This is a genomic window from Pseudomonas sp. SID14000 (assembly GCF_002165135.1).
GTDB lineage: Bacteria > Pseudomonadota > Gammaproteobacteria > Pseudomonadales > Pseudomonadaceae > Aquipseudomonas.
Map to the genome: position 1 here is coordinate 228,843 of NZ_NFZQ01000009.1, position 56,772 is coordinate 285,614.

General features: G+C 63.0%; 49 protein-coding genes and 1 tRNA gene (1 of these 50 cut by a window edge). 20 read left to right on the forward strand and 30 right to left on the reverse strand.

Going from position 1 to position 56,772, the window contains the following annotated elements:
* Positions 1–135: 135 nt before the first annotated feature.
* On the reverse strand, positions 136–1,059 hold the full coding sequence (locus tag CAY82_RS15620) for a LysR family transcriptional regulator (protein WP_087502022.1): 924 nt from the start codon (positions 1,057–1,059) through the stop codon (positions 136–138).
* 210 nt (positions 1,060–1,269) lie between these two features.
* Here CAY82_RS15620 and CAY82_RS15625 point away from each other — a divergent pair, with 210 nt between their 5' ends.
* Together CAY82_RS15625 and CAY82_RS15630 are read left to right on the forward strand one after the other, a co-directional pair.
* Positions 1,270–2,550 (forward strand): aspartate aminotransferase family protein, encoded by a 1,281-nt coding sequence (locus CAY82_RS15625; RefSeq protein ID WP_087502023.1) that lies wholly within the window; start codon positions 1,270–1,272, stop codon positions 2,548–2,550.
* A gap of 153 nt (positions 2,551–2,703) precedes the next feature.
* Entirely contained in the window at positions 2,704–2,862 is a 159-nt protein-coding gene (locus tag CAY82_RS15630) for a YqaE/Pmp3 family membrane protein (protein WP_009681539.1), read from the forward strand.
* Between the two features lie 116 nt (positions 2,863–2,978).
* Here the strand turns inward: CAY82_RS15630 and CAY82_RS15635 are convergent, their stop codons facing one another.
* The 9 genes from CAY82_RS15635 to CAY82_RS15675 form a co-directional block, all read right to left on the reverse strand.
* Complete coding sequence (locus tag CAY82_RS15635) at positions 2,979–4,802, reverse strand: S9 family peptidase (protein WP_087502024.1); 1,824 nt, start codon at positions 4,800–4,802, stop codon at positions 2,979–2,981.
* Positions 4,768–5,928, reverse strand: coding sequence for a pyrroloquinoline quinone biosynthesis protein PqqE (pqqE, locus tag CAY82_RS15640; protein WP_087502025.1), 1,161 nt, complete (start codon positions 5,926–5,928; stop codon positions 4,768–4,770). The genes CAY82_RS15635 and pqqE overlap by 35 nt, the downstream gene beginning before the upstream one ends.
* Positions 5,900–6,175: a pyrroloquinoline quinone biosynthesis peptide chaperone PqqD gene (gene pqqD / locus CAY82_RS15645; protein ID WP_087502026.1), complete on the reverse strand. Its 276-nt coding sequence runs from the start codon at positions 6,173–6,175 to the stop codon at positions 5,900–5,902. The genes pqqE and pqqD overlap by 29 nt, the downstream gene beginning before the upstream one ends.
* Positions 6,172–6,927: a pyrroloquinoline-quinone synthase PqqC gene (gene pqqC / locus CAY82_RS15650; protein ID WP_003255592.1), complete on the reverse strand. Its 756-nt coding sequence runs from the start codon at positions 6,925–6,927 to the stop codon at positions 6,172–6,174. The genes pqqD and pqqC overlap by 4 nt, the downstream gene beginning before the upstream one ends.
* A 153-nt stretch (positions 6,928–7,080) precedes the next feature.
* Positions 7,081–7,992: a pyrroloquinoline quinone biosynthesis protein PqqB gene (gene pqqB, locus CAY82_RS15655; RefSeq protein ID WP_024086143.1), complete on the reverse strand. Its 912-nt coding sequence runs from the start codon at positions 7,990–7,992 to the stop codon at positions 7,081–7,083.
* Between the two features lie 79 nt (positions 7,993–8,071).
* Positions 8,072–8,143 (reverse strand): pyrroloquinoline quinone precursor peptide PqqA, encoded by a 72-nt coding sequence (gene pqqA, locus CAY82_RS15660; protein WP_003243383.1) that lies wholly within the window; start codon positions 8,141–8,143, stop codon positions 8,072–8,074.
* Between the two features lie 159 nt (positions 8,144–8,302).
* A complete protein-coding gene (gene pqqF / locus CAY82_RS15665) occupies positions 8,303–10,606 on the reverse strand; it encodes a pyrroloquinoline quinone biosynthesis protein PqqF (RefSeq protein ID WP_087502027.1) in 2,304 nt (767 codons plus the stop codon).
* Positions 10,607–10,764: 158 nt separating this feature from the next.
* Entirely contained in the window at positions 10,765–11,559 is a 795-nt protein-coding gene (locus CAY82_RS15670; protein WP_087502028.1) for a carbon-nitrogen hydrolase family protein, read from the reverse strand.
* Positions 11,560–11,573: 14 nt separating this feature from the next.
* Positions 11,574–13,256: an NAD(P)/FAD-dependent oxidoreductase gene (locus CAY82_RS15675; protein ID WP_087502029.1), complete on the reverse strand. Its 1,683-nt coding sequence runs from the start codon at positions 13,254–13,256 to the stop codon at positions 11,574–11,576.
* 989 nt (positions 13,257–14,245) lie between these two features.
* Here CAY82_RS15675 and CAY82_RS15680 point away from each other — a divergent pair.
* Entirely contained in the window at positions 14,246–14,536 is a 291-nt protein-coding gene (locus CAY82_RS15680; RefSeq protein WP_087502030.1) for a hypothetical protein, read from the forward strand.
* Between the two features lie 12 nt (positions 14,537–14,548).
* On the opposite strand, the gene CAY82_RS15685 is transcribed toward CAY82_RS15680, so the two are convergent.
* On the reverse strand, positions 14,549–15,010 hold the full coding sequence (locus tag CAY82_RS15685) for an Lrp/AsnC family transcriptional regulator (RefSeq protein WP_015268712.1): 462 nt from the start codon (positions 15,008–15,010) through the stop codon (positions 14,549–14,551).
* Positions 15,011–15,258: 248 nt separating this feature from the next.
* Here CAY82_RS15685 and CAY82_RS15690 point away from each other — a divergent pair, with 248 nt between their 5' ends.
* Together CAY82_RS15690 and CAY82_RS15695 are read left to right on the forward strand one after the other, a co-directional pair.
* Complete coding sequence (locus tag CAY82_RS15690; RefSeq protein WP_087502072.1) at positions 15,259–15,501, forward strand: DUF4160 domain-containing protein; 243 nt, start codon at positions 15,259–15,261, stop codon at positions 15,499–15,501.
* Positions 15,444–16,025 (forward strand): DUF2442 domain-containing protein, encoded by a 582-nt coding sequence (locus CAY82_RS15695; RefSeq protein WP_256576287.1) that lies wholly within the window; start codon positions 15,444–15,446, stop codon positions 16,023–16,025. Before CAY82_RS15690 ends, CAY82_RS15695 begins: the two co-directional genes overlap by 58 nt.
* Before the next feature lie 58 nt (positions 16,026–16,083).
* Here CAY82_RS15695 and CAY82_RS15700 read toward each other — a convergent pair.
* The 5 genes from CAY82_RS15700 to rpsU all read right to left on the reverse strand — a co-directional run bounded on the left by CAY82_RS15700 (position 16,084) and on the right by rpsU (position 24,481).
* Positions 16,084–16,160 (reverse strand) — tRNA-Ile (locus CAY82_RS15700).
* A gap of 16 nt (positions 16,161–16,176) precedes the next feature.
* On the reverse strand, positions 16,177–19,920 hold the full coding sequence (locus CAY82_RS15705) for an EAL domain-containing protein (RefSeq protein ID WP_087502031.1): 3,744 nt from the start codon (positions 19,918–19,920) through the stop codon (positions 16,177–16,179).
* Positions 19,921–20,062: 142 nt separating this feature from the next.
* Entirely contained in the window at positions 20,063–21,913 is a 1,851-nt protein-coding gene (gene rpoD / locus CAY82_RS15710) for an RNA polymerase sigma factor RpoD (RefSeq protein WP_087502032.1), read from the reverse strand.
* A gap of 67 nt (positions 21,914–21,980) precedes the next feature.
* Positions 21,981–23,963 (reverse strand): DNA primase, encoded by a 1,983-nt coding sequence (dnaG, locus tag CAY82_RS15715; RefSeq protein WP_087502033.1) that lies wholly within the window; start codon positions 23,961–23,963, stop codon positions 21,981–21,983.
* Positions 23,964–24,265: 302 nt separating this feature from the next.
* Positions 24,266–24,481 carry a 30S ribosomal protein S21 gene (rpsU, locus tag CAY82_RS15720; RefSeq protein ID WP_003255575.1) on the reverse strand — a complete coding sequence of 72 codons (216 nt, stop codon included), beginning with the start codon at positions 24,479–24,481 and terminating at the stop codon, positions 24,266–24,268.
* Positions 24,482–24,685: 204 nt separating this feature from the next.
* On the opposite strand from rpsU, the gene tsaD reads away from it, so the two are divergent.
* Positions 24,686–25,711: a tRNA (adenosine(37)-N6)-threonylcarbamoyltransferase complex transferase subunit TsaD gene (tsaD, locus tag CAY82_RS15725; protein WP_087502034.1), complete on the forward strand. Its 1,026-nt coding sequence runs from the start codon at positions 24,686–24,688 to the stop codon at positions 25,709–25,711.
* A 3-nt stretch (positions 25,712–25,714) separates the two neighbouring features.
* Here tsaD and plsY read toward each other — a convergent pair whose 3' ends face one another.
* Positions 25,715–26,284: a glycerol-3-phosphate 1-O-acyltransferase PlsY gene (plsY, locus tag CAY82_RS15730; protein WP_087502035.1), complete on the reverse strand. Its 570-nt coding sequence runs from the start codon at positions 26,282–26,284 to the stop codon at positions 25,715–25,717.
* Between the two features lie 74 nt (positions 26,285–26,358).
* On the opposite strand from plsY, the gene folB reads away from it, so the two are divergent.
* Both folB and folK read left to right on the forward strand, forming a co-directional pair.
* Entirely contained in the window at positions 26,359–26,715 is a 357-nt protein-coding gene (folB, locus tag CAY82_RS15735; RefSeq protein WP_087502036.1) for a dihydroneopterin aldolase, read from the forward strand.
* Entirely contained in the window at positions 26,706–27,215 is a 510-nt protein-coding gene (folK, locus tag CAY82_RS15740) for a 2-amino-4-hydroxy-6-hydroxymethyldihydropteridine diphosphokinase (RefSeq protein WP_087502037.1), read from the forward strand. The genes folB and folK overlap by 10 nt, the downstream gene beginning before the upstream one ends.
* 109 nt (positions 27,216–27,324) lie before the next feature.
* On the opposite strand, the gene CAY82_RS15745 is transcribed toward folK, so the two are convergent.
* The 11 genes from CAY82_RS15745 to CAY82_RS15795 form a co-directional block, all read right to left on the reverse strand.
* On the reverse strand, positions 27,325–28,431 hold the full coding sequence (locus CAY82_RS15745; protein ID WP_087502038.1) for a multifunctional CCA addition/repair protein: 1,107 nt from the start codon (positions 28,429–28,431) through the stop codon (positions 27,325–27,327).
* A 55-nt stretch (positions 28,432–28,486) separates the two neighbouring features.
* Positions 28,487–30,055, reverse strand: coding sequence for a SpoVR family protein (locus tag CAY82_RS15750; RefSeq protein ID WP_087502039.1), 1,569 nt, complete (start codon positions 30,053–30,055; stop codon positions 28,487–28,489).
* On the reverse strand, positions 30,052–31,323 hold the full coding sequence (locus tag CAY82_RS15755) for a YeaH/YhbH family protein (RefSeq protein ID WP_087502040.1): 1,272 nt from the start codon (positions 31,321–31,323) through the stop codon (positions 30,052–30,054). Before CAY82_RS15755 ends, CAY82_RS15750 begins: the two co-directional genes overlap by 4 nt.
* A gap of 130 nt (positions 31,324–31,453) precedes the next feature.
* Positions 31,454–33,376, reverse strand: a complete 1,923-nt coding sequence (locus CAY82_RS15760; RefSeq protein ID WP_046614421.1) for a PrkA family serine protein kinase — start codon at positions 33,374–33,376, stop codon at positions 31,454–31,456.
* Between the two features lie 284 nt (positions 33,377–33,660).
* Positions 33,661–33,993 carry a thiosulfate sulfurtransferase GlpE gene (gene glpE, locus CAY82_RS15765; protein WP_087502041.1) on the reverse strand — a complete coding sequence of 111 codons (333 nt, stop codon included), beginning with the start codon at positions 33,991–33,993 and terminating at the stop codon, positions 33,661–33,663.
* Between the two features lie 14 nt (positions 33,994–34,007).
* A complete protein-coding gene (locus CAY82_RS15770; RefSeq protein WP_087502042.1) occupies positions 34,008–34,874 on the reverse strand; it encodes a symmetrical bis(5'-nucleosyl)-tetraphosphatase in 867 nt (288 codons plus the stop codon).
* Positions 34,874–35,254 (reverse strand): Co2+/Mg2+ efflux protein ApaG, encoded by a 381-nt coding sequence (apaG, locus tag CAY82_RS15775; RefSeq protein WP_012270198.1) that lies wholly within the window; start codon positions 35,252–35,254, stop codon positions 34,874–34,876. The genes CAY82_RS15770 and apaG overlap by 1 nt, the downstream gene beginning before the upstream one ends.
* Positions 35,255–35,460: 206 nt before the next feature.
* Positions 35,461–36,261 carry a 16S rRNA (adenine(1518)-N(6)/adenine(1519)-N(6))-dimethyltransferase RsmA gene (gene rsmA, locus CAY82_RS15780; protein ID WP_013970591.1) on the reverse strand — a complete coding sequence of 267 codons (801 nt, stop codon included), beginning with the start codon at positions 36,259–36,261 and terminating at the stop codon, positions 35,461–35,463.
* Positions 36,258–37,247, reverse strand: coding sequence for a 4-hydroxythreonine-4-phosphate dehydrogenase PdxA (pdxA, locus tag CAY82_RS15785; RefSeq protein WP_087502043.1), 990 nt, complete (start codon positions 37,245–37,247; stop codon positions 36,258–36,260). The genes rsmA and pdxA overlap by 4 nt, the downstream gene beginning before the upstream one ends.
* Complete coding sequence (gene surA / locus CAY82_RS15790; RefSeq protein ID WP_087502044.1) at positions 37,244–38,563, reverse strand: peptidylprolyl isomerase SurA; 1,320 nt, start codon at positions 38,561–38,563, stop codon at positions 37,244–37,246. Before surA ends, pdxA begins: the two co-directional genes overlap by 4 nt.
* Complete coding sequence (locus tag CAY82_RS15795) at positions 38,544–41,375, reverse strand: LPS-assembly protein LptD (protein WP_087502045.1); 2,832 nt, start codon at positions 41,373–41,375, stop codon at positions 38,544–38,546. The genes surA and CAY82_RS15795 overlap by 20 nt, the downstream gene beginning before the upstream one ends.
* 130 nt (positions 41,376–41,505) lie before the next feature.
* Here CAY82_RS15795 and CAY82_RS15800 point away from each other — a divergent pair, with 130 nt between their 5' ends.
* The 3 genes from CAY82_RS15800 to CAY82_RS15810 are packed head-to-tail and all read left to right on the forward strand — an operon-like array spanning position 41,506 to position 43,962.
* Entirely contained in the window at positions 41,506–42,525 is a 1,020-nt protein-coding gene (locus CAY82_RS15800; RefSeq protein WP_087502046.1) for an aminoglycoside phosphotransferase family protein, read from the forward strand.
* A complete protein-coding gene (gene murU / locus CAY82_RS15805; RefSeq protein ID WP_087502047.1) occupies positions 42,522–43,193 on the forward strand; it encodes an N-acetylmuramate alpha-1-phosphate uridylyltransferase MurU in 672 nt (223 codons plus the stop codon). Before CAY82_RS15800 ends, murU begins: the two co-directional genes overlap by 4 nt.
* 1 nt (position 43,194) lies before the next feature.
* Positions 43,195–43,962, forward strand: coding sequence for a TerB family tellurite resistance protein (locus CAY82_RS15810; RefSeq protein WP_087502048.1), 768 nt, complete (start codon positions 43,195–43,197; stop codon positions 43,960–43,962).
* Between the two features lie 138 nt (positions 43,963–44,100).
* Here the strand turns inward: CAY82_RS15810 and CAY82_RS15815 are convergent, their stop codons facing one another.
* Positions 44,101–45,099: an alpha/beta hydrolase family protein gene (locus CAY82_RS15815; protein ID WP_087502049.1), complete on the reverse strand. Its 999-nt coding sequence runs from the start codon at positions 45,097–45,099 to the stop codon at positions 44,101–44,103.
* Positions 45,100–45,193: 94 nt separating this feature from the next.
* Between CAY82_RS15815 and CAY82_RS15820 the strand changes: the two genes are divergently transcribed.
* The 9 genes from CAY82_RS15820 to trpE all read left to right on the forward strand — a co-directional run bounded on the left by CAY82_RS15820 (position 45,194) and on the right by trpE (position 56,077).
* Positions 45,194–47,581, forward strand: a complete 2,388-nt coding sequence (locus tag CAY82_RS15820; RefSeq protein WP_087502050.1) for a transporter substrate-binding domain-containing protein — start codon at positions 45,194–45,196, stop codon at positions 47,579–47,581.
* A 7-nt stretch (positions 47,582–47,588) separates the two neighbouring features.
* Positions 47,589–48,221, forward strand: a complete 633-nt coding sequence (locus CAY82_RS15825; protein ID WP_170929296.1) for a response regulator transcription factor — start codon at positions 47,589–47,591, stop codon at positions 48,219–48,221.
* Positions 48,222–48,516: 295 nt separating this feature from the next.
* Positions 48,517–49,641 (forward strand): ABC transporter ATP-binding protein, encoded by a 1,125-nt coding sequence (locus CAY82_RS15830; protein WP_087502051.1) that lies wholly within the window; start codon positions 48,517–48,519, stop codon positions 49,639–49,641.
* Between the two features lie 40 nt (positions 49,642–49,681).
* Complete coding sequence (locus CAY82_RS15835) at positions 49,682–50,716, forward strand: ABC transporter substrate-binding protein (protein WP_087502052.1); 1,035 nt, start codon at positions 49,682–49,684, stop codon at positions 50,714–50,716.
* 60 nt (positions 50,717–50,776) lie between these two features.
* Positions 50,777–52,024 (forward strand): ABC transporter permease, encoded by a 1,248-nt coding sequence (locus tag CAY82_RS15840; protein ID WP_013970602.1) that lies wholly within the window; start codon positions 50,777–50,779, stop codon positions 52,022–52,024.
* Between the two features lie 11 nt (positions 52,025–52,035).
* On the forward strand, positions 52,036–52,863 hold the full coding sequence (locus CAY82_RS15845; protein WP_013970603.1) for an ABC transporter permease: 828 nt from the start codon (positions 52,036–52,038) through the stop codon (positions 52,861–52,863).
* A gap of 173 nt (positions 52,864–53,036) precedes the next feature.
* Positions 53,037–53,711, forward strand: a complete 675-nt coding sequence (rpe, locus tag CAY82_RS15850) for a ribulose-phosphate 3-epimerase (protein ID WP_038408593.1) — start codon at positions 53,037–53,039, stop codon at positions 53,709–53,711.
* A complete protein-coding gene (locus CAY82_RS15855) occupies positions 53,708–54,526 on the forward strand; it encodes a phosphoglycolate phosphatase (protein WP_087502053.1) in 819 nt (272 codons plus the stop codon). Before rpe ends, CAY82_RS15855 begins: the two co-directional genes overlap by 4 nt.
* 69 nt (positions 54,527–54,595) lie before the next feature.
* Positions 54,596–56,077: an anthranilate synthase component I gene (gene trpE / locus CAY82_RS15860; RefSeq protein WP_087502054.1), complete on the forward strand. Its 1,482-nt coding sequence runs from the start codon at positions 54,596–54,598 to the stop codon at positions 56,075–56,077.
* Positions 56,078–56,109: 32 nt separating this feature from the next.
* Here trpE and estP read toward each other — a convergent pair whose 3' ends face one another.
* Positions 56,110–56,772, reverse strand: the end of a protein-coding gene (estP, locus tag CAY82_RS15865) for an esterase EstP (protein WP_087502055.1). Its footprint extends 1,218 nt past the window's final position; only the last 663 of its 1,881 coding nucleotides appear in the window; the start codon falls outside the window, past its right edge — the gene reads right to left on this strand; the stop codon is at positions 56,110–56,112.

The window sequence follows — 56,772 nt, forward strand, 5'->3', positions numbered from 1 at the left end:
GCGCAGGAAGCGCAAAGGACAGATCAAGGATGACGACGAAGGACACCTGCCAGGATGGCGGGGCGATACGGATGTCACAGGGAAACAGTCTGGAAAACCCCGCTTAGGCGGGGTTTTCTTTGTGCGCGTGTTTTTTCAGCCCAGCACATCCAGCGGTGATGTGCCCAACAGGCGGGCGTCCGTCTCTTCCTCCAGCAGCGTGCGCAGCAGTTCTACAGAGGCCTGCTGGCGCTGGGCATCGCGGAACACCAGGCCAACCTTCAGCGGTACCCGCGGTTCGCTCAACGGCTTCCACAGCAGCCCCTGATCATCCTCGGAGGCCTCCTTGGCCCGCCCCGGCAGGATTGTGGCCAGCGCGGTATGGGCCAGGCTGTCGAGGATTCCCGCCATGTTGTTCATCTCTGCCTGCACCTGCGGTCGACGTCCCTGGCTGGCCAGTTGCGCTTGCCAGATCTGGCGGATCTGGAATTCCTCGCCCAGCATCAGCATGGGCAGCTCGGCGGCCTGGCGGATGGACACCTTCTTGAAGTCCTTCAACGGGTGGGTGGCGGGGATGACCAGTTGCAGCTCATCTTCGTACAACAGCAGGCCATGCAGCCCCGGCTGGCGTGGTGGCAGGTAGCTGATACCGATGTCCAGGCTGCCGTTGAGCAAGCGCCGTTCGATCTCCAGCCCCGACAATTCGTAGATCTGCACCACGAGGTGCGGCTGTGCCCTGCGCAGGCGTTCGAGCAGTTGCGGCACCAGGCTCGGCCGCACGGTCTGCAGCACGCCGATGGCCAAGGTACGCAGCGACTGGCCCTTGAAGTTGCGCATGGCCTCGTGGGCGCGCTGCAGGCCGTCGAGCAGCGGCAAGGCGTGGTTGTACAGGGTATGGGCGGCCAGAGTCGGCAGCAGGCGCTTGTTGCTGCGCTCGAACAGGCTCAGGTCGAGGCTGTGCTCCAGCTGGCGGATCTGCTGGGAAAGCGCCGGCTGGGACAGCGACAGACGCTCGGCGGCGCGGCCAACGTGGCCCTCTTCATACACCGCGACGAAATAACGCAGTTGGCGGAAATCCATAAGCAACACTTATCGAAAATGCTGGAAAAACGAAATGGTCGAAAGCCCTCGCGAGGCCTAGTCTATCGCCGTATTCCAACGGTTTACAGCGATGTATAGATCGATTGTTACCTCGGATGAAAAACACTTTTGATAGGTAAGGCAAAATATCGAGTGTCGGCGTTCAGACCGCACCGTGGCCGCCCTTTATCGTGATTGGTTGGAGCACTGATGAACCTGTTCAACCTGCGCCGCCCGGCCCCTGCCGCCGTCGCCGCGCCCAAGCGTGCGCCGGTGACCGTGCCGGAAGCGCCGCAGCAGTCGCGTGAGCGCCTGATGCCCGGCACCGAACGCGCAGCACAGGTGTTCGTGCGTGGCCAGGGTTCCTGGTTGTGGGACAACGAAGGGCATGCCTACCTGGACTTCACCCAAGGTGGTGCGGTCAACAGCCTGGGCCATAGCCCCAGCGTGCTGGTGAAAGCGCTGGGCAACCAGGCCCAGGCATTGATCAACCCGGGCTCGGGCTTCCACAGTCATGGACTGCTGGGGCTGGTCAACCGCCTGTGCCAGAGCACCGGCAGCGACCAGGCCTACCTGCTCAACAGCGGTGCCGAAGCTTGCGAAGGCGCGATCAAGCTGGCGCGCAAATGGGGCCAACTGCACCGCAACGGCGCCTATCACATCATCACCGCCAGCCAGGCCTGCCATGGCCGCAGCCTGGGCGCATTGTCAGCGTCCGACCCGCTGCCGTGCAACCGCTGCGAGCCGGGCCTGCCGGGCTTCAGCAAGGTGCCGTTCAACGACCTGGCGGCGCTGCACGCCGAGGTGGATTCGCGCACCGTGGCAATCATGCTCGAGCCGATCCAGGGCGAGGCGGGTGTCATCCCGGCCTCGCAGGAATATCTCAAGGGTGTGGAAACCCTGTGCCGCGAACTGGGCATCCTGCTGATACTCGATGAGGTGCAGACCGGCATTGGCCGCTGTGGCGCGCTGCTGGCCGAAGAAACCTACGGCGTGCGCGCCGACATCATTACCCTGGGTAAGGGCCTGGGCGGTGGTGTGCCGCTGTCGGCCTTGCTGGCCCGGGGCACGGCGTGCTGCGCCGAGCCCGGCGAACTGGAAGGCAGCCACCATGGTAACGCGTTGATGTGCGCCGCCGGCCTGGCCGTGCTGGATACCGTGCTGGAACCTGGTTTCTTCGCCCAGGTGCAGGACAACGGCCGCCACCTGGGCCAAGGCCTGAGCCGGCTGGCCGGGCGTTATGGCCAGGGCGAAGTGCGTGGGCAAGGCCTGCTGTGGGCCCTGCAACTGAAAGAAAACCTGGCCCGCGAGCTGGTGACGGCGGCCCTGCACGAAGGCTTGTTGCTGAACGCGCCGCAGGCGGATGTGGTGCGTTTCTCGCCAGCACTAACCGTGAGCAAGGGCAACATCGACGAAATGCTGCTGCGCCTGGCTCGTGCCTTCGCCCGCCTGCACGCCCAGCAGCAGGCCCGCCGCGAAATGCCAGCCTAGCGGCCTGGTGACATCGAGAATTCTACGAACCGTCTGGCGTTCCTGCGCATCGCCCTTGGCCTGTTTCATTCGGCCCGGGGCGTTTTTTTTTTGCATGTTGAACCTCTGTGGCGGGCGGCTAGTCTCTGATGTACCCCTTCAGGAGAGACTCGCATGGACTTTATACGCATCATCATCGCCATCATTTTGCCGCCGCTGGGCGTGTTCCTGCAGGTGGGGTTTGGCGGGGCGTTCTGGCTGAATATCCTGCTGACCTTGCTGGGGTACATTCCGGGGATCGTGCATGCGGTGTATATCATCGCCAAGCGTTAAGCCATCTGGGGCTGCTTTGCAGCCCATCGCGACACAAGGCCGCTCCTACAGGAGGTCGCGTTCCCCATGTAGGAGCGGCCTTGTGTCGCGATGGGCCGCAAAGCGGCCCCAGAATCTCAGCCCCCCAACACCCGGCAATAGAATTTCCATTCTTCTTCCAGCGCATGCGCCAGGTTCTCCGCCTTGCGGAACCCGTGCCGCTCCCCGGCATAGAAGTGCCCTTCAGCCTCGATCCCGTTAGCCTGCAGTGCCGCCAGCATCGACCGCGTCTGTTCCGGCACCACCACCGCATCCAGTTCACCCTGGAAGAAAATCACCGGCACCTTGATCTGCCCCGCATGAAGCAGCGGCGTACGCTGGCGATAGCGCTCGGCGTCCTGCTGCGGGTCACCGATCAGCCAGTTCAGATAGTCCCCTTCGAACTTGTGGGTGGCCCGGCCCAGGGCAACCGGGTCGCTGACCCCGTACAGGCTGGCGCCGGCGCGGAACACATCATGGAACGCCAGAGCGCAAAGGGTGGTGTAGCCGCCCGCACTACCGCCACGGATGAACGCCTTGCGGCCATCGATCAGCCCGCGTCCGGCCAGGTATTCCACCGCTGCGCAGGCATCGGCCACATCGCTTTCGCCCCAGCGCAGGTGCAGGGCCTGGCGGTATTCCCGGCCATAGCCGGTGCTGCCCCGGTAGTTGAGGTCGGCGACAGCGAAGCCGCGTTGCGTCCAGTACTGGATGCGCGGGTCGAGCACGGGATAGCAGGCTGAGGTCGGGCCACCATGGATGAACACCACCAGCGGCGCGGCCCCTTGCGACCGGGCTGCCGGGTAGAAGAAGCCATGGGCGCGATGACCGTCACTGCCGTAGTGGATCGACTGCGGCAGGCTGATATGCCTTGCCGGCAGCACTTCGGTGCCACCGGCCAACACGCTGACCTCGTGGCTGCCACGGGCTATGGCGATGACCGCCGGCGGGCTGATCGGCGAAGCTGCTATGGCGTACAGGCATTCGGCATCCATGGCCAGGCTACGAAAACGCGTGTAGGCACTGGCGAAACGCTCCAGGCGGCCATCGGCAGTGCGCAGCCCCAGATGCCCGAAGCCGTCTTCGAACCAGCTGGCCAGATAGCTTTGCGGCCCCAGTGCCAACCAGGTACTGGCGCCCAGTTGCCAGGGCGCTGCAGCGTGGTCCGCGGGCCCGGCAGGCAGGGCCTGCCAGCAGCCATCAACTTCGCCCCAGGGTTGCCAGAAGCCATTGCGGTCGGAGAGGCAGTAGAGCCGGCCTTCTGTATCGAAGCGCGGCTGCTGTAGCGACTCGTCGGCTGCGGCCACACATTGCGTCGGCCCCCAGTGACCACTTGCATCACGTGTGCGGCACATCAGCCTGGTGACGGTCCAGGGTTGTGCCGGGCGGTCCCATTCAACCCACGCCAGGCGCTGGCCATCGGCACTCACCGTAGGAGAGGCATAGAAGTCGGCACCCTCGGCGAGCACTTCGCGGGTATGTTCACCCAAGGCGACCAGACGATGCTCGACCCGTTCGCCATGCTGCTCCTCTACCGCCAGCACCAGGCCGTCGTGCCACAGTACATCGCCGTAGCGGCAGCTGGCATCACCGGTCAGGGCTCGCGGTGCCGCGCCTTCCAGGGCCTGGGTATAGACCTGCTGGTCCTTTTCGTTGACGAACACCAACCCATCGCCACCCAGGCAAAAACTGCCACCGCCGTATTCGTATACCCGGCTACGCGCACTAAAGCCATTGGGGGTCAGGCAGCGGGCCTGCTGGTGCTGCCAGTGCCAGATGCGACAGGCTCCATCGGCCGGGCGGAACTCGTTCCAGAACAGGCCCGCGGCGCTGACCTTGAGTTCGGCGAAGTCGGTGCCTGCGGCAACTGCCTGGGCCGCGCTGAACTCAGCCGCGAGCGATGACACGGGAGTTTCGTTCATTGCGGAAGGTCATCTGTTCAATGGTGAGCTGGGCGCTTTCTGCCTCCTCACGGGCCTTGAGGATGATGCCGTGGTCGGCCGACTTGGCGCACACCGGGTCGGCATTGCTGGGATCGCCGGTGAGCATGAAGGCCTGACAGCGGCAGCCGCCGAAGTCCTTTTCCTTCTCGTCGCAGGAGCGGCAGGGTTCGGGCATCCACTCATAGCCACGGAAGCGGTTGAAGCCGAACGAGTCGTACCAGATGTAGTGCAGGTCGTGGTCGCGCACATTGGGGAACTTCACCGGCAACTGGCGCGCGCCGTGGCAGGGCAGTGCGGTGCCGTCCGGGGTGATGGTGAGGAACAGGCTGCCCCAGCCATTCATGCAGGCCTTGGGGCGCTCCTCGTAGTAGTCCGGGGTGACGAAGATCAGCTTGCACGGGTTGCCCTCGGCCTTGAGCTTGTCCCGGTACTCGTTGGTGATGCGTTCGGCCCGCTCGAGCTGCGCGCGGGTCGGCAGCAGGCCCAGGCGATTGAGGTGGGCCCAGCCATAGAACTGGCAGGTGGCGAGCTCGACGAAGTCGGCCTCCAGGGCGATGCACAGCTCGATGATGCGGTCGATTTTGTCGATATTGTGCCGGTGAGTGACGAAGTTGAGCACCATCGGGTAGCCATGGGCCTTCACCGCACGGGCCATTTCCAGCTTTTGCGCAAAGGCCTTCTTCGAGCCGGCCAGCAGGTTGTTGACCTGCTCGTCGCTGGCCTGGAAGCTGATCTGGATATGGTCCAGGCCGGCTTTCTTGAAGTCGGCGATGCGCGCTTCGGTCAGGCCGATGCCCGAGGTAATCAGGTTGGTGTAGTAACCCAGCCGGCGAGCCTCGCCGATCAGTTCGGCGAGGTCCTGGCGTACCAGCGGTTCTCCGCCGGAAAAGCCGATTTGCGCGGCACCCATTTCCCGGGCTTCGGCCATCACCTTGAACCACTGCGCGGTGCTCAGCTCCTGGCCTTGGGCTGCGAAGTCCAGCGGGTTGGAGCAGTACGGGCACTGCAGCGGGCAGCGGTAGGTCAGCTCGGCCAGCAGCCACAGCGGCAGGCCGACCGCGGGCGCGGGTGGCAACTCAGGCGAGGACGATCCAGTGTTCGGCACGGGCCACCTCCATGAACTGCTCGATGTCATCGGCCACTTCCGGGACACCGGGGAACTGTTGTTCGAGTTCGATGATGATCGCGGCAACGTCGCGTTGGCCGTCGATCAGGCCGCCGATCAGGGCCGCGCTGTCGTTGAGCTTGATCATGCCCTCGGGGTACAGCAGCACATGGCCCTTTTGCGCCGGCTCGTACTGGAAGCGGTAGCCGGGGCGCCAGCTCGGCACTTGATTACGGTTGAAACTCATAGGGTGATCCCTTTGTGCCATACCCGTTCCTGGGTGACGGAATGATAGGGCGGGCGGTTCAGCTCGTAGGCCATGCTCATGGCGTCGAGCATGCTCCAGAGAATATCCAGCTTGAACTGCAATATTTCCAGCATACGCTCCTGGCCCGCCCGGGTGGTGTAGTGCTGCAAGGTAATCGCCAGGCCGTGCTCCACGTCACGTCGGGCCTGGCCCAGGCGGGTTCGGAAGTATTCGTAGCCGGCCGGGTCGATCCATGGGTAGTGCTGCGGCCAGCTATCCAGGCGCGACTGGTGGATCTGCGGGGCGAACAGCTCGGTCAGCGAGCTGCTGGCCGCTTCCTGCCAACTGGCCCGGCGGGCGAAGTTGACGTAGGCATCCACGGCAAAGCGCACACCGGGCAACACCAACTCCTGGGAGCGCAGTTGGTCCGGGTCCAGGCCAACGGCCTGGCCCAGGCGCAACCAGGCTTCGATTCCACCGTCCTCGCCGGGTGCGCCATCGTGGTCGAGCAGGCGCTGGATCCACTCGCGGCGCACTTCGCGGTCCGGGCAGTTGGCCAGGATGGCGGCATCCTTCATCGGGATGTTGACCTGGTAGTAGAAGCGGTTGGCCACCCAGCCCTGGATCTGTTCGCGGGTGGCGCGGCCCTGATACATCGCCACGTGGTACGGGTGATGAATGTGATAGTAGGCGCCCTTGGCGCGCAGGGCCTGCTCGAATTCGGCAGGGGACATTGGCAGTGCGTCGCTCATTCGGCTGGCTCCTGTATAGCTGAGTCTCGGCTCGATCCCTGTAGGAGCGGGTTCACCCGCGAACACCGGCGAAGCCGGTGCCATACACTGTTTGGGATTCTTCGCGGGTGAACCCGCTCCCACAGGGGCTGTGTTGCTTGTGCGATCTGGCTGTTACAACTCGATGCTCATGCCATCGAAGGCCACTTCCACGCCCCGGCGCAGCACTTCGGCACGCTCGGGCGAGTCTTCGTCGAGAATCGGGTTGGTGTTGTTGATGTGGATAAGTACCTTGCGTTGGCGCGGGAAGCCATCGAGCACTTCCAGCATGCCGCCGGGGCCGTTCTGCGCCAGGTGGCCCATTTCGCGGCCGGTACGGGTGCCCACGCCACGGCGCTGCATCTCATCATCCTCCCACAGGGTACCGTCGACCAGCAGGCAGTCGGCGCCGTGCATCATCGTCAGCAGCTTGTCGTCCACCTGGCCCAGGCCCGGGGCGTAGAACAGTTTGCCGCCGGTGCGGGTATCCTCGACCAGCAGGCCAAGGTTGTCGCCCGGATGCGGGTCGAAGCGGTGCGGCGAGTAGGGCGGCGCGGCGCTGCGCAGGGGGAACGGGGTGAAGCGCAGGTTGGGGCAGGCGTCGATGACGAAGCTGCCTTCCAGCTCGATGCGGTTCCACTGCAGGCCGCCGTTCCAGTGGCTGAGCATGTTGAACAGCGGAAAGCCGGTGGTCAGGTCCTGGTGGACCATATCGGTGCACCACACCTGGTGCGGGCAGCCTTCACGCAGGCTGAGCAGGCCGGTGGTGTGGTCGATCTGGCTGTCCAGCAGAATGATGGCGTTGATACCGGTGTCGCGCAGGGCGCGAGCCGGCTGCATCGGCGCAAAGGCCTGCAGCTGCGCGCGGATGTCGGGCGAGGCATTGCACAGCACCCAGTGCACGCCGTCGTCGGACAGGGCGATGGACGACTGGGTGCGCGGCGTGGCCCGCAGGGTGCCGTCACGCAAGCCCTTGCAGTTGACGCAATTGCAGTTCCACTGTGGGAACCCGCCGCCGGCGGCGGAACCGAGAACCTGAATGTACATGGCCACTCTCTCTGCATGAAACCGTAGCGAAAAAACGAAAACGCCCCGGCAGGCCGAGGCGTTGAACCGTAAGCCGGGCTTAGCGGTTGGCGAAGTACATGGTGACTTCGAAGCCGATGCGCAGATCAGTGTATGCAGGTTTGGTCCACATGGAATTACTCCTTCCGGATGAGGGTTGGGTTTGTCAGCTAATACTAGGGTACCGCCATTGGCTGGAGGTTCCCATGATTCGGGATTGCGCTATCTTACAAGAAATAGGTGTACCGAAAGGTTAATTATTAGAAAAGTGCCCTTGCAGTTTGCGTAATAATCACGCGGTTGCGGTCATCCAGGAGCCATCTGGCGCGGCAGCGTTGGCCAGGCACAGCCACCTGGAACCGGTATCGAGCAGGTGGTTCAGCAGTTGCTGCAGATCCGCCTGCCGCGTGCTCAGGATAGCCTTGCGTAGCGCATCCAGCCCGCCAGGTTGGGTAGCCAGGCAGGCCTGCCAGGCCCATTCGGCGACTTCGTCGTTGGCCATCGCGGGTTCCTCGAATTGCCCGGCCAGTGCCTGGCGAGCGGCCGAATCGAAGGTAATGCCCTGGCGTAGCAGGGTGAGCAAGTGGTCGAGTATCTGCGCCTGGCTGGTGTGGGGCGACTGCACCCCGAACAGCAGGCCGCCGACCCCTTCGACCTGACGAAAGGTACTGAATACCGCATAGCCGAGTTGCAGTTCTACCCGCAGCCGTTGGTAGACCGGCCCTTGCAGCAACTGGGCGAGCAGGCGGCCAGCCGCTTCCATGGCCGCTGGCAGTGGGCAGAACAGCAGCAGGGCATGTTCACTGCCGGATACTTCGGCATGGTGCCAACGGTGGTTGTCCCAGGCGGGCAGAGGGCCAGGCGCCGAGCCTTGACCTGGGCAGTGCTGCAAAACAGTGCCCAATGCGTTCAGGGCGGCGTCGTCGAAGCCGGCAGCCAGGCCGTGCCAGCGTGCGTGCTGCCACAGGTTGTCGAGTTGCGTCTGTGCCAGGGTGCAGGCCGAAGCAGGTGCAGGCGTGGCGCCCAGCACGGCCTCGGGCAGTTGCTTGAGCAAGGCGCGGATGGGGATCAGTGCCGGAGGCTGCGCCGAACAAGGCAGCCAGCTGCCTGCCGGGGGCTTGAGCATCAGTGCCAAGGCCTGTTCCACAGTGCGCAGCACCGCTGCCGGTAGCCCGGCGCAGCGCAATTGCCAGTATTCGCCAGCAGTACTGAACTGTAACTGCACCGATACACGTTCGCAGCGCTCTTGCATGGGGTGCAAGGCGCGTTCGAGCACCGCATACAGGGGCTGGCGCAAGGGTGAAGGGACATGCCAGCGCAGGTACAGCGCCGCGTACTGACGAGCGCCAGGCAGCTGGTCGCTGACCTTCAGTGCCGCAGGCAGCGGTTGCTGCGACCTGGCAACAGGCAAGTCGGCCAGGAGCAAGGGGTCGACAGCGGGCAGTTGCCAATGCCCATGCTCGCGGCCCGGCAGGCCCTCCAGCAGGGCACGGAGGGCTTGCAAGCCTTGTGTATCCAAACCGGCGAACGGCTGGCCGGCGCTGTCCCGGCGGGCCAGCTCAAGCGCGCTGGCGTTGCGTTCGCGGCTTTGCTGCAACAGTTCGAACTCGGCATTCAGCTGCGCAGGTTCGGCTTGGCGGATGAAGCCGAACCAACCCTGCAACAGGGCATCGGCCTCCTCTGGGCTGGCGTCTTCGCTGAGCGTCAGGTCGATGTGCCACAGCAACTGCCCGGCGAAGGCATACAGCGTCTCGGCCTTGAAACCTTGCAGCCAGCCACGCTGGCGAAGCGCATCCAGCCAGGTGCCCGGGCGGCTATCGTTGAGGCAGGTGATCAGCAACTCAAGGGCCTGCTCGGCACCTTCCGGGAGGTTCTCGTGGGTGAAGATCAGGCGCGTGGCCGTCGTTGACAGTGGCGGAGGCAGAGCGTGTGGCACCCGTTCACCCGTTGCGAACAGCTCGGCATGCTGCCGGCCCAGCAATTCCAGTTCATCCAGCGACTGTGGGCCGCATAGGCTCAAGGTGACCTGGCCGCCTTGGTAGAAGCGCTGGTGAAAGCCGTCGAGCGCTTGCTGGAAGGCGGGGGCCTGCAAGGTCAAGGTGTGCCGGTTACCGGCATGAAAAGCGCTCAACGGATGGGCGGGCGCTGCGGATTGCAGCAAGGCGAACTGCTGTTGGGCCTGCGGGCTGCGCGACCAGGCAATGAACTCGGCATGGATGACTTCGCGTTCGCGGCGTTGGCGCTCGATGCCCAGGTCTGGTTCGGCCAACATCTGGCACAGGCGCTCCAGGCCCCCGGCCAGGGCGCTGGGTTTGACCTCGAAGAAAAAGTCGGTGGTGCGTTCGCGGGTGCTGGCATTGACTTGGCCGCCGAGTGCCTGCACGTAGCGCATCAGGCCGTCGTCCAGAGGAAAGCGTGGGGTACCGAGGAAGAACAGGTGCTCCAGGAAGTGGGCCAGGCCGGGCCATTTGGTTGGCGCGTCGTGACTGCCCGCGTGCACCCGCAGTGCGGCGGCCGAACGCTTGAGGCGCGGGGCGTGGCGCAGGGTCAGCTGCAGGCCGTTGGCGAGGGTTAGGTGGCGGGTGGCGTCAGGCATGGGGGCTCCGGTAACTGCTTTCCATGCTAACCCATTTGTTTGCAGGCCCGGCCCATTCGCGGGTAAACCCGCTCCCACAGGGTAAATCGCAGGTCTGAAAGCTGTGCAGTGCCTGTGGGAGCGGGTTTACCCGCGAATGGGCCGCAAAGCGGCCCCTGTCAGCCTTTACGCAGGTGCAGTTCCTGGCGCAGATCGCTCAGGTAGGGAAACGCCGACCGCCCCTGCACCACCCGCTCATGCTCCAGCTCTGCCAGCAACTGGCACTCATCCCGCCCGGCCATGGCCAGCAGGCTGCCATCCGGGCCGATGATGCTGCTCTGCCCGCAATACTGGATCTCGCCTTCCGAGCCGCAATAGTTGGCATACACCAGGTAGCACTGGTTTTCCTGCGCCCGGGCCCTCACGGTCACCTGGCAGATGAAGTCGTACGGCGACATGTTCGCCGTCGGCACCAGTATCAGCTCGGCACCGTCCAGCGCCAGGCGCCGGGCGTTTTCCGGGAACTCGATGTCGTAGCAGATCAGCAGGCCGACCTTCCAGCCATCCAGCTCCACCACCGGGAAGTGATCGGAACCTGCGCTGAACATCGAGCGGTCCAGCTCACCGAACAGGTGGGTCTTGCGATAGTTGCTCAGGCTGCGGCCGTGCGCATCGATCAACTGCACGCTGTTGTAGATCGCGCCATCATCACCGCGCTCCGGGTAGCCATAGACGATGGCGATGCGCTGCGCCTGGGCGATCTCCACCACCTCCATGGCTGACGGGCCATCGATGGCCTCGGCCAGGCGCTCGACCTGGGCCAGGCCGATGTTGTAGCCGGTCAGGAACATCTCCGGGCACACCAGCAAACTGGCGCCGCGTTCGGCCGCCAGTTGCGCCTGGTGGCGCAACCGTTGCAGGTTGCCGGGCACGTCCAGTGGCTTGGGCGGGCCCTGGAACAGAGCGATACGCATGCTGCCTCCTTGTCTCAGTCCGGCAGGGCGATCGGGCCGATTTCGTCGAACACGTCGCCTGGACCGGGGTTGTCCGGGTGGGTGCGGCCACCGAAGTGATTCATGATACCCCACACCGCATTCAGCGATGTCTGTACCGCGCCTTCCACCCAGGCCGGCGTCCACGACACGTCGTCACCGGCGATGAACATGCCGCGCTGTTCGGCGGGCATGTCCTGCTGCATGAAGTGCGCGTACATGCGCTGGTTGTAGCGGTAGTGGCCCGGCAGTGCGCCCTTGAAGGCGCCGAGGAAGTGCGGGTCGGCTTCCCAGGAAACGGTGATCGGGTCGCCGATGATGTGCCCGGCGATATCGGTCTTCGGGTAAATCTTCTTCAGTGCGTCCAGGGCCAGCTGCACGCGTTTTTCCACCGGGTGCGGCAGCATCTTCAGCGCGTCGCTCATCCAGGAGTACGACAGGCAGATCACCCCCGGCTTGTCGTCACCGTTGTCGAACAGGTAGGTGCCGCGGGTGAGGCGATCGGTGAGGGTCATGCTCATCAGGTCGCGGCCGGTTTCCGGGTCCTTGTCCTTCCAGAACGGCCGGTCGACCATGACGAAGGTCTTCGACGACTGCATGTAGCGGGTGCGGTCCAGGGCCATCCACATCTTTTGCGAGAACAGCGATTCCTCACAGTCGATCTGGGTAGTCAGCAGCCAGGTCTGGCAGGTGGCGAGCACGGCACTGTAGTGACGGGTGTCGCCCCAGTTGTCGGTGACCGCCAGGCGACCATCGGCAGCGCGGGCGATGCGCTTGACCCCGGTACGCGGTGCGCCGCCATGCAGCCCGCTCAGGCTGGTGCCTTCCGGCCAATGCACGCAGCGCTCCGGTACATGGCGCCAGATGCCTTGCGGTACCTGCTCCACACCGCCGACTACCAGGTGCTGGTGGTCGTCGCAGTTGGTCATCACCACGCGGAAAATTTCCAGCATCGAGTTGGGGAAGTCCGAGTCCCAGCCGCCGGTGCCGAAGCCGACCTGGCCGAACACTTCGCGGTGCTGGAAGCTCAGCTTGGCGAACGAGCGCGAGGTGGCGACGAAGTCGTAGAAGGTGCGGTCGTCCCACAGCGGTACCAGCTTGTTCCACAGCTCTTTCAGGCGCGGTACGTCTCGGTCGCGGATGGCCTGCTGGATGTCGGCGAACTGGGCACCGCTTTCCAGCGCGTCGGCCCAGGCATCGGCCACTTCCTGGAACAGCTTGGGCAGGTCGGTGGGTTTTTCGGCGTAGTAGGTCTGGCCTTCCAGGTCGATCACCGTGCTGCCCGAGGCTGGGGTCAGCGGGTTGGGGAACGGCTTGGTTTCCAGGCCCAGCTTGTCCACGTAGTGGTAGAAGGCAGTGGACGACACCGGGAAGCGCATGCCACCCAGTTCGGCGATGATCCCGTCGGTGCCGTTGAAGGTTTGCGAGCGCAGCCGGCCACCCAGCTTGGAGGCTTCGTACACCACCGGCTTGAGGCCCAGTTTCATCAGCTCGTAGGCCGCCACCAGGCCGGCGATACCGGCGCCCACGATTGCCACTTCCTCACCATGGCGCTCGGCCGGGATGCTGCCCAGGCCTGCGGGGTGTTCCAGCCAGTCGTCGAAGGCGAAGGGGAAGTCCGGGCCGAAGATGGTGACGGGTTTTTTGCCATCGGCGGGGTGGCGGTTTTTCTTGTTCATGGAGTGACCTTGCCAGAGAGGCTGCGCAGGGGCGGAGCCTGAGTATAGGAGATGCCTGGTGGCCATTTTAGGGAGTGGGGTGTTCGTTATTAAGGTGCAGAGTGTTGTCTGAATGTAGCTTGTATCGTCGAAATGTATAATCCAGATATCTTTATGACGAGCAGGAAGCCTACCAATCTCAAGCACAGCATCGGCCCCCTTTGCGGCCCTTCGCGGGCTTGCCCCACAGGTGCTGCACATAGCTGCCCAGTGCATGACTGGGGTTTGAGGTGGAACATAGTGCATGCCTTGATTCTTTCTGCGCCAGTGAGATCGAGCGCCGCCCGCGCGGCGCTTCGCGGGGCAAGCCCGCTCCCACATTTGTTGCAACGTGGCCATGTCTGTTAGGCCATGGTTGTCAGCCTTGTTGGTCTGACTCAATTTCTCGGCTGGCGCTGCCGCCGCCTCACCAGTCTCAAGACATGCACCAAGGCAGGCAACCATGGCCTGACAGGTTCGGCACGTTGCAACAAATGTGGGAGCGGGCTTGTCCCGCGAAGCGCCGCGCGGGCGGCGCTCGATCTCACTGGCAACAAAGATGTCATGACAAGAACAGGCTTGCCAAAAACTATAGAATCTCCCACAGGTGTGTCGCTGAGCTCATGGCTTACGCGATCCTTGTGGGCTTTACCAGGGTGTGATCAGACAGTTCCTACACCCATGCCATGAATTAAAGAATTACCCTACGCTCGCTATCGCCTCGGTCTGGCTGCGTGGGAAACGCCTCATCGTTAACTTCACTGGGTCGCCGCTGTTCGGGTGACTGGGTGTGAGAACCCATCCTCCAACTTCGCACCAAGGCTTATGTCATGGCAGCCGTGCGCGGGCAGGCTTTCGCCTGGCCGGATTTCCAAGTTGGCCGGTTCTCACCCCGTGCATGGCTGCCACCTATTTCCCGTGAGAAGGAGTTGGTAGGCGGTTTCCTCAAGACTCAATTTGGAAATTGCATCATGAAGAAGACTTATTCCGACCAACCCGAAAAACTGAAACCCACCACAGAAAAAACCTTCTGCAACTGCGAAGCCAGCCACCCGCCGTTATTCGCCATACGCCCCGGCATCGACGCCGCAGACGCCCTGGTCCACGCCTGCCTGCTGGCCCGTGGTCTCAATCAGATCGCCACCGACTACGCCCAGCACCACGCCCCCGAGCGCAGCCGTTACATCGTCTGGTCGATGCAGCATTGCGCCGAAAGCCTTTCGGCGATTCTGGAAGGCCTGCTCGACGGCCAGGAAGCCTGACTGCCAGCCAGTTCAGAGCGGTTGCCCGCGGTCCACCTTGCTGCTGAGAATGATCGACGTGGTGGTCTTCTCCACCCCGTCGACACTGCCGATCTGGTCGAGCAACTGGTCCAGTTGCTCGGGCGAATCCGTACGCAGCCAGGCCACATAGTCGAACTCGCCGCTCACTGCGCACAGCTGCTGTACTTGGCCCATGGCACTCAGGCGCCGCACCACCTCCTTGCCCGAGCGCGGCTGCACCTTGATCCCCACATACGCCTGCAGCCCACCACCCATTACCCGCTGGCCCAGGCGCACGCCATAGCCGGAGATGACTTTGTTCTTCTCCAACCGCTCCAGGCGCGAGTTGACGGTGGTGCGGGCGATGCCCAACTGGCGGGCGAGGGTGGCGACGCTTTCGCGGGCGTTGATCTGCAGCAGGGCGATCAACTGGCGATCGATTTCATCCAGCGTGATGGAGCGGGAATCCGACATGGCGAGTCTCTACGGTTGGCCCGCTAGCCTAGCCAGCCAGTGCTGGCCAGGGCAAGGGCAGTCACAGCTGGCTGCGCTGACGCGATCCCTTGTGGGAACGGCCTTGCGTCGCGAAAGGGCTGCGCAGCAGCCCAATATTTGGCACTAACTCGGGGGGGACGTAACTAAAAGGGTTACATTTTTTGGGCTATGAGCAGGTTGGTCGAATGGTACTGTTTGGTGCAACCATTGCACTGTATGATCAGCCCATGCCCACGATCCATCGGTTGTCCAATTGCGTAATCTGCCTCTATGCAAATGACCATCTACCACCGCATTTCCATCTGCGATTCAGTGATGGCCGTCAGGCACTGATTGCGATCAATGACTTGTCTCCGCTGGCCGGTTTCGGTGGTTCACGGGTGTCCCTGCGCGAGATGAGCGAGGCGCTTGAATGGGCCTCGCAGAACAGGGCTCGACTACTAGCAATCTGGGAGCAGCTGAATTCATGACCAGCAAACATTTCCAACTGACAGGGGTCGCTGTCACGGCCCCCAGCACCTTGCTACTGACCTTTGCGGACGGGCAGCAATTCACCGTGGCTCTGGATGAAGTCATCGAGCAACACGCGACGCTGGGCCCGCTTGCGAATCCAAAGGTATTTGCAACGGCTGCAATTGGTGAGTGGAAGGACACGGTCATCTGGGCCAATGACGACAATCTGGAGCTTGCTGCCGACAACTTGCGTGCACGGGCGGTGGAGCAGGCTGGAGAGTGTTCACATGAGCTCATCTGGAACTGGATGGCCAAGCATGAGCTGACGTTGGATCGTGCAGCTCGGGAATTGGGCTTGAGCAGGCGCATGTTGGCTTACTATCGTAGTGGCGAAAAACCTGTGCCGAGGACGGTCGCATTGGCGATGAAGGGATGGGAAGCACTTCGAATGGCTGACGTGGAAGTGAGCCGTGTGCCCTATCACCTGCCTGAAAGTTTCGCAAATGGGGCGGCCGGGCATGCCCCGAAGAAACGAGCGTGATTCACCGCCTGAACGACAGACATGAAAAAGCCGCGCAATCGCGCGGCTTTGTCGTATCTGGTGGGCCCACACGGACTCGAACCGTGGACCAAAGGATTATGAGTCCTCTGCTCTAACCGACTGAGCTATAGGCCCTCAGTAAGTGGCCGGATTATAACGAGGGTTTCGCACCTGTGCCATCTGAAAGATCCGATAGTGCTATGCGAAGAAACGTCGCCGCGAATTCGTCCGGGGGCAGGGGCAGGCTGACGATGTAACCCTGGATCTGTTCGCAGCCTTCGGCGGCCAGGAAGCGTTGCTGGGCCTGGTTCTCCACGCCCTCGGCAATGATGGTCAGCTGCATGCTGCGGCCCAGGGCGATGATTGCGCGGGCAATGGCGGCGTCGTGGGGATCGTCGGGCAGGCCGCGTATGAACGACTTGTCGATCTTGAGGATGTCCAGTGGCAGGCGCTTGAGGTAGCTCAGTGAGGAATACCCAGTGCCGAAGTCATCGATCGCAAGCTGCACGCCCAGCTTCTTCAACTGGTACAGCACCGCAAGGGCTTCTTCCGCCTGGCTCATGATGAAGTTTTCGGTGATTTCCAGCTGCAGGTCACCTGCCTTGAGCTGGTAGTGTTTGAGTAGCTGTTCGATCCGCCGGGCCAGGTGCGGTTGGCGCAGCTGGGCGCCGGCGAGGTTGATCGACAGCGGGCCGAAGGGCTCGTAGTGCTGCTTCCAGGCCTGCATCTGCCGGCAGGCCTGCTCCAGTACCCAGTCGCCGAGCTGGAGGATGGTGCCGTTCTCCTCCGCCAGGTGGATGAAATGCTCTGGCGGGACTTCACCAAAGGTCGGGTGGCTCCAGCGGATCAGCGCTTCGGCGCCGACCAGGCTCTGGGTCTTGAGGCTGAGCTTGGGCTGGAAACACAGGCTCAGTTCGTTGCGTTCGAGAGCCCGGCGCAGTTCGTGCTCCAGGGCTATACGTTCGCTGGCCTGGGCAGTGAGGTCGAGGGTGTAGGCTTCGACGCGGTTGCGGCCCTTGGCCTTGGAGCGGTACATCGCGGCGTCAGCGTTGCGGATCAGCGTGGAGACGTCGGTCCCGTCCTGTGGATAAAGGCTGATGCCGATGCTGGCGCTGGTGAAGAACTCATGCTCGCCGGCCTGGAATGGCGCGTTGAAGCAGGCCAGGAGTTTGTTGGCGATGGTGCTGGCGTCGCTGGGTTTGTGCAGGCCGGGCAGCAGAATGATGAACTCATCGCCGCCCAGGCGGGCCACGGTGTCTACATCACGCACCTGCTCTTTCAGGCGCTGGGCGATACCCTTTAGCAGCAGGTCGCCGACCGGGTGCCCGAGGCTGTCGTTGATGTGCTTGAAGCGGTCGAGGTCAAGGAACAGCACCGCGCCCTTGCGGTTGGATACCTGCGAGCAGGTGAGCGCGGCTTGCAGGCGGTTCTCGAACAGGGCGCGATTGGGCAGGCCGGTCAGCGGGTCGTGGTGGGCCTGGTAGTCGAGCTTGGCCTGGGCGTGCTTGAGGCTGGAGATGTCGGCGAACACGGCAACGAAGTGGGTGATCTCGCGTTCGTTGTTACGCACGGCGCTGATGGTCAGCCAGCCGGGGTACAGTTCGCCGTTCTTGCGCTTGTTGTAGATCTCGCCTTGCCAGTGGCCTTCATCGGTCAGCTGGTGCCACATGGCGGCATAGAACGCGCTGTCGTGCTGGCCGGAGGCGAGCAGGCGCGGGGTCTGGCCGAGGGCTTCGATCTCGCTGTAGCCGGTGATTTCGCTGAAGGCGCGGTTGACGGCACTGATGTGCTGGTCGATATCGGTGATCAGCACGCCTTCGGCGGTGTTCTCGAACACGGTGGCGGCCAACTGTAGCTTTTCCTGCATCAGATGGCGCTCGGTGATGTCGCGGGCAATGGTCAACATACAGTCTTCGCCAGCTATCGGTAGCGGCCGTGCAGAGAGCTCGCAGAGGCGAATCTGCCCGTCGCTGCGGCGCAGGTGGCACGTGAAGTCGCGTACGAAGCCGTCGCGGTTGAGCTGTTCGACCAGACGCTTGCGTTCGTTGAGGTCGACCCAGATGCCCAGGTCCAGCGAGGTCTGGTCGAGGGTCGGGCTGAGGTCATAGCCGGTGAGGCGGCAGAAGCCCTCGTTCACTTCGAGCAGCAAGCCGTCGCTCTGGCGCGACAGCAGCAGGCCGTCGGGCGAGGCATGGAAGGCCTTGGCGAATTTCTCTTCCGAGGTTTGCAACTGCTCCTGGGTTTCCTTGAGCTGGCTGATGTCGCGTACCGCCACCACCAGCGCGAGATTGCCGTCGAGCTCGAAGGTTTCGGCCGAGGTCAGGCCGGTGAACAGCTGGCCGTTGCTGCGGCGGAAGCTCATTTCCAGGTTGCGGATACCGCCCTGGTGCAGGCGTTCGAGCAACCGCGGGCCGGTGCCTTCGACGCCCCACAGGTTCAGGTCTGTGGCAGTGCGGCCGATTACCTGGCCCGGGCTGAGGCCGATCTGCTCTTCGAAGGCTTCGTTCACCTCCAGCAGGCAGCCGTCGCTGTGGCGGGCGATCAGCAGGATGTCGGGGCACTGCTGGAACACCGAGGCGAACTTCTGCTCGGACAGGCGCAGGGCGTCCTCGGTGCGCTTGGTCTCGCTGATGTCGATCATCAGGCCACGCATCACCGGCTGGTGGCCATGCTCGATCATGCTGACGATGTTGCGTACCCACAATGGCTGGCCATCGGCCCGGATTACCCGGTAGTCGAGGCTGTGGTCGCGCCCGGCGGCGGTTTCGCTGTCGCAGTACGCCTGGGCCCAGAGGGCATCCTCCGGGTGCAGAATGCTGCGCCAGAAGCCGGGCTTGAGCCAGTCGCCCAGTGGGTAGCCGAGCAGGCCTTCGGCGTGGGGCGAGACGTAGCTGTAGGTGAAGTCGTTGGCGTCGGCCTCCCAGGCGATGGCGGACAGGCTTTCGACCAGGCTGCGATAGTGGTACTCGCTGCTGCGCAGCTCCTGTTCGAGGGCGATGCGTCGGGAAATTTCCGAACTGAGCCGGCGGTTGATGCGGATGACCACTGCCAGCACGGCCATCAATACCAGCACCGCGGGCAGGCCATATACCAGCAGGTCGGTCCAGAACATCCGCTGGTCGACCACATTGCCCACCCAGCGTTGCTGGATCTGGCTGACTTCGCCGCTGCTCATGTCGGCCATCACTTTGTCGAGAATGCCAACCAGCACCTTCTTGTCGCGCGGGGCGGCCATGGCCAACTGGTAGCGGTAGGGCGTTTCGCCGCTGACGTATAGGCCATCGAGTTTGAGCTGGCGCAGGCTCCAGATGCTTGAAGCGAGGTCACCGACCACAGCGTCCACTTCGTCGGTGGCCAGGGCCTGCAGGGTGGAGCTGACGTTGGGCAGGGCCACCAGGTTGAGGTCTGGGTGTTGGGTGCGTAGCAGTTCGTGCGGCGCGTAGTTTTCGACCACGGCAATCTTGAGGCCGTACAGATCGTCCAGGTTGCGCGGCTGTGCTCCGCCTTTGTGGGCGAGGATGACGATGGGGAAGTCGAGGTATGGCCGGGTGAAGGCCAGGTAGCCTTGGCGCTCGGGGGTGGACATGATGCCGGGCAGCAGGTCGATGCGGCTTTCGCGAGCCTGCGCCAGTACCTCGGTCCAACTGCTGGGTTCGACCGGTTTGAGCGTCACACCCAGGCGTTGCTGGATAGTGGCGATGTAATCGGCGGCCAATCCCTGGTATCGGCCCTCCTGGTCGCGAAACTCGAACGGTGGCCAAGAGGCGTCTACACCCAGGCTCAGCTGCGGGTGGGCAGCCAACCAGGCTTTCTCCTCGTCTGTCAGGGTCAGGGCGCCGGCCGTTGTGTTCCACAAAATCAGGAGCAGCAACAGAATGGCCGGCATCGGGTGCATAGCGGCCTCGCATTCAGGGGGTCTGAAGTCGAGTGTAGACGGGCATTGCTGCAGGTGTATGGTGGAGAGCGGTGTCTTTTGTCAGAGGCAACAGGGCCTTGCATGGAAAAGAAAAACCCCGGCCTGGGCCGGGGTTTTGTCATCACTCGTCGAGGAAGGAGCGCAGATGCTCGCTGCGAGTGGGGTGGCGCAGTTTGCGCAACGCCTTCGCTTCGATCTGACGGATCCGCTCACGGGTCACGTCGAACTGCTTGCCCACCTCTTCGAGGGTGTGGTCGGTGTTCATGTCGATACCGAAACGCATGCGCAGCACCTTGGCTTCGCGTGCGGTCAGGCCCGAGAGCACGTCACGGGTGGCTTCCTTGAGGCTTTCGACCGTGGCTACGTCGATCGGGGACTGCATGGTCGAGTCCTCGATGAAGTCACCCAGGTGCGAATCTTCGTCGTCACCGATCGGGGTTTCCATGGAGATCGGCTCTTTGGCGATCTTCAGTACCTTGCGGATCTTGTCCTCAGGCATTTCCATGCGCTCGCCCAGCTCTTCCGGGGTCGGTTCGCGACCCATTTCCTGCAGCATCTGGCGGGAAATACGGTTGAGCTTGTTGATTGTCTCGATCATGTGCACCGGAATACGGATGGTGCGCGCCTGGTCGGCGATCGAACGGGTGATCGCCTGGCGGATCCACCAGGTGGCGTAGGTCGAGAACTTGTAGCCGCGACGGTATTCGAACTTGTCCACCGCTTTCATCAAGCCGATGTTGCCTTCCTGGATCAGGTCGAGGAACTGCAGGCCGCGGTTGGTGTACTTCTTGGCGATGGAGATCACCAGACGCAGGTTCGCCTCGACCATTTCTTTCTTGGCGCGGCGGGCCTTGGCTTCACCGATCGACATGCGACGGTTGATTTCCTTGATCTCGGCAACGGTCAGGCCGGTTTCGGTCTCAAGGTCGATCAGCTTCTGCTGGCAAGCGACGATGGCGGCGTCCTTTTCACCCAGGGCGGCAGCCCACTTGGTGTTGCGCTTGGCCAGGTCACCGCTCCAGGTCTGGTCGGTTTCGTTGCTCGGGAACATGCGCAGGAAGTCGGCACGCGGCATGCGGGCGTCACGCACGCACAGCTGCATGATGGCGCGTTCCTGCTGGCGCAGGCGGTTCAGGGCGTCACGAACGCGCTCTACCAGTACCTCGAACTGCTTCGGTACCAGTTTGATCGGCATGAACAGGTCGGCCAGGGCCTGCAGGGCGTCGATGCTTTCCTGGTGGGCGCGACCGTTCTTCTTCAGGACCTTGTTGGTGGCCTGAAGCTGGTCGTTGACCGCACCGAAGCGCTGGCGGGCGACTTCCGGGTCCGGGCCGCTCTCGGCCTCTTCCTCGTCGTCACCGCTTTCGGACTCTTCCTCGTCGTCGTCGGACTCTTCCTTCGCGGCGGCGGCCTTGGTACCCGGGATCGGCACTTCTTCGGTCGGCGCGGCGATATTGTCGTCAGGGTCGATGTAACCGCTGAGAACGTCCGACAGACGGCCACCTTCGCTGGTGACACGGTCGTATTCGGCGAGAATGTAGTCGACAGTACCCGGGAAGTGGGCGATGGCGCCCATGACTTCACGGATGCCTTCCTCGATACGCTTGGCGATTTCGATCTCGCCTTCGCGGGTCAGCAGCTCGACGGTACCCATTTCGCGCATGTACATGCGCACCGGGTCGGTCGTGCGGCCGATATCGGTTTCAACTGCCGCCAACGCAGCAGCGGCTTCTTCGGCCGCGGCTTCGTCGGTGTCGGCTTCCGCCAACAGAAGGGCATCCGCATCCGGAGCACTCTCGAATACGTTGATCCCCATGTCGTTGATCATGCGGATGATGTCTTCCACCTGTTCCGGATCTGAAATATCCTCAGGCAGGTGGTCGTTGACCTCCGCGTAAGTCAGGTAGCCCTGCTCACGACCGCGGGTAATCAACTCTTTGATACGAGACTGCTGTTGCGCTTTTCCGGACATAACACCCTATCCACTGAAGGTCTTGGCGGGCAAAAAACAAGCCGAGGATTATACCCGAGCATGGGCCTCACGCGCCAGATGAGGTCGGCGTTTGTGCGGGAACATTCCGGCTCAGCAGGGCGAGGAGCTGGTTTTTTTCCTCGCTGGTCAATTCGCTTTGACGTGATTTCCTGAGCAGTTGTTCCAGGCTGCGCTCGCGTTGGCGGGCGGACAAGCTAGTTATAGTGTCGAAAAACTGTTGTTCAAGGTTGTCGGCCACGATCAGCCATTCCTTTTCCGCCAGGGCTCGCAGCAGGCGCCCCTGCTCGGTGCCGTGCCAGCGTGCGATCAACTGCATTGAGCTTAGCCCAGGATTTTTCTGCGCGGCTTCGATCAGCGCCACTAGCAACTGGCTATACAGGTGTTCTTCGTCGGCGAAGTGGCTGGCATCTTCCACCTTTCCGGCCAGCAACGGATGGTGCAGCAGGGTGCGCAGGGCAGCCAGGGTGGGCGGCTCGACCGGGGCTGGTACGCGTGGAGGCGCTTCGTCACGTTGCTGCCAGGGCTTGCCGCCCTTGCGGTTCTTGTCCCACGGCTTGTCACTCCACTGCTTCTTGCCAGCGCCCTTGTTTGGCTTCCATTCCTGTTCCTGATGAACGGGGGCGTAATCGTGCTGCGGCATGTCGCCGTAATCGGGGGTGTAGCTGGCCATGGCGTCGTAGTCGTAGCCAGGGTCGTAGTCCGGCACGCTGCTGGCGGCCGGGGCGTGTTGCGCCAGTTGCTCGACCTGCTGCGGGTCGAGGCCGGTGATTTCCTTCAGGCGGTTGCGCATCAGTTGGCGCAGGTTGGCGCCAGGGATTTTTTCGATCAACGGTGCGGCTAAAGTCGCCATGTGCGCCTTGCCTTCCAGCGAGCGCGGGTCGGCTTCGACGCTTAGTTGTTCGAAGAAGTAATCGGCAAGCGGCTGGGCGTGCTGGTTGATGCGGGCCATGAAGGCATCGGTGCCTTCGGCGCGCACCAGGCTGTCCGGGTCTTCACCTTCGGGCAGGAACAGGAAGCGCGCGCGACGGCCGTCCTGCAGGTTCGACAGGGTCGATTCCAGGGCGCGCCAGGCAGCCTTGCGCCCGGCCTGGTCGCCGTCGAAGCAGAACAGCACGCTGGGTACCACGCGGAACAGCCGCTTGAGGTGCTCTTCGCTGGTGGCGGTGCCGAGGGTGGCCACGGCGTTGCGCAGGCCTTGCTGGGCCAGGGCAATGACGTCCATGTAGCCCTCGACGACGATGATTTCGTCGAGGTTGCGGTTGTGCTTGCGTGCCTCGTACAGGCCGTACAGTTCCTGGCCCTTGTGGAACACCGGGGTTTCCGGGGAGTTCAGGTACTTGGGCTTGTCGTCGCCTAGCACCCGGCCACCGAAGGCGATGATGCGCCCGCGGCTGTCGCGGATCGGGAACATTACCCGGTCGCGGAAACGGTCGTAGCGCTTGCCGCTTTCGGCGTTCTCGATCAGCAGGCCTGCATCGATCATCACCTTCTGCTGCAGGGTATCGGCACCCAGGTGCTTGAGCAGGTTGTCCCAGCCCGGCGGGGCGAAGCCCAGGCCGAAGTCGCGGGCGATTTCCCCGGACAGACCGCGGCCCTTGAGGTAATCCACTGCCGCCTTGCGGGTCGGGTGGCTGCGCAGCGCCTGGCGGTAGAACTCCGAGGCGGCGTCCAGCAGCGGGTACAGCGGCGAATCGGTTGGCTGACGCGGCTTGTGGTCGCGGCGGCCTTGCTCGCGGGGCACTTCCATGCCGGCGGCGCGGGCCAGTTCCTCGACGGCCTGGGGGAAGTCCAGGTTGTCGTGGTCCATGACGAAGCCCAGGGCGTTGCCGCCGGCGCCGCAGCCGAAGCAGTAGTAGAACTGCTTGTCGGGGCTGACCGTGAAGGAAGGGGTCTTTTCCTTGTGGAACGGGCAGCAGGCGGAGTAGTTCTTGCCGGTTTTTTTCAGCTGGACGCGCGAACTCACCACGTCGACGATGTCGAGGCGGTTGATCAGGTCGTCAATGAAGCTCTGGGGAATCAGCCCGGCCATGGCAGTCTCGTCATCTGGCAACTGGCAAGTCTAATCGCTCACGCGCCGAATGGGGCGAGTGCCGCTTGGGGAAGTGCGAGGGAATGTGTGCTCGTCGCCAGCCCCTGAGGGCCCGTCAGTCGGACGTGCACGTCTGGTCATACAGCAAGGAGGACCAGCTCTGACGTTTCAGGCAGGTTGCCCATGTGCAGTTCGCATGAAGCTTGTGCAGGGCCTTGAGCTAGCTGCTCAAGTTTGAATCGACCACTGCCATCGCCCGGCAGTTAGCCGGGCAGGCAGAAGCTTTGCGTAGAACGTCTGTATTAGTACAGGCGAACGGCGCGGCGCTGTTCGCGCTGAACTTTCTTGGCGTGACGCTTAACAGCAGCAGCTGCTTTGCGCTTACGCTCGGCGGTCGGCTTCTCGTAAAACTCGCGGCTACGAACTTCAGCCAGTACACCGGCTTTTTCGCAGGAGCGCTTGAAACGACGCAGAGCTACGTCGAAGGGTTCGTTCTCTTTAACTTTGACGGCTGGCATCCAGGGCTACCTTAATTCATTACCGGGGTAGACGTGCTCCTGGCAAAACAAAGGTGTGCTGGAGAACGTCGGTTTTCAAGGGTTGCGGATGTTAACCCTTAGCAAGCCGGAATGCAAAGCCTCTGATCGAAAACCGCTGGTCGGCATCCGACACGGGGACTATCATGCGCGGCTTCGAATTCAGCCCCCACAAGGGACGAACCCATGCTAGTACTGGGATTGGAAACATCCTGCGACGAAACTGGCGTCGCATTATACGACAGCGAGCGCGGTTTGTTGGCCGATGCGCTGTTCAGCCAGATCGACCTGCACCGCGTGTTCGGCGGTGTGGTGCCAGAGCTTGCCTCGCGTGACCACGTCAAGCGCATGCTGCCACTCATCCGCCAGGTGCTGGACGAGGCCGACTGCGTCGCCACCGAGATTGACGCCATCGCCTACACCGCAGGCCCGGGCCTGGTCGGTGCATTGCTGGTAGGGGCCTCCTGTGCCCAGGCGCTGGCCTTTGCCTGGGATATCCCGGCGATTGGCGTGCACCACATGGAAGGCCACCTGCTGGCCCCTATGCTGGAAGAGCACCCGCCCGAGTTTCCGTTCGTCGCTTTGTTGGTCTCCGGCGGCCATACCCAGCTGGTGCGGGTTGATGGCATCGGCCAGTACGAACTGCTGGGCGAGAGCCTGGACGACGCCGCCGGCGAAGCGTTCGACAAGACCGCCAAGCTGATCGGCCTGAACTACCCCGGTGGCCCGGAAATCGCCCGTCTGGCCGAGCGCGGCGTGCCTGGCCGTTTCGTGTTCCCGCGGCCGATGACCGACCGCCCGGGCCTGGAGTTCAGTTTCAGCGGCCTGAAAACCTTTGCCCTGAACACCTGGCAGCAGTGCCGCGATGCCGGCGACGACAGTGAGCAAACCCGTTGCGACCTGTCCCTGGCATTCCAGCAGGCGGTGGTGGAGACTTTGACCATCAAGTGCAAGCGGGCGCTGAAGCAGACCGGCCTCAAGCGCCTGGTCATTGCCGGTGGCGTCAGTGCCAACAAGGCCCTGCGCGCGTCCCTCGAGGACATGCTCGGCAGCATCAAGGGTAACGTGTACTACGCGCGCCCGCAGTTCTGCACGGACAACGGCGCGATGATCGCCTACGCTGGCTGCCAGCGGTTGTTGGCCGGGCAGCAGCAGGACCTGGCAATCAGCGTGCAGGCACGCTGGCCGATGGAGCAGTTGCCGCCGGTCTAAGCGTCAGAAGTGCCGTTCGCGCCCGGCAAACAGGTCGCGCAGGTTGCTGCGGTGGCGCCACACGATCATCGCCGTCAGCACGGTGATCGGCAGCAGGGCCTCGGGCTCGCGCCAGGCCAGCAATGGCAAGGTCAGCGGTGTGGCGATCAGCGCCGCCAGCGAGCTGGTGCGGGTGAGGTAGAAGGTCAGCAGCCAGGCGCCGATGGCCAGCAGCGCGGCCGGGAAGTACAGGGCCATGAGCATGCCGGCGGCGGTCGCCACGCCCTTGCCACCCTGGAAGCGGAAGTACAGCGGGAACAGGTGGCCCAGCACCGCGCACACGCCAATCCAGGCCTGCGCGTGCAGGTCCAGCCCGGCAAGGCGGGCGAGCAATACCGGCAACAGGCCCTTGCACAGGTCGCCAAGCAGGGTCAGGATCGCCAGTTTGCGGCCTGCCAGGCGTAGCATGTTGGTGGCGCCAGCATTGCCTGATCCGCTGGAACGCGGGTCCGGGCTGCCCGTAAGGCGGCTGAGGACGATGGCGAAGGACAGCGAGCCGAGCAGGTAGGCGAGCAACGCCAGTAACCAAAACATGCTAACTATTCCGGGCGAGGACGCCCTGATTCTAACGGCGCCAGTCGCCCTTGTCGTGCTGTGGAGAGAAGTGCTTGGACAGAGTGTTCATCGAAGGCCTGGACGTCGATACCGTCATCGGTGCCTATGACTGGGAGCGGGATATTCGCCAGTGCTTGCGCCTGGACCTGAGCTTTGCCTGGGACAACCGCCCGGCTGCGGCCGGTGACGACCTGAACCTGGCGCTGGACTATGCCAGCGTGTCGGCGCGCATCCAGGCGTTTGCCGAACAGGCCCGTTTCGAGTTGGTGGAAACCTTCGCCGAGCGCCTGGTGGCGACGTTGATGGAAGAGTTTCACATCCCGTGGGTGCGGTTGAAACTGACCAAGCCGGGTGCGGTGCCGGCGGCCCGTGGTGGTGTTGGCGTGGAGATCGAGCGCGGATGTCTCTGAGCACGGTTTACCTTGGCCTTGGCAGCAACATCGACCGCGAGGCACATTTGTGCGCCGGGCTCGATGCGTTGGCAGGCATCCTGACCGACATACGCTGTTCGCCGGCGTTCGAAAGCCAGGCGGTGGGGATCAAGAGCGGGCCGTTCATCAACTTCGTGGTGACCGGGCAGACTGCGTTGCCGTTGATCGAACTGGATCGCCGGCTGAAGTTCATTGAAGCCGACAATGGCCGCTATGCGCCGGACCGCAAAGGGCTGCCGCTGGATATCGACGTGCTGATGTACGACGATTTGCACGGCACGTTCGATGGGCTGGTGCTGCCTCGGGCCGAGATACTGAAGAACGCCTTTGTGCTGTGGCCGCTGTCGCTGCTGGCGCCGGAGCTGGTGCATCCGGGGGTAGGCAAGACGATGGCGCAGTTGTGGCAGGAGGCGCGGATCGATCAGGTGCTGGCGCCGGTTGCCTTTGAGTGGCGTGGGTTGCAGCTCACTCCAGTTTGAGCCTGTACCGGCCCTTTCGCGGCTAAAGCCGCTCCCACAGGGATCGCGTGATGCCAAATGTTGTGCCATCCCTGTGGGAGCGGCTTTAGCCGCGAAGGGGCCGGTATGCTCAACCGAGCTTGTAAGCCTCGAGCGCTTTCAACCGCTCACTTTTGAGTGCTTCACCCAAGGCCTGGCCAGTCAGCCCTGCCTGCACCAACGGCTTCACATCCACTGCCCGCACCGCCGCCGCTGCCCCTCGCAGGTAATCGGCCTGTGGATAACCCGACTTGCACTCACCCAGCGCTGTCATCTCGCAAGCTATCAGGAAATCCTCGAACCGCTGCGGCCGCCGATACACATCGAACTTCTGCAACAACTCCAGCAGTGCCGTGGCGGGCAGCTCCAGCGCCTGGTTGCCTTGCGCCAGGCACTCACCCGTCAGCAACGCCAGCTCCTGGCACTCTCGCGGCGCCTTGAGGCGCTGGTTGACGGCTTTGATCGCGGCTGGTGTCAGCGCCCGCAACAAGCAGGCCCAGCGTACCGGCAGGGGCTGTTCATACAGTGCTGCCTGTTCCAGCGCCGCCAGGGCCTGGGGGCCGTCATCAAGCTCAGGCAGCAGCTCCTGCAGAGCCCCGCAAGCATGCAGCACCTGGAAGAACACCTGCGGCTGCGCTTCCATCAGCGCCCGCTCGATTTCCTTCCAGCTGCGCTCGGCGGTCAGCGCCTGCAGTTCGCCCGAGGCGCTGATCTGGCGCATCAATTCAAGCGTCTCATCGGCAACCCGGAAACCCAGCGGTGCATAACGGGCAGCAAAGCGCGCAACACGCAGCACGCGCAAGGGATCTTCGGCGAATGCCGGTGAAACGTGGCGCAACAGGCGCTTATCGAGATCGTCCTTGCCGTGATAGGGGTCGTACACCGTGCCCGCTTCGTCTTCGGCCATCGCATTGATGGTCAAGTCACGGCGGATCAGGTCTTCTTCCAAGGTCACATCGGGGCTTGCATGGAAGGTGAACCCACCATAGCCACGCCCGCTCTTGCGTTCGGTGCGCGCCAGGGCGTATTCCTCGCCGGTTTTCGGGTGCAGGAACACCGGAAAATCAGCGCCAACTGGCCGAAAGCCCTTGGCGTGCATTTCTTCGACCGTGGCGCCGACCACCAGCCAGTCGATATCACTGACGGGGCGGCCGAGCAGGCGGTCGCGCACGGCGCCGCCGACTTTGTAGATGTGCATGTGCAACTCTCCATAACTGCCGACAGGATACCCTGTCGGCAGTTATGGCGTGGCACTAGAGGTGGTGGATGACAGCCAGGTCCATGCGGCCGTAGTCGGCGTTTTCGCCGTGCTCGCCGCGCGGTGGCATGTGGTGGGTCTTCATCACCTGCTCGCCCTGCACGGTCTCCAGGTGGATATCGAAGCCCCACAGGCGGTGCAGATGCTTGAGCACTTCATCGGTCGAATCGCCCAGCGGCTTGCGGTTGTGTTGCTGGTGACGCAAGGTCAGCGAGCGGTCGCCGCGGCGGTCGACGCTCCAGATCTGCACGTTCGGTTCGCGGTTGCCCAGGTTGTACTGCGCCGCCAGTAATTCGCGGATGGTCCGGTAGCCGGCCTCGTCGTGGATGGCAGGTACGTACAGGTCATCGCGCTGGTCGTCATCGAGGATGCTGAACAGCTTGAGGTCGCGCATGACCTTGGGTGACAGGTACTGCAGGATGAAGCTCTCGTCCTTGAAGCTGCTCATGGCGAACTTGATGGTGGAAAGCCAGTCACTGCCGGCAATGTCGGGGAACCAGCGGCGATCTTCCTCGGTCGGGTTTTCGCACATGCGGCGGATGTCGGTGTACATCGCAAAGCCCAGTGCGTAGGGGTTGATGCCGTTGTAGTAAGGGCTGTCGAAACCGGGCTGGAACACCACACTGGTGTGCGACTGCAGGAACTCCATCATGAAGCCTTCGGTGATCAGCCCCTCGTCATACAGGTCGTTCATCAGCGTGTAGTGCCAGAACGTCGCCCAGCCTTCGTTCATCACCTGGGTCTGGCGCTGCGGGTAGAAATACTGGGCGATCTTGCGCACGATGCGCACCACCTCACGCTGCCAGGGTTCCAGCAACGGGGCGTTCTTCTCGATGAAATACAGGATGTTTTCCTGCGGTTCGGCGGGGAAGCGCGCATCATCGCGCTCGTTGCCCTTGTCTGCGCTCTTCGGAATGGTCCGCCACAGGTCATTGATCTGCCGCTGCAGGTGCTCCTCGCGCTCCTTCTGCCGCCGCCGCTCCTCTTCAGCGGAAATCGGATAAGGCCGCTTGTAACGGTCGACGCCATAGTTCATCAGGGCATGGCAGGAGTCGATCAGGTCTTCCACGGCATCGATGCCATGGCGCTCTTCGCACTGGGCGATGTACTGCTTGGCGAACACCAGGTAGTCGATGATCGAGCTGGCGTCGGTCCAGGTGCGGAACAGGTAGTTGCCCTTGAAGAAGCTGTTATGGCCGTAGCAGGCATGGGCGATCACCAGTGCCTGCATGCACATGGTGTTTTCTTCCATCAGGTAGGCGATGCACGGGTCGGAGTTGATCACGATCTCGTAGGCCAGGCCCATCTGGCCGCGGCTGTAGGACTTTTCCGTGCTTAGGAACTGCTTGCCATAGGACCAATGGTGATAACCCAGCGGCATGCCGACCGAGGCGTAGGCGTCCATCATCTGCTCGGCGGTAATCACCTCGATCTGGTTGGGGTAGGTGTCCAGGGCGTAACGCTCGGCCAGGCGGCTGATTTCCCGGTCGTAGGTCTGGATCAGTTCGAACGTCCACTCGGACCCGGTGGAAATAGGTTGGCGTCTCTGTGCTCTGGCGGTCATGTGGCTAACCTGCGCTGGAAGAGTTCACGGAAGACCGGGTAGATGTCGCCGGCCGATACCAACTGCTGCTGGGCGAACGTGTCGGGGAAGGCTTCGCCGATGCGCTCGTATTCGTACCACAGCGCCTGGTGCTCACGAGGGGTGATTTCAACGTAAGTGTAGTACTGCACATGCGGCATGATCTGTTTGGCCAGGATATCGCGGCAGATCGGCGAGTCGTCGTTCCAGTTGTCGCCGTCGGAGGCCTGGGCGGCGTAGATGTTCCAGTCACTGGCCGGGTAGCGTTCGGCCATGACCTCCTGCATCAGCTTGAGCGCGCTGGAAACGATGGTGCCGCCGGTTTCCCGCGAATAGAAGAATTCTTCCTCGTCCACTTCACGGGCGCTGGTGTGGTGGCGGATGAACACCACTTCGATGCGCTCGTAGTTACGCTTGAGGAACAGGTACAGCAGGATGAAAAAGCGTTTGGCGATGTCCTTGGTGGCCTGGGTCATCGAGCCGGACACGTCCATCAGGCAGAACATCACCGCCTTGGAGCTGGGGTTGGGCTGCTTGACCAACAGGTTGTACTTGAGGTCGAAGGTGTCGAGGAAGGGCAGGCGGTTGATGCGTGCCTTCAGGCGTTCGATTTCCTGTTCGACTTCCTGGATATCGGTGAAATTGTCCGGCTCCTCTACCTTCAGGCGGGCAAGTTCCTTCTGTGCTTCGCGCAGCAGTGCGCGACTGCTGCCGGTCAGGGCGATACGCCGGGCATGGGCCGAGCGCAGGGTACGCACGATGTTGATGCGTGACGGGTTGCCTTCGTTGGCGATACCGGCGCGCACGGTCTTGAAGGTGTCGGCCCCGGTCAGGTGACGTTTGACCAGATTGGGCAGTTCGAGGTCCTCGAACATGAACTCGAGGAATTCCTCCTGGGTGATCTGGAAGACGAAGTCGTCCATGCCCTCGCCGGAGTTGCCGGCCTTGCCACGGCCGCTGCCACCGCCGCCACCTTGCGGCCTGGGGATATGTTCACCGGCAGTGAATTCCTTGTTGCCTGGGTGCACGATGGTCTGTTTGCCCCCGCGACCATGGTGCAGCACCGGTTCGTCGATGTCGCGCCCTGGAATGCTGATCTGCTCGCCATGTTCCATGTCCATGATGGAACGGCGGCTCACCGCCTCTTCGACGGCTTTCTTGATGTGCTCGCGGTACCGCCGCAGGAAGCGCTGGCGGTTGACCGTGCTCTTGTTCTTGCCGTTCAGGCGTCGATCTATAACGTAGCTCATGGTCCCTCCGGTAGCTGGGAACAGCTGCACGCTTCAAGCTACGAGCTGCTGCACGTAAAGGCAGCAAAGCAGCTGCCGCCGCCCAAGGCTGGTGTAGCAGCCCTGGGCGTGCGGTGGGTAGCTTGTCGCTTTATTGCGATTTCCTGACCCGCAGGTACCATTCCGACAGCAGACGAACCTGTTTGTCGGTGTAACCACGCTCCACCATGCGCGTGACGAAGTCGTTGTGTTTCTGTTGGTCCTCCTTGCTGGCCTTGGCGTTGAAGCTGATGACTGGCAGCAGGTCCTCGGTGTTGGAGAACATTTTCTTCTCGATCACCACCCGCAGCTTTTCGTAGCTCAGCCAGCTCGGGTTCTTGCCGTTGTTGTTGGCACGGGCACGCAGTACGAAATTGACGATTTCGTTGCGGAAATCTTTCGGGTTGCTGATGCCGGCCGGTTTCTCGATCTTCTCCAGTTCTTCGTTGAGGGCGATACGGTTGAGGATTTCGCCGGTTTCCGGGTCGCGGTATTCCTGGTCCTGGATCCAGAAGTCGGCGTACAGCACGTAGCGGTCGAAGATGTTCTGGCCGTATTCACTGTAGGACTCCAGGTAAGCGGTCTGGATTTCCTTACCGATGAACTCGATATAGCGCGGGGCCAGGTACTCTTTCAGGTAGCGCAGGTAGCGTTCGCGCACTTCGGCAGGGAACTGTTCCTGCTCGATCTGCTGTTCCAGCACATACAGCAGGTGCACCGGGTTGGCGGCCACTTCATGCGGGTCGAAGTTGAAAACCTTGGACAGGATCTTGAACGCGAAGCGGGTCGACAGGCCGTTCATGCCCTCGTCGACGCCGGCGGCATCGCGGTACTCCTGGATCGACTTGGCCTTCGGATCGGTGTCTTTGAGGTTTTCCCCATCGTACACCCGCATCTTCGAATAGATGTTGGAGTTTTCCGGCTCTTTCAGGCGCGACAGCACGGTGAACTGGGCGAGCATCTTCAGTGTGTCGGGTGCGCAGTGGGCCTTGGCCAGCGAGCTGTTGATCAGCAGCTTGTCATAGATCTTGATTTCGTCGCTGACGCGCAGGCAGTACGGCACCTTGACGATGTAGATCCGGTCGATGAACGCCTCGTTGTTCTTGTTGTTGCGGAAGGTATGCCATTCCGATTCGTTGGAGTGGGCCAGCAAAATCCCGGAGTAGGGGATGGCGCCGAGGCCTTCGGTGCTGTTGTAGTTGCCTTCCTGGGTGGCGGTGAGCAACGGGTGCAGGACCTTGATCGGGGCCTTGAACATCTCGACGAATTCCATCAGGCCCTGGTTGGCCCGGCACAGTGCACCCGAATAGGCGTAGGCGTCGGCGTCGTTCTGTGGGAATTCCTCGAGCTTGCGGATATCCACCTTGCCGACCAGGGCCGAAATGTCCTGGTTGTTCTCGTCGCCGGGTTCGGTCTTGGCGATGGCGACCTGGTTGAGGATCGACGGGTACAGCTTCACCACCTTGAACTTGCTGATGTCGCCGCCGAATTCCTGAAGGCGCTTGGTAGCCCATGGCGACATGATGGTGTTCAGGTAGCGCCGCGGGATGCCGTACTCTTCCTCGAGAATGGCCCCGTCTTCGGTGGCGTTGAACAGCCCCAGGGGCGACTCGAATACCGGCGAGCCCTTGATGGCGTAGAACGGTACCTTTTCCATCAGTTGCTTGAGTTTTTCGGCCAGCGACGATTTGCCGCCGCCCACCGGGCCCAGCAGATAGAGGATCTGTTTCTTTTCTTCCAGGCCTTGGGCGGCGTGGCGGAAGTAGGACACGATCTGGTCGATGCACTCTTCCATGCCATGGAAGTCGGCAAAGGCCGGATAGCGGCGGATAACCTTGTTGGAGAAGATTCGCGACAGTCTGGAGTTGGTTGAGGTGTCGATCAGCTCCGGCTCACCGATGGCCAGCAACAGCCGTTCGGCCGCCGATGCGTAGGCACTGCGATCCTCTTTGCACAGCTCGAGGTACTCCTGCAGCGAGAGTTCTTCCTGGCGCGTAGACTCGAAACGTTGTTGGAAGTGGCTAAAAATACTCATGACGTCACCTCGCTCGATACGTGGAGACGACGCCGGATCAGTCAGCTGATGCTGGCATGCAACCGGGTCCGCCGGCTGCTGTATACCCCCCAGAACACCCTGTAACGCTACCGATGACCCGCACGCCGGTGTACCGGCTCTCCCCTTTTTCTGGATGGCCTGCGCTTAAGAATAGTTGGTTATCCGCAAGGTCAAGGGCGAGGGGCGGAGAAGTTACGAACGACCGTTCGTCAGATAAGCCGCAAGCCCGCACGGGGCGCGGGCTGCGGTAAAAATGAAAAAAATTATTCGGCAGTGCCCTGGGCGGTCTCGGCCGGGTAGGTGGCGCGCCACAGCTCAAAGCCGCCGTCCACGCTGTATACGTCGGAGAAGCCTTGGTTCACCAGGTAGGCGGCAGCGCTCTGGCTGGAATTGCCGTGGTAGCACACCACCAGGGTCGGGGCATCGAGGTCGGCGTTGCGGATGAACTCGGCGACCGAATGGTTATCCAGATGCTTGGCACCGGTGATGTGGCCGGCGGCGAAAGCTTGGGGGTCGCGAATATCGACGACGACCGCACCTTCTTTCTTGCGAAGCTCCAAGGCCTGCTCGGGAGGGATGCGCTTGAATTCGCTCATGGGTACTACTTCCTTCAGGTGTGGTCGTTGAGTGTAGTGGGTTGTGCCGATTGGCGCAGGGTGCCGTCGTCGGCGCAATCGCAGCGGTGGTATTCGCCGTTGTCGACGTTGTACAGGGTCATGGCGCCGCCCCACACGCAACCGGTATCCAGGGCGATGACGCCGGGCTCGTCGACCTGTCCCTGCAGGGCGGCCCAGTGGCCGAAGATGATCTTCACGTGGCGTGAGCGGCGGTCCTTGTGCGCGTACCAGGGTTTGTAGCCTTTGGGCGCAGTATCCAGGCCTTCCTTGCTCTTGAGGTCAAGCTTGCCCTCGGCGGTGCAGAAGCGCATGCGTGTGAGGTAGTTGGTGATGACCCGCAAGCGTTCGATGCCGCTGAGGTTCTTGTTCCACTTGTTCGGCTCGTTGCCGTACATGCCGTCCAGGTACAGTTTCAGGCGCTCGTCGTCGCGCAGCACTTCCTCGACCTCGGCGGCCAGCGCCAGGGCTTTGCCCAAGGTCCATTGCGGCGGAATGCCAGCGTGAACCAGGGCAATGCCACGCGGCTCGTCGTAATGCAGCAGTTTTTGCCGGCGCAGCCAGTCGAACAGCGCGTCGGCGTCCGGCGCTTCGATGATTTCGCGCAGGGTGTCGCTTTTCTTCAGGCGTTCGACGTTGTGCCAGGCGGCCAGCAGGTGCAGGTCATGGTTGCCCAGTACGCACACCAGCGACTGGCGGATCGAATAGAGGAAGCGCAAGGTTTCCAGTGACTCGGGGCCGCGGTTGACCAGGTCGCCGACCAGCCACAGGCGGTCGACGGCGGGGTTGAAGCTGACCCGTTCGAGCAGGCATTTGAGTGGCTGCAGGCAGCCCTGCAGGTCACCGACGGCGTAGGTAGCCATCAGTGCAGCGCTCCGGGCACCGCTAGGCGGAAGGGGGCGATCTCGGCATCGAAGCGTTTGCCGTCTTCTGCGAACATCTGGTAGCTGCCCTGCATGGTGCCCACGCGGGTGCTGATGACCGCGCCGCTGCTGTAGGTGTGGCTCTGGCCCGGGTCGATATTGGGCTGCTGGCCGACCACACCGGCACCACGCACTTCCTCCACCTCGCCGTCACCGTTGGTGATCAGCCAGTGGCGCGACAGCAGCTTGGCCTTGAGCGAGCCATTGTTCTGCACGGTGATGGTGTAGGCGAAAGCGAAACGACTGTTTTCAGGGTCGGATTGTTCTTTGAGGTAGCGGGTCACGACGCTGACGTCGATCTGATAGCGGGGGTCGGACATGCAAGGGCCTTGGGCGAACTGAAGCAATAATGCAGTCTAGGCCATTGAGAGGGGGGAGGGCCAGCGGTGCAGGGGCTTGGGGGCTTTGTTGTCAGTGCCGGCCCTTTCGCGGGTAAACCCGCTCTCACAGGGATCACAAAGATTTCAAGGATTGTGCAATTCCTGTGGGAGCGGGTTTACCCGCGAAAGGGCCGATACAGGCGATATCAGGCTTGCTGATCGGCCAACTGGTCAGCCAGGCGCACGAAGGCTGCCAGGTCCAGCTGTTCAGGGCGCAGGCTGCCATCCACGCCAGCCGCTTCGATGGCCGCGCTGTCGAGCAGGCCTTTCATGGTATTGCGCAGGGTCTTGCGGCGCTGGTTGAAGGCTTCGCGTACCACCTGCTCCAGCAGCTTTGCGTCCTTGGCCGGGTACGGCAGCACTTCGTGCGGTACCAGGCGGACGATGGCCGAGTCCACTTTCGGCGGCGGGTTGAAGGCGCCAGGGCCAACGTTGAACAGGTGCTCGACTCGGCAGTGGTACTGCACCATGATCGACAAACGCCCCCAGTCACCACCGCCAGGGCCGGCGGCCATGCGCTCGACCACCTCCTTCTGCAGCATGAAGTGCATGTCGCGGATCAGCCCGGCATGGCTGAGCAGGTGGAAGATCAGCGGGGTGGAGATGTTATAGGGCAGGTTGCCCACCACCTTGAGGCTACGCGGTGGCACGCCCAGCTGGTTGAAGTCGAACTTCAGGGCGTCGCCCTGGTGCAGGCGGAAATTGCTGCGGTCGGCGAACTTGTGCTGCAGGATCGGCACCAGGTCCTTGTCCAGTTCCACCACGTCCAGCTGTGCACCGCTACCCAGCAGGCCTTCGGTCAGGGCGCCCTGGCCCGGGCCGATTTCCAGCAGATGTTCGCCAGCCTTGGCGTTGATGGCGCGCAGGATGCGGTCGATGATGCCGGCGTCGTGCAGGAAGTTCTGGCCGAAGCGCTTGCGCGCCCGGTGTTGGTATTGCTCGTTCATGGTCGGTTCTCGGCCATCTGGTAGGCGGTTTCCAGCGCGACGCGCAGGCTGCCGGTGTCGACCTTGCCGGTACCGGCAAGGTCCAGGGCGGTGCCGTGGTCGACCGACGTACGGATGATCGGCAGGCCCAAGGTCACGTTGACCGCAGCACCGAAGCCTTTGTACTTGAGTACGGGCAGGCCCTGGTCGTGGTACATCGCCAGCACTGCGTCGCAGTGCTCCAGATATTTGGGGGTAAACAGGGTATCGGCCGGCAGTGGCCCGCGCAGGTCCATGCCTTCGGTGCGCAGGCGGGCCAGGGTCGGCTCGATGATGTCGATTTCCTCGCGACCCAGGTGGCCGCCCTCGCCCGCGTGCGGGTTGAGGCCGCACACCAGGATGCGCGGGTTGGCAATGCCAAACTTGTCGCGCATGTCGGCATGCAGGATACGGGTTACACGCTCGATGCGCTCGGCAGTGATGGCGTCGGCAATGTCGCGCAGCGGCAGGTGTGTGGTCACCAGGGCCACGCGCAAGCCACGGGTGGCCAGCATCATGACCACTTGCGCGGTGTGGGTCAGTTCGGCGAGGAACTCGGTATGCCCGGAGAAGGCGATACCGCTTTCGTTGATCACGCCCTTGTGTACAGGGGCGGTGATCATTCCGGCGAAATGCCCGTCCAGACAGCCTTGCCCGGCACGGGTCAGGGTTTCCAGCACGAACGCCGCATTGGCCTTGTCGAGCAGGCCAGGCACTACCGGGGCCGCCAGGGGGGTATCCCAGACGTACAGGCTACCCGCTGGCGCCGGCTGCTCGGGCCATTGGCCTGGCGCTACCGGCAGCAGGTTGACGGCCAGCCCCAGCTGCGTGGCCCGCTCGGCGAGCAGGTCACGGCTGGTAATGGCGATCAGGGGGTGGGGCTGGGCGTCTGCGGCGAGCAACAGGCACAGGTCGGGGCCTATGCCGGCCGGCTCGCCGGGGGTGACGGCGAAGCGCAGGGGCTTCACTGGGCGGCCTGGTCGGTGCCAGGCAGCTTGATTTCAACGTAGGCCTCGTCGCGGATCTGGCGCAGCCAGGTCTGCAGCTCTTCGTCGTACTTGCGGTTGCGCAGTACGCTCATGGCCTGCTGTTCACGCGCCTGCTCGGTGCTGTCAGTGGCGCGGCGGCCCAGCACTTCCAGAACATGCCAGCCGTACTGGGTCTTGAACGGACGGGTGACTTCGCCTTGGGCGGCGTTGGCCATCTGCTCGCGGAACTCCGGTACCAGGCTGTTCGGGTCAACCCAGTTGAGGTCGCCGCCGTTGAGCGCCGAACCCGGGTCTTCCGAGAAGCTCTTGGCCAGTTCGCCGAAGTCTTCGCCGTTCTTGATGCGCTCGTACAGGCGCTCGGCCAGTTGCTCGGTGGCCGCTTCGCTGCGAATTTCGCTTGGCTTGATCAGGATGTGGCGCACGTGCACTTCGTCACGCAGCACGTTCTCGCTGCCACCGCGCTTTTCCTCGAGCTTGAGGATGATGAAACCGTTGGGGATGCGAATGGGCTGAGTGATGTCGCCTACCGCCATGCTGCTGAGCATCTTGGCGAAGTCTGGCGGCAGTTGGCCGGCTTTACGCCAGCCCATCTCACCGCCTTCCAGGGCGTTTTCGCTGGCGGAGCGGGCAATGGCCATCTGGCCGAAGTCCGCGCCCTGCTTGAGCTGCTGGTACACATCGCCAACCTGGCGTGCGGCGGCCTGGATGGCTTCCGAGTTGGCTGCTTCCGGGGTCGGGATCAGGATGTTGGCCAGGCGGTACTCTTCCGACATCTGCATCTTGCCAAGGTCGGAGTTGAGGAAGTTCTTCACTTCCTGCTCGGACACCTGGATACGCTCTGCCACGCGGCGCTGGCGCACGCGGCTGATGATCATTTCGCGCTTGACCTGCTCGCGGGCGTCGTCGAACGACAGGCCGTCACGGGCCAGGGCGGCGCGGAACTGGTCCAGCGACATGCCGTTGCGCTGGGCAATGGTGCCGATGGCCTGATTCAGCTCTTCGTCGGTGATGCGGATGCCGGAGCGCTCGCCGATCTGCAGTTGCAGGTTCTCGACGATCAGGCGTTCCAGCACCTGCTGGTCCAGCGCGCCGGCAGGCGGCATGCCGCCGCCGCGCTTGGCGATGGTTTGCTGGACCTCGCGGACACGCTGGTCCAGCTGGCTTTGCATGACCACGTCGTTGTCGACGATGGCTACCACGCGATCAAGAGGTTGTACCGCGGCATGCACCGCGCCACTCAGCAATGCAACGCCCAGCAACGCTGGGCGCAGTCGATCAATAAGCTTGGTCTTCACGTTCACGGTAACCTTGAATGCCTTGGTCGAGGAAAGATTCGACCTTGTTGCCGACTACACCACCGAGGCCTTTCAGGACGATCTGAAGGAAGATGCCGTGGTCGCCCTTTTCGTTTGCCGGGAGGGCTTGGCTGAAGTCGTCGTAATCGATCCAGTAGCGGTTGATCAGGCGCAGCTTCCAGCAGCAGTTGTCGTACTCGAAACCACCCATGGCTTCCAGGGTGCGGTTGCGGTTGTAGTCATGCTGCCAGCGAGCGATGACGCTCCACTGCGGAACGATCGGCCAGATGACCGAGAAGTCATGCTGCTGGATCTTGTAGTAGTCCTTGATGTAGTTCTCATTGCCTGGAACGCCGTAGTCGCCACCGCCCACTTTCCAGGTACCGGTCGTGGAATCGTAGGAGATGGTGTCGTTACGGTAGCGATAACCGAGGTTGACCACTTTGTTCGGGTTGTCTTCAGGCTGGTAGTGGAACATCGCGCTGCCCGAGCGGGTGCTGCGGCTGTCCGGGTCCCAGTTGAAGTCCGAATTGAAGCGCCAGTCGCGGTTGAAGTAGTAGTTGTATACCAGCGCGTATGGCGACACATCGGACTGCGAGTCGCTGCGGGTGCGATAATCGATACCTGGGAGCTGAACTTTGCGGTCCTTGAAGTAGAAGGCTTGGCCGATGCTGAAGTTCTGGCGCTCGAAGCCGCTTTCTTCGATCCAGCGGGTAGTCACGCCCAGCGACAGTTTGTTCTCGTCGCCGATACGGTCGGTGCCGCTGAAGCGGTTGTCGCGGAACAGCGAGTCGTAGCTGAACAGGGTCTCACCCGAGTCGAACAGCGGGATGTCTCTCTGATCCTTGTACGGGACATAGAGGTAGTACAGGCGCGGTTCGAGGGTTTGCTTGTAGTTGGTGCCGAACAACGACGTATTGCGGTCGAAGTAGAGCCCGCTGTCCACGCTGAAGATCGGTACGTCGCGGTTCAGCGAGCTGTTGTAGCTGCCGTACGCTGGGTTGGCCGATTGCGCGATAGCCTGCGTTTTACCTTGGCTGTCCAGGTCCAGATCGTAGTGGGTATATGCGTACTTCAGCTTGGGAGTCAGGAAGCCGTAGCTGGCTTCCATCGGCAGGCTGATCGACGGCGCAACGTTGAAGCGGTTGCCGTTGGCGCGGGCAATACCGGAAACGTTCTGATCCAGCCGGCGACCGCCTAGCACTTCTCCTGTGACCGGATCCGTGACGACACCTGCGGTTCTGTCTGGCAGACCGTCTTCGTTGAAGACCAGGTCGTTTTTCAGGTCACGATCAAAGCGAACAGCTTCGGTTTCATAGCTAAGGTTCAGCCCACCCGGCTCAAACGGCAGCTTACCGTTGAAGGTAATCTGCGGCAGACGATCATACGGCGTGATCTTCGAGATGGTCGCCATCTCGTAGGCATGCACATTCAACCGCGCGGTGTAGTTGTCACCACGGTAGGTCAGTGCACCCTGCTGGTTCAGCAAGTCCTGGGTTTCAATACCGATCTGGTCGGACTCCAGGTCCTGGAAGTAGAACGGGTCGCTGATGTCGGTGTAGTCCACCTCGGCCATCAGGCGCTCGTCCAGCCCGCCCTTGTGCTGCCAGTTGACCATCCAGCGCTGTTCTTTGTAGTCAGTCTGGTCTTTGCGGTCGTCGTTCTTGTCGTTGAGGTACGCGCCACCGAACTGGCCTTCGCTGGAAGGCGTCAGGTAGCGGAACTCGCCTTCCATCAGCAGGCCGCGCTTGGTCATGTAGCGCGGGTACAACGTGGCGTCGTAGTTCGGCGCCAGGTTGAAGTAGTACGGCGTGACCAGCATGAAGCCGGTGTCGCTGGTGCTGCTGAACGATGGCGGCAGGAAACCGGACTGGCGACGGTCGTCGATCGGGAAGTAGATGTACGGTGTGTAGAACACCGGGAAATCCTTGACCCGCAGCGTAACGTTGGTCGCGGTACCGAAACCGGTGGCCGGGTTCAGGGTGATGTTGTTGCCCTTCAACTGCCAGGCGTTGCTGCCCGGTTCGCAGGTGGTGTACGTACCGTCCTTGAGGCGGATGATGGCGTTTTCGCCACGCTTGGCGTACAGGGCACTGCCGCGGATGTGCGACTTGTGCATCACGTATTCGGCGTTGTCGACCTGGGCTTCACCCGTGTCGAGCTGGATCTGTGCCTCGTCACCGACCACCAGCGAACCGTTGTCACGGATCCTGACGTTGCCTTTGAGCTCGCCACGGTTTTCGGTCTGGTAGAGGTTGGCCTCGTCGGCCTCGGCCTGCATGCTGCCCTGGCGCATCACCACGTCACCGGCGAGAGTAGCGATCTGCTGCTCCTGCTGGTACTTGGACACCTTGGCGTTGATGTAGGTCGGCGACTCGTCCTTAGGCGTGGTATCGGCCATGCCTGGGCGGGTTGGCTCGATGTACGCGCCACCGCAGTACGGGCCGGTTTCGGCCAGCTGCGCGGCAGTGAGTTTTTCTCGCGGTACCCAGTCCAGGTGGCTGTAGTCTTCGCTACGCGACTTCAGGGCACGGCCCTTGGCCTCGGTGACCAGCACCGGCCGGTCCGCAGTTTCGCCTTCGCTCGCGGCTTCGGTGCCGGTGCTGACGGCAGCACCCTCGTGCACCGGGCGCGGCGGCAGGTTGTTGACTGGGGTCTTGGGCTTGCAGTCCCAACCACCGGAGGCGGACACTTGGCAGTCGAACTGTTCGGCTGCCACCACGTATGACGTGGCCAGAGGTTGCAGGGCCAGCAGACCGCCGGTTACCAGCAACGGAAACTTTCTACGAAACGCGGGGGATTTCAATGCCATCTTATTAGTCCGGGCTTCCTGCGTGCCATCTGCCCGCGTGTGGGGCCGCACGCCTCTCGATGGTCTGAAAAAGATGCTGGATAATAAAGCATGACCCGCTTGACGGCTAGGGCCGTCGGAGACCCTTGTAATGCCTGAACACGATGTACGCCTGCAACAACTGACGGTCTGGCTCGATGAGCAGCTCAATGATCTTTTCCGGAAAAACGCCTGGGGCGATGTGCCCGCAGGCAACCTGACCGCGGCCAGCAGCGACGCCAGCTTCCGCCGTTATTTCCGCTGGCAGGGCGCCGGCCACAGCTTCGTGATCATGGATGCGCCACCGCCGCAGGAAAACTGCCGACCGTTCGTCGCCATCGACCACCTGCTGGCCAGTGCCGACGTGCACGTACCGCAGATCCACGCCCAGGACCTGGAGCGCGGCTTCCTGCTGCTGGGTGACCTGGGCCACCAGACATACCTTGACATCATTGATGCCGACAACGCCGACGGCCTGTTCGCCGATGCCATCGACGCGCTGCTGGCGTTCCAGCGCCTGCCAATGGACGCGCCGCTGCCCAGCTACGACGATGCGTTGCTGCGGCGTGAAGTCGAGCTGTTCCCCGAATGGTACGTGGGGCGTGAACTTGGCGTTACCCTCAGCGAAACCCAGAAAGCCACCTGGCAGCGTATCAGCCAGTTGCTGATCGACAGCGCCCTGGCCCAGCCCAAGGTGCTGGTGCACCGCGACTACATGCCGCGCAACCTGATGCAGAGCACGCCCAACCCCGGCGTGCTGGATTTCCAGGATGCCGTGTACGGCCCCGTCACCTACGACATCACCTGTCTGTTCAAGGACGCCTTCCTCAGCTGGCCGCAGGCACGGGTCGAAGGCTGGCTGCGCGACTACTGGCAGAAGGCGCAGGCTGCCGGCATCCCGGTGCAGGCCGACTTCGAGGCGTTTCAGCGTGCCAGCGACCTGATGGGTGTGCAGCGCCACCTCAAGGTAATCGGCATCTTCGCCCGTATTTGCCACCGCGACGGCAAACCCCGTTACCTGGGCGACGTGCCGCGCTTCTTCGCCTATATAAAAGAAGTGATCAGCCGTCGGCCCGAATTGGCGGAGTTGGGTGAGCTGATTGCCGAGTTGCAGGCCGGAGCGCGTGCATGAAGGCAATGATCCTGGCAGCGGGTAAAGGCGAGCGCATGCGCCCGCTGACCCTGCACACCCCCAAACCACTGGTCGCTGTCGCCGGCCAACCATTGATCGAGTACCACCTGCGGGCCCTGGCTGCGGCGGGCGTCACCGAGGTGGTGATCAACCATGCCTGGCTCGGCCAGCAGATCGAAGACCACCTGGGGGATGGCAGCCGTTTCGGCCTGAGCATCCGCTATTCGCCCGAAGGTGAACCGCTGGAAACCGGCGGTGGCATCTTCAAGGCCCTGCCACTGCTTGGGGATGCGCCGTTCCTGTTGGTGAACGGCGATATCTGGACCGACTATGATTTCGCGCGCCTGCAGGTCCCCCTGCAAGGCCTGGCTCACCTGGTGCTGGTCGACAACCCCGGCCATCATGGCCGCGGCGACTTCCGCCTGTTGGGCGAGCGAGTGGTCGATGGTGACGATGCGCCCGGTACGCTGACTTTCAGCGGCCTTTCGGTGCTGCACCCGGCGCTGTTCGAAGGCTGCCAGCCTGGCGCCTTCAAGCTGGCGCCGCTGCTGCGCCAGGCCATGGTGGCGGGCCAGGTCAGTGGCGAGCACTACCGTGGGCACTGGGTAGATGTCGGTACGCTCGAACGCCTGGCCGAGGCCGAGCGCCTGATCGGCGAGCGCGTCTGACATGTGGTGGCCAAGCACGGTGATTGGCGCCGGTGCCGGCTTTGCCGTTGCCAGCATCCCTGGAGCCCTGCTCGGCGCCTTGCTCGGGCAGGCCATGGACCGCCGCCTGCGTTTGCAAGGCTGGGAGGACATGCGCGAGCGCTTGGGCGGGCGTCCCGCCTTGCAGGACGACGAGTTGCTGTTCGTGATGCTCGGGCGTCTGGCCAAGAGCGATGGCCGGGTGGGAGAGCAGCATATCCAGCAGGCGCGCCAGGAAATGGCGCGCCTGGACCTGACCGAAGCGGCTCGGCTGCGCGCGATTGCCGCGTTCAATCGTGGCAAGTCGGGCAAGGACAGGCTGGGTGGGCACCTGCGGCGCATTCGCCAGCAGCCGCATGCGGCCGAAGGTACCCTGCGTGCCTGTTGGCGCATGGTCTGGGCCGACGGCAAGATGGGTAACAAGGAGCGTGAGCTGCTGCTGGACTGGGGGCAGAAACTGGGCCTGAGCCGGCGGCAGGTGCAGGCCATGTCGTTGGAATACGAGCCGCGCAGGGCAGCGGGGCCGGAAGGGGTGGCCATGACCTATGCGGCGGCGTTGCGCTTGCTGGCGGTCGAGGCAGACACCGATGGTGACAAGGTCAAGCAGGCATATCGTCGGCTGGTCAGCCGGCACCACCCGGACAAGCTGGCGGGCACTGGTGCCAGTGATGCGCAGGTGCGTGAAGCGACCGAGCGGACCCGGGAGTTGCATCAGGCTTACGCAATGATCCGTAAGCGGCGCGGCCTGTAAAAGCGGGGGCGCTTCGCACCCCTTTCGCGACACAAGGCCGCTCCCACAAGTACAGCGCAGCCCTCGGGTTTTGCGCGGCACCTGTGGGAGCGGCCTTGTGTCGCGAAAGGGCCGCAAAGCGGCCCCAGAATTCCTGGATCAACCCTGCGGGCTCATCCACCCCCGCACCCGGCGGAACAGTTGTTCCTGCTCGGCCGCCTTGTTCCCCGGCATGGCAATCAGCGACAACTGCCGGTATTGGCTGTCCTTCTGCCGCTTGCTGGCCTGCAGGCGCTGGGTGGCCGCATTGCGGTCACCGCTACGGGTGGCGAAGTAGATGTCGGCAGTCGGCACTCTCAAGGTCGGTGTCAGGCTTTCCAGGTCATGCTCCACCCGCGCTGGTGTCTGCGCGGCGACCATCACCAGTTTCTGCACCTGCGGTGGCTGTTTCTCGCTCAGGTAGCGGGCCGCCCAATACGCGCCGCTGCCATGGCCGATCAGCACGATGCTGCGGGTGTTGTGCTGTTGGGCAAAGGCCACCGCGGCATCCAGGCGGGCGAAAATGCGCTCGGCATCGGCCAGGTCGGTTTGTTCACTGGCCGGTTTGGCGTCAGTGCTCTGTGCGGTGTCGGCATCGGCCGCCGTAGCCTGGGCGACATTGGCATTGGCATCGGCCGGTGCGTCCTTGGCCGGGGCGCTTTCGCCCGTGTCTTGCTCCGGTTCGGCAGCCGGCTTGGCTTCGACCCGCGCCTGCGGGCTGTCGGCGAGCAGGTCGGGCAGGCTGATGCTCAGGCTGTGCCAGCCGATATCGGGGAATTTCTGCCGCAATGGGCCGACTGCATTCGGCCAGTCGGCTGTTTCGCCGGCACCTGGGACGATAATGACCGCCCCTTGCGGGTCGCTGTCGTTGGCAGGTTTCCACAGGGCCAGGAAGCTGTCCGCTCCGGCCTCCAGTGTCTGCTGCTCGGCCTTGGGCACCAGTCGCTCGAGCGCCTGGGCATCCTCTTGGCTGCGCTCCAGCAGCGGTGGGCGCGGGGCCTGGGCAGCGGGTGCCTCGGTGGTGGTGGATGGTTCTGCAGGATCGGCGGCCAGGGCGCCGAGTGGAAGGATCGAGGCCAGGCAGCACATTGCCAGCGTCGTGCGATAAAGTGTGGACATGAGTCAACCCGGGGCCAGAATGATACCGGCAGCCTAATAGTATTTGCCCGTGACGGCCATGCTGCAGGCCGCCTTTGCCAAGACGAGCGTGTAGATGAAGCGAGTGCGTCGCCTGTTGGTTATCGGCTGCTTGTGGCTGCCCTTGATTGCATTGGCCAGGCCCGATGCGGTGCCCCCGGCTGCCCTGGAGCCGGCCCAGCAGCAATGGCTGGAAACGCACCGCAGCCTGCGCGTCGGCCTGGTGTTACAGGCGCCCTACGCTCAGTTCGACCGGCGCCTGCAGCAACTGTACGGTGCCAACGTGGAACTGGTGAGCAGCCTGGCGCAGGTGCTGCGCCTGGACCTGACCTGGCGCAACTTCACCGACCAGGCCAGCCTTGAACATGCCCTGCAGGCCGGCGAAATCGATTTTGCCCCAGGCCTTACCCAGACTCCCACCAGCCTGCGCCTGTGGTTGTTCAGCGACCCTTACATGCGCGTGCCGCAACTGGTGGTGGGGCCGCGCACCGGGACCATGGCCGTAGAACTGGAAACGCTCGGGGCCGAGCAGCGGGTGGCGGTGCGCATGCCCAGCCAACTGGCGGACTACCTGCGCGGCAACTACAGCAATCTCAACCTGCAAGGGGTGCCCGGCGAGCGCGAGGCCCTGCAACTGGTGGTGGGCGGCCAGGCCAGTTTTGCAGTGCTGGATGAAGCCCAGCTCAGCCGCCTGTCGCGCGAAAGCGAGTTCGGCGAGCTGGCGGTGGTCGGCGATATCGGTCTGCCGCAACTATTGCGCATCGGTTCGCGGCGCGACTGGCCGCTGCTGGCCGATGTGCTCGAGCGTGGCCTGCAGGCGCTGCCGGCCAAGGAGCTGGAGCAACTGCACCAGCGTTGGCTGCAGCCAAAGTACCCACGTCTGAGTGAGTCGACTGGTTTCTGGCGGAACCTGGCCTTGCTGTCCAGCATGCTGTTGTTATGCGCGCTGGCCACCCTGGTGTGGCAGCGTCGGCAGCAGCGTCAGTTGGAGCGCAGCCTGCTGGCCACGCGAGAAAGCCTGGTGGAGCGGCAAGTGCGTGAAGAAGCGTTGCGCCTGAGCCAGTTCGCCATCGACCAGAGTACGGTGGGCATCCTCTGGGTCAACTGGGACAGCCACGTACGGTACGCCAACCATGCCGCCGAGCGCATGCTGGGCTATGACGAAGGCGCACTGCTGGAGCGGCCGCTGAGCGACTTTGAACCCAGCCTGAGCATGGACCGCTGGCTGGAGCTGTGGAAGGGCGCGCGTGCCGGGGCTGGCGGTGTTGGCCAGTTCGAGACGCAGTGCCAGCGGGCTGACCACAGCCTGTTGCCGGTCGAGCTGTCGCTGAGTTTTCTGCGCTTTCGTGACTCCGAGTACCTGGTGGTCTACCTCGCCGATGTTACCGAGCGCCACCGCGCCCTGGCGGCCCTGCGCGAAAGCGAGGCGCGGCTCAAGGGGATTGCCGGCAACGTGCCGGGGCTGGTGTTTCGCCTGGAGCGTGACCCGGCGGAGGGCGACCTGGAGTTCCCCTATATCAGCGAGGGTAGCGAGGCGCTGGTGGGCTATACGCCCAGCGAAATTCAGCACCCGCAGATGGGCCTGCGCAACCTGGTGCACCCCGAGGACCGCGCCGATTACCACCGGGTGCAAGACCTGGCCCTGGCCAGCGACCAGGACTGGTCCTGGCAGGGGCGCATCCTCACCCGTCAGGGTGAACAGCGCTGGGCCGACATCAAAGCCAGTACCCGGCGCCTGGGCAACGGCCAGGTGGTGTGGGACGGCGTAGTGTGGGACATCACCCAGGGCAAGCGGGCCGAGTTGGAACTGGCCAGATCCCAGGAGCAGCTGCGCGAACTGTCGGCCCACCTGGAGAGTGTGCGGGAGGAAGAAAAGGCCCGCATCGCTCGGGAAGTACACGATGAACTGGGGCAGATGCTGACCGTGCTCAAGCTGGAGGTGTCGATGTGCGAGTTGGCCTTTGCCGAGCTGGACCCGGGCCTGAACGAGCGCCTGGCCAGCATGAAGCGCCTGATCGCCCAGCTGTTCCAGCTGGTGCGCGACGTGGCCACTGCCTTGCGCCCGCCGATTCTCGATGCCGGCATTGCTTCGGCGATTGAGTGGCAGGCGCGGCGCTTTGAAGCACGCACGCAAATCCCCTGCCTGGTACAAGTACCGGATAATCTGCCAGCATTGAGCGATGCCAAGGCTACCGGGCTGTTCCGTATCCTCCAGGAGGCGCTGACCAACGTGATGCGACATGCCCAGGCGCACAGCGTGGAGATCGAGCTGGTGCGTGAGCACGGGCAATTGCGCATGACCGTCAGCGATGACGGCCAGGGTTTTTGCCGCGATCAGCCCCGGCCCACCTCGTTCGGCCTGGTAGGGGTGCGTGAGCGGGTGCTGATGCTGGGCGGCAGCATGGCGCTGGACAGCGAACCGGGCGAAGGCACCAGCCTGAGCGTAGCCATACCGTTGGAGTAGGAGAGCGATCGTGATTCGAGTGCTGGTGGCCGAAGACCACACCATTGTCCGTGAAGGTATCAAGCAGTTGATTGGCCTGGCCAAGGACATGCAGGTAGCGGGGGAAGCCGGTAATGGCGAGCAGTTGCTGGAAACCCTGCGCCACACGCCGTGCGAGGTGGTATTGCTGGATATCTCGATGCCGGGCGTGAATGGCCTGGAGGCGATACCGCGGATCCGCGCGTTGCACGACGCCCCCGCGATCCTGATGCTGTCTATGCATGATGAAGCGCAGATGGCGGCACGGGCACTGAAGGCCGGGGCGGCGGGCTATGCAACCAAGGACAGCGACCCGGCGCTGTTGCTGACCGCGATTCGGCGGGTTGCCGCTGGCGGGCGCTATATCGACCCGGCGCTGGCCGACCGCATGGTTTTCGAAGTGGGCCTGACCGAGTCGCGGCCGTTGCACACCCTGCTGTCGGAGCGGGAGTTTTCGGTGTTCGAGCGCCTGGCCCAGGGCGCCAACGTCAACGACATCGCCCAGCAGCTGGCACTGTCGAGCAAGACCATCAGCACCCACAAGGCGCGCCTGATGCAGAAGCTGAAAGTGAACTCGCTGGCGGAGCTGGTGAAGTACGCCATGGAGCACAAGCTGGTCTGATTGCGACATGCACTTCCTGACGCCTGTAGCGAGTCCCTGTGGGAGCGGGTTTACCCGCGAAAGGGCCTGACCTGCCATCTGCGGTGCCTGGGTCGGCCTCTTCGCGGGTGAACCCGCTCCCACAGCGGGCGCCGGAGGGCTGAGGGGAGCATTCCAAACCCGCCATCCTTGTAGGGGAATCCCTACAAAAAATCTTCCATCCGGATGATGGCATTCTCTCAGCCCCCCCGATTTTCCGGCGCTTGCCGCTTGTCTAGTCTTTGCCTACGCAGTCATCCAACAAGAAGGTGCAGGCATGAGCGAGGCGAAGTCGAACGCTGCAACCAGCGAAACGCTGGTCAGCTTCCGTGGTGTGCAGAAGAGCTACGACGGCGAGTCGCTGATCGTCAAAAACCTCAACCTTGATATTCGCAAGGGTGAATTCCTTACCCTGCTTGGTCCGTCCGGTTCGGGCAAGACCACCAGCCTGATGATGCTGGCCGGCTTCGAAACCCCCACCGCCGGTGAAATCCAGCTGGCCGGGCGTTCGATCAACAACGTGCCGCCGCACAAACGCGACATCGGCATGGTGTTCCAGAACTACGCGCTGTTCCCGCACATGACCGTGGCCGAGAACCTGGCCTTCCCCCTGACCGTGCGCAACCTGAGCAAGACCGACATCAGCGAGCGGGTCAAGCGGGTGCTGAACATGGTCCAGCTTGACGCCTTCGCCAAGCGCTACCCTGGCCAGCTGTCCGGCGGCCAGCAGCAGCGCGTGGCCCTGGCCCGGGCGTTGGTGTTCGAGCCGCAGCTGGTGCTGATGGACGAACCGCTGGGCGCCCTCGACAAGCAGTTGCGTGAACACATGCAAATGGAGATCAAGCACATCCACCAGCGCCTCGGCGTCACCGTGGTGTACGTGACCCACGACCAGGGCGAAGCATTGACCATGTCCGACCGTGTGGCAGTGTTCCACCAGGGCGAAATCCAGCAGATCGCCGACCCGCGCACGCTGTACGAAGAACCCTGCAACACCTTCGTCGCCAACTTCATCGGCGAGAACAACCGCATCAACGGCACGCTGCTGGGCAGTGATGGCAAACGCTGCCAGGTGCAGTTGCCACGTGGCGAGCGGGTCGAGGCGCTGGCGGTAAATGTCGGCCAGGCCGGCGAGCCGGTGACCCTGTCGATTCGCCCGGAGCGCGTGCGGCTGAACGGCCACAGCGAAAGCTGCGTCAACCGCTTCTCGGGCCGGGTGGCTGAATTCATTTACCTGGGCGACCACGTGCGGGTGCGCCTGGAAGTTTGCGGCAAGGGCGACTTCTTCGTGAAACAGCCGATTGCCGAGCTCGACCCGGCCCTGGCCGTGGGCGATGTGGTACCGCTGGGCTGGGAGGTGGAGCACGCCCGCGCGCTCGATCCGATTGCCGAAGCCCATTGATGGTTTGCTTCACCAACCCTGTACTGTGGAGAGAATAATAATGCGCAAGCAGTTGAAACTGACCGCCCTGGCCCTGGGGCTGTTCGCCGCTGGCCAGGCCATGGCCGCAGACCTCACCGTGGTCTCGTTCGGCGGCGCCAACAAGGCGGCCCAGGTCAAGGCGTTCTACGAGCCGTGGGAGAAGGCCGGCAAAGGCAAGATCGTCGCTGGCGAGTACAACGGCGAAATGGCCAAGGTCAAAGCCATGGTCGACACCAAGAGCGTGTCGTGGAACCTGGTGGAAGTGGAGTCGCCAGAGCTGGCCCGCGGCTGTGACGAGGGCATGTTCGAAGAGCTCGACCCGGCTCTGTTCGGCAACGAGGGTGACTACGTGCCGGGCGCCATCCAGCCCTGCGGTGTGGGCTTCTTCGTGTGGTCCACGGTACTGGCCTACAACGCCGACAAGCTGAAGACCGCACCGACCAGCTGGGCCGATTTCTGGGACACCAAGAAATTCCCGGGCAAGCGCGGCCTGCGCAAGGGTGCCAAATACACCCTGGAATTCGCCCTGATGGCCGACGGGGTGGCGCCGAAGGACGTGTACCAGGTGCTGGGTACCAAAGAGGGCGTGGACCGCGCCTTCAAGAAGCTCGACGAACTCAAGCCAAGCATCCAGTGGTGGGAAGCCGGCGCCCAGCCGCCGCAGTACCTGGCCTCGGGTGACGTGGTCATGAGCTCGGCCTACAACGGCCGCATCGCTGCGGTGCAGAAAGAGAGCAACCTCAAGGTGGTGTGGAACGGCGGCATCTACGACTTCGACGCCTGGGCCATTCCAAAAGGTGCCAAGGATGTCGAGGAAGCGAAGAAATTCATCGCCTTCAGCGTGCAGCCCGAGCAGCAGAAGACCTACTCCGAGAACATCGCCTACGGCCCGGCCAATTCCAAGGCCGTGAGCCTGCTGTCGGACGCGGTGAAGAAGGATATGCCGACCACGCCTGAAAACATCGCCAACCAGGTGCAGATCGACGTCGCCTTCTGGGCCGATAACAGCGAGCAGCTGGAGCAACGCTTCAACGCCTGGGCGGCGAAGAAGTAAACGTCCAGTGCAGGGGGCCGCAAAGCGGCCCCATTTTCAGTTCGTATCGCGGAGTTCGCCATGGCCATTGCAGTGCCCCTCAAAGAAGGCGCAGGTCCAAGTCTCAAGCAGCGCCTCAAGCATGCCGAGCGGGTCAACCGCTGGAAAGCGCAGGCATTGATCGCGCCGCTGGCGCTGTTTCTCCTGCTGGTGTTCCTGGTGCCGATCGCAGCCCTGCTGTACAAGAGCGTCGGTAACCCGGAGGTGGTAGGCGGCCTGCCGCGCACCGTGGGCGTCATCACCCAGTGGGATGGCAAGAGCCTGCCGGGTGAGGACGTGTACAAGGCGTTGAGCCAGGACCTGGCCGAATCGCGCAAGAACCAGACCCTGGGCGACCTGTCCAAACGCCTGAACATGGAGCTGGCCGGCTATCGTAGCCTGTTGGCCAAGACCGCGCGGGCGCTGCCGTTCAAGAGCGAACCTGCTTCCTATAAAGATGCCTTGCAGGCCCTCGACGAGCGTTGGGGCGACCCGGCCTACTGGCAGGCGATCCGTCGCAACACCAGCACGGTCACCTCGTTCTACCTGTTGGCTTCGCTCGACCACCGTATCGATGACCTTGGCGAACTGGCCAAGGCCACCCCGGACCAGGCCATTTACCTGGACATCTTCGCCCGCACCCTGTGGATGGGTGTGGTGATTACCGCCATTTGCCTGGTGCTGGCCTATCCGCTGGCCTACCTGTTGGCCAACCTGCCGACTCGGCAGAGCAACCTGCTGATGATCCTGGTGCTGTTGCCGTTCTGGACCTCGATCCTGGTGCGGGTGGCGGCGTGGATCGTGCTGCTGCAGTCGGGTGGCCTGATCAACAGCGCGCTGATGGCCATGGGCATCATCGACCAGCCGCTGGAACTGGTGTTCAACCGTACCGGCGTGTACATCTCGATGGTGCACATCCTGCTGCCGTTCATGATCCTGCCGCTGTACAGCGTGATGAAGGGCATTTCGCCCAGCTACATGCGCGCGGCGATCTCGCTGGGCTGCCACCCGTTCGCCAGCTTCTGGCGGGTCTACTTCCCGCAGACCTACGCCGGCGTTGGCGCCGGTTGCCTGCTGGTGTTCATCCTGGCCATCGGCTACTACATCACCCCGGCACTGCTGGGCAGCCCGAACGACCAGATGGTCAGCTACTTCGTGGCCTTCTATACCAACACCAGCATCAACTGGGGCATGGCCACCGCGCTGGGTGGGCTGTTGCTGCTGGCGACCGTGCTGTTGTACCTGATCTATAGCTGGCTGGTCGGTGCCAGCCGCCTGCGCCTGAGCTGAGGAGCCTTGTCATGCTGAGCCCTTACATGTCGCCCGTGGAGCGGGTGTGGTTCTACAGCCTGCGCATTCTTTGCGGCTTGATCTTGCTGTTCCTCATACTGCCGGTTCTGGTGATCGTGCCGCTATCGTTCAACAGTGGCAGTTTCCTGGTGTACCCGCTGCAGGGCTTCTCGCTGCAGTGGTACCAGGACTTCTTCGGCTCGGCCGAGTGGATGCGGGCCTTGAAGAACAGCATCATCGTCGCTCCGGCGGCCACGGTGCTGGCCATGGTGTTCGGCACCCTGGCGGCCATCGGCCTGACCCGTGGCGACTTCCCGGGCAAGTCGCTGGTGATGGCGCTGGTAATTTCGCCGATGGTGGTGCCGGTGGTGATCATCGGTGTGGCCAGCTACCTGTTCTTCGCCCCGCTGGGCATGGGCAACAGCTTCACCTCGCTGATCCTGGTACATGCGGTACTGGGTGTGCCGTTCGTCATCATTACCGTGTCGGCGACCTTGCAGGGTTTCAACTACAACCTGGTGCGCGCGGCAGCCAGCCTGGGTGCCTCTCCACTGCTGACTTTCCGCCGGGTGACCCTGCCGCTGATCGCGCCTGGGGTGATTTCGGGGGCATTGTTCGCCTTTGCCACGTCGTTTGACGAAGTAGTGGTGACCCTGTTCCTGGCCGGGCCGGAGCAGGCGACCCTGCCGCGGCAGATGTTCAGTGGTATTCGCGAGAACCTGAGCCCGACCATTGCCGCGGCGGCGACCTTGCTGATTGCCTTCTCGGTGGTGCTGCTGCTGACCCTGGAGTGGTTGCGTGGGCGTAGCGAGAAGCTGAGAACCCAGCAGCCTGGTTGAAGGTATGTTGCCTGTGCTCGCCTCTTCGCGGCTAAAGCCGCTCCCACAGGGTTTGTGCACCTGTGGGAGCGGCTTTAGCCGCGAAGAGGCCAGTACAGGTTGATGCTAATCAGCCTTCATCCGCTTCCCTGGGTTACAATGCGCGCCACCGTGATTCTGCCAACAGGTGCGCCATGCAGCCCTACGCTATTGCCCCCTCCATTCTCTCCGCCGATTTCGCCCGTCTGGGCGAGGACGTCGACAAGGTATTGGCCGCGGGTGCCGACATCGTCCACTTCGATGTCATGGACAACCACTACGTGCCCAACCTGACCATCGGTCCGATGGTCTGCACCGCCCTGCGCAAGTACGGCGTCACCGCTCCGATCGACGTGCACCTGATGGTCAGCCCTGTCGACCGCATCATCGGCGACTTCATCGAAGCTGGCGCTACCTACATCACCTTCCACCCAGAAGCTTCGCAGCACATTGACCGTTCGCTGCAACTGATCAAGGACGGTGGCTGCAAGGCCGGCCTGGTGTTCAACCCGGCCACCAGCCTGGATGCCCTGAAGTACGTGATGGACAAGGTCGACATGGTGCTGCTGATGAGCGTCAACCCAGGTTTCGGCGGGCAGAAGTTCATCCCTGGTACCCTCGACAAGCTGCGCGAGGCGCGTGCGCTGATCGATGCCAGTGGCCGTGATATCCGCCTGGAAATCGACGGTGGCGTCAACGTCAATAACATCCGCGAGATCGCTGCCGCTGGCGCCGACACCTTCGTGGCCGGCTCGGCGATCTTCAACGCCCCGGACTACCAGGAAGTCATCGCCAGGATGCGCGCCGAACTGGCTCAGGCCCGGCCATGAGCGGCTTCGAGCAGCTGTTCCCGGGGACGCTGCCCAGGCTGGTGATGTTCGATCTGGACGGTACCCTGATCGATTCCGTACCAGACCTGGCCGCCGCCGTGGACCGCATGCTGCTCGAACTGGGGCGCCCGCCTGCAGGTCTGGAGGCGGTGCGCCATTGGGTGGGCAACGGCGCCCAGGTGTTGGTGCGTCGGGCGCTGGCCGGTGGTATCGACCACGCCGCGGTGGACGATGTGCTGGCTGCCCAGGCGCTGGCATTGTTCATGGATGCCTATGCCGAAAGCCACGAACTGACCGTGGTCTACCCCGGTGTGCAGGACACCCTGCGCTGGCTGCGCAAGCAGGGCGTGGAGATGGCGCTGATCACCAACAAGCCCGAGCGCTTCGTTGGCCCATTGCTCGACCAGATGAAGATCGGCAACTACTTCCGCTGGATCATCGGCGGCGACACCCTGCCACAGAAAAAGCCCGACCCGGCGGCGCTGCTGTTCGTCATGCAGATGGCCGGCGTTACCCCGCAACAGTCGCTGTTCGTCGGCGATTCGCGCAGTGACGTGCTGGCGGCCAAGGCGGCTGGCGTGCAGTGCGTGGGGCTGACCTACGGTTACAACCATGGCCGGCCGATCCACGACGAATCCCCCAGTCTGGTGATTGACGACCTGCGCGCATTGTTGCCCGGTTGCGCAGACCCGGCCACTGGGATAACGTTGGCGGACCTTCAAGCCTCACAAGACAGAGAGTCCACCGTGGCGGTTACTGGCAAATTCTGGATGAAAGTCATCAAGGCCCTGGCCCGTTGGCGTTGGCGCGCCTGACTTTAGCCTGCCGGCGCGTGCCGGCCCGTCCGTTTGCCTGACCTATTGCTGCTTGCCACGAGGCTACCCATGATCCGCGAAGAATTCCTGCGCCTGGCCGCTGCCGGCTACAACCGCATTCCCCTGGCCTGCGAGACCCTGGCCGACTTCGATACGCCCCTCTCTATCTACCTGAAACTGGCCGACCAGCCCAACTCGTACCTGCTCGAATCGGTGCAGGGCGGCGAGAAATGGGGCCGTTACTCCATGATCGGCTTGCCGTCGCGCACCGTGATGCGTGTGCACGGTTACCACGTCAGCATCCTGCAGGATGGGGTGGAGGTGGAAAGCCACGATGTCGAAGACCCGCTGGCCTTCGTCGAAACCTTCAAGGACCGTTACAAGGTTGCCGATATCCCCGGCCTGCCGCGCTTCAACGGCGGCCTGGTCGGCTACTTCGGCTACGATTGCGTGCGCTATGTGGAGAAGCGCCTGGGCGCCTGCCCCAACCCGGACCCGCTGGGCGTGCCGGACATCCTGTTGATGGTGTCCGATGCAGTGGTGGTGTTCGACAACCTGGCGGGCAAGATGCACGCGATCGTGCTGGTCGACCCGACTGAAGAGCAGGCTTTCGAACACGGCCAGGCACGCCTGCAAGGCCTGCTGGAAACCCTGCGTCAGCCGATCACCCCACGCCGTGGCCTGGAGCTGGGTGGCCCGCAGGCTGCCGAGCCGGAATTCCGCTCCAGCTATACCCGCGAGGATTACGAGAACGCCGTCGGACGCATCAAGGAATACATCCTGGCCGGTGACTGCATGCAGGTGGTGCCGTCGCAGCGCATGTCGATCGACTTCAAGGCTGCGCCAATCGACCTGTACCGCGCTCTGCGCTGCTTCAACCCGACGCCGTACATGTACTTCTTCAACTTTGGCGACTTCCATGTGGTCGGCAGCTCGCCCGAGGTGCTGGTACGCGTCGAGGACAACCTGGTCACCGTGCGCCCGATTGCCGGCACCCGCCCGCGTGGAGCTAGCGAGGAGGCCGACCGCGCGCTGGAAGACGACCTGCTGTCGGACGACAAGGAAATTGCCGAACACCTGATGTTGATCGACCTGGGCCGTAACGACGTCGGTCGCGTGTCCTCGACTGGCAGCGTGCGCCTGACCGAGAAGATGGTGATCGAGCGCTATTCCAATGTGATGCACATTGTGTCCAACGTCACTGGCCAGCTGCGCGAAGGGCTGACGGCGATGGACGCATTGCGGGCGATCCTGCCGGCCGGTACGCTTTCGGGGGCGCCGAAGATTCGTGCGATGGAGATCATCGATGAGCTGGAGCCGGTCAAGCGTGGGGTTTACGGTGGGGCGGTCGGTTACTTTGCCTGGAATGGCAACATGGATACCGCCATTGCCATCCGTACCGCGGTAATCAAGGACGGTGAGCTGCATGTGCAGGCCGGTGGCGGCATCGTTGCCGACTCGGTGCCGGCGCTGGAGTGGGAAGAAACCATCAACAAGCGCCGGGCGATGTTCCGCGCGGTGGCGCTGGCTGAGCAGACTTCGGCCAAATAAATTGATAGGGGCCGCAGAGCGGCCCCATCAGTTCAGAAGTCGACGCTGACGCCCAAACTCACCCCCTGCTGGGTCAACTTATCACTCTTGCGCCAGTTGTAGTTGCCGCGCAAATGCACCCCCGCCACCACTTCATGGCTCACCCCCAGGCTCGCCCGGGTCAGGTCGCTGTGCGGCGTATACCCGGTCAGGGTGAAGTCGTTCGCTGGCAGGCTGGTCAGGTGCATCGTCACATCCTGCTGGTCATCCTCAAACTCATGTTCCTGTGCCACCTCGGCGACCAGCCGGGTACTCGGCAGTACCTGCACACTGCCCAGCAACCCCACGCCCAAACGGCGTGAGGTACGTTCCTGGTCATCGAAGCCCAGCGCCGTCGAACGCCCGCTCTTCTCGTCATAGCCATCCACCTTCACCCGTGCATAGTCGGCGCTGATGAACGGCGCCAGCTGCCAGCTGCTGCCCTCGGCCGCCAGGTTGTAGCCCAGCCGCCCTGACATCGCCCAGGCCTCGCCATCGGTGTCGCCCTTTTCGCTGCGGTCGTTCACGCCAAGAGCGAAGGTGCGCTTGAGGTCGCTGTAGTCCAGGTGCCCGGCGGTCAGCGCCGCGTCGGCCCACCAGCGGTCCTGGCGGTATTGGGCGAAGGCGCTGGCCAGGTAGCTATCCAGCTTGTAGTCCGAGTCCTGTTCGCCGGCTTC

What these genes read in the sequence shown, in the direction of transcription:
- CAY82_RS15620 (WP_087502022.1), bottom strand. Translation starts at nt 1,059, where the DNA reads ATGGATTTCCGCCAACTGCGTTATTTCGTCGCGGTGTATGAAGAGGGC.
- CAY82_RS15625 (WP_087502023.1), top strand. Translation starts at nt 1,270, where the DNA reads ATGAACCTGTTCAACCTGCGCCGCCCGGCCCCTGCCGCCGTCGCCGCG.
- CAY82_RS15630 (WP_009681539.1), top strand. Translation starts at nt 2,704, where the DNA reads ATGGACTTTATACGCATCATCATCGCCATCATTTTGCCGCCGCTGGGC.
- CAY82_RS15635 (WP_087502024.1), bottom strand. Translation starts at nt 4,802, where the DNA reads ATGAACGAAACTCCCGTGTCATCGCTCGCGGCTGAGTTCAGCGCGGCC.
- pqqD (WP_087502026.1), bottom strand. Translation starts at nt 6,175, where the DNA reads ATGAGTTTCAACCGTAATCAAGTGCCGAGCTGGCGCCCCGGCTACCGC.
- pqqC (WP_003255592.1), bottom strand. Translation starts at nt 6,927, where the DNA reads ATGAGCGACGCACTGCCAATGTCCCCTGCCGAATTCGAGCAGGCCCTG.
- pqqB (WP_024086143.1), bottom strand. Translation starts at nt 7,992, where the DNA reads ATGTACATTCAGGTTCTCGGTTCCGCCGCCGGCGGCGGGTTCCCACAG.
- pqqF (WP_087502027.1), bottom strand. Translation starts at nt 10,606, where the DNA reads ATGCCTGACGCCACCCGCCACCTAACCCTCGCCAACGGCCTGCAGCTG.
- CAY82_RS15670 (WP_087502028.1), bottom strand. Translation starts at nt 11,559, where the DNA reads ATGCGTATCGCTCTGTTCCAGGGCCCGCCCAAGCCACTGGACGTGCCC.
- CAY82_RS15675 (WP_087502029.1), bottom strand. Translation starts at nt 13,256, where the DNA reads ATGAACAAGAAAAACCGCCACCCCGCCGATGGCAAAAAACCCGTCACC.
- CAY82_RS15680 (WP_087502030.1), top strand. Translation starts at nt 14,246, where the DNA reads ATGAAGAAGACTTATTCCGACCAACCCGAAAAACTGAAACCCACCACA.
- CAY82_RS15685 (WP_015268712.1), bottom strand. Translation starts at nt 15,010, where the DNA reads ATGTCGGATTCCCGCTCCATCACGCTGGATGAAATCGATCGCCAGTTG.
- CAY82_RS15690 (WP_087502072.1), top strand. Translation starts at nt 15,259, where the DNA reads ATGCCCACGATCCATCGGTTGTCCAATTGCGTAATCTGCCTCTATGCA.
- CAY82_RS15695 (WP_256576287.1), top strand. Translation starts at nt 15,444, where the DNA reads ATGGGCCTCGCAGAACAGGGCTCGACTACTAGCAATCTGGGAGCAGCT.
- CAY82_RS15705 (WP_087502031.1), bottom strand. Translation starts at nt 19,920, where the DNA reads ATGCACCCGATGCCGGCCATTCTGTTGCTGCTCCTGATTTTGTGGAAC.
- rpoD (WP_087502032.1), bottom strand. Translation starts at nt 21,913, where the DNA reads ATGTCCGGAAAAGCGCAACAGCAGTCTCGTATCAAAGAGTTGATTACC.
- dnaG (WP_087502033.1), bottom strand. Translation starts at nt 23,963, where the DNA reads ATGGCCGGGCTGATTCCCCAGAGCTTCATTGACGACCTGATCAACCGC.
- rpsU (WP_003255575.1), bottom strand. Translation starts at nt 24,481, where the DNA reads ATGCCAGCCGTCAAAGTTAAAGAGAACGAACCCTTCGACGTAGCTCTG.
- tsaD (WP_087502034.1), top strand. Translation starts at nt 24,686, where the DNA reads ATGCTAGTACTGGGATTGGAAACATCCTGCGACGAAACTGGCGTCGCA.
- plsY (WP_087502035.1), bottom strand. Translation starts at nt 26,284, where the DNA reads ATGTTTTGGTTACTGGCGTTGCTCGCCTACCTGCTCGGCTCGCTGTCC.
- folK (WP_087502037.1), top strand. Translation starts at nt 26,706, where the DNA reads ATGTCTCTGAGCACGGTTTACCTTGGCCTTGGCAGCAACATCGACCGC.
- CAY82_RS15745 (WP_087502038.1), bottom strand. Translation starts at nt 28,431, where the DNA reads ATGCACATCTACAAAGTCGGCGGCGCCGTGCGCGACCGCCTGCTCGGC.
- CAY82_RS15750 (WP_087502039.1), bottom strand. Translation starts at nt 30,055, where the DNA reads ATGACCGCCAGAGCACAGAGACGCCAACCTATTTCCACCGGGTCCGAG.
- CAY82_RS15755 (WP_087502040.1), bottom strand. Translation starts at nt 31,323, where the DNA reads ATGAGCTACGTTATAGATCGACGCCTGAACGGCAAGAACAAGAGCACG.
- CAY82_RS15760 (WP_046614421.1), bottom strand. Translation starts at nt 33,376, where the DNA reads ATGAGTATTTTTAGCCACTTCCAACAACGTTTCGAGTCTACGCGCCAG.
- glpE (WP_087502041.1), bottom strand. Translation starts at nt 33,993, where the DNA reads ATGAGCGAATTCAAGCGCATCCCTCCCGAGCAGGCCTTGGAGCTTCGC.
- CAY82_RS15770 (WP_087502042.1), bottom strand. Translation starts at nt 34,874, where the DNA reads ATGGCTACCTACGCCGTCGGTGACCTGCAGGGCTGCCTGCAGCCACTC.
- apaG (WP_012270198.1), bottom strand. Translation starts at nt 35,254, where the DNA reads ATGTCCGACCCCCGCTATCAGATCGACGTCAGCGTCGTGACCCGCTAC.
- rsmA (WP_013970591.1), bottom strand. Translation starts at nt 36,261, where the DNA reads ATGAACGAGCAATACCAACACCGGGCGCGCAAGCGCTTCGGCCAGAAC.
- CAY82_RS15795 (WP_087502045.1), bottom strand. Translation starts at nt 41,375, where the DNA reads ATGGCATTGAAATCCCCCGCGTTTCGTAGAAAGTTTCCGTTGCTGGTA.
- CAY82_RS15800 (WP_087502046.1), top strand. Translation starts at nt 41,506, where the DNA reads ATGCCTGAACACGATGTACGCCTGCAACAACTGACGGTCTGGCTCGAT.
- murU (WP_087502047.1), top strand. Translation starts at nt 42,522, where the DNA reads ATGAAGGCAATGATCCTGGCAGCGGGTAAAGGCGAGCGCATGCGCCCG.
- CAY82_RS15810 (WP_087502048.1), top strand. Translation starts at nt 43,195, where the DNA reads ATGTGGTGGCCAAGCACGGTGATTGGCGCCGGTGCCGGCTTTGCCGTT.
- CAY82_RS15815 (WP_087502049.1), bottom strand. Translation starts at nt 45,099, where the DNA reads ATGTCCACACTTTATCGCACGACGCTGGCAATGTGCTGCCTGGCCTCG.
- CAY82_RS15820 (WP_087502050.1), top strand. Translation starts at nt 45,194, where the DNA reads ATGAAGCGAGTGCGTCGCCTGTTGGTTATCGGCTGCTTGTGGCTGCCC.
- CAY82_RS15830 (WP_087502051.1), top strand. Translation starts at nt 48,517, where the DNA reads ATGAGCGAGGCGAAGTCGAACGCTGCAACCAGCGAAACGCTGGTCAGC.
- CAY82_RS15835 (WP_087502052.1), top strand. Translation starts at nt 49,682, where the DNA reads ATGCGCAAGCAGTTGAAACTGACCGCCCTGGCCCTGGGGCTGTTCGCC.
- CAY82_RS15840 (WP_013970602.1), top strand. Translation starts at nt 50,777, where the DNA reads ATGGCCATTGCAGTGCCCCTCAAAGAAGGCGCAGGTCCAAGTCTCAAG.
- CAY82_RS15845 (WP_013970603.1), top strand. Translation starts at nt 52,036, where the DNA reads ATGCTGAGCCCTTACATGTCGCCCGTGGAGCGGGTGTGGTTCTACAGC.
- rpe (WP_038408593.1), top strand. Translation starts at nt 53,037, where the DNA reads ATGCAGCCCTACGCTATTGCCCCCTCCATTCTCTCCGCCGATTTCGCC.
- CAY82_RS15855 (WP_087502053.1), top strand. Translation starts at nt 53,708, where the DNA reads ATGAGCGGCTTCGAGCAGCTGTTCCCGGGGACGCTGCCCAGGCTGGTG.
- trpE (WP_087502054.1), top strand. Translation starts at nt 54,596, where the DNA reads ATGATCCGCGAAGAATTCCTGCGCCTGGCCGCTGCCGGCTACAACCGC.